This is a genomic window from Billgrantia campisalis, from assembly GCF_022341425.1.
Classification (GTDB): Bacteria; Pseudomonadota; Gammaproteobacteria; order Pseudomonadales; family Halomonadaceae; genus Halomonas; species Halomonas campisalis.
Genome location: NZ_JABFUC010000008.1, coordinates 110,664 through 168,334, shown reverse-complemented (window position 1 = coordinate 168,334; position 57,671 = coordinate 110,664). Strand labels below are relative to the sequence as shown.

The following is a 57,671-nucleotide window of genomic DNA, read 5'->3' as shown; positions in this document are numbered from 1 at the left end:
TCGAGCCCCGCCAGGGCCTCCTCGAGCAGGCCCATGCCGTGCTCCAGGGTGCGGGCGAACTGCTCCTCCTCCTTGAGCAGCACCCGCTCGATCTGCTGACGGGCGCCGCGCAGCTCCGGATAGGCATCGCCCATCTCGGCGTCCAGCGCCCCCACCAGCCTGTGGAAGAAGTTGTCCTTGGCGCCCAGCTTGTGGCCATGGCGGATGGCGCGGCGAATGATCCGGCGCAGCACATAGCCGCGCCCTTCATTGGAGGGCAGCACGCCGTCGGCGATCAGGAAGGCGCAGGAGCGGATATGGTCGGCGATCACCCGCAGCGAAGGGTTGCGGGTGTCGGCGTGACCGGTGCGCTGCGCCGCCGCCGCGAGCAGGCTCTGGAAGAGGTCGATCTCGTAGTTGGAGTGCACGCCCTGCATCACTGCGGCCACCCGCTCCAGCCCCATGCCAGTGTCGATGGAGGGCTTGGGCAGCGGATGCAGGGTACCTTCGGCGTCGCGGTCGAACTGCATGAACACCAGGTTCCAGATCTCGATGTAGCGGTCGCCGTCCTCCTCGGGGCTGCCGGGAGGGCCACCCCACACCTCGGGGCCATGATCGAAGAAGATCTCCGAGCTCGGGCCGCAGGGGCCGGTATCGCCCATCTGCCAGAAATTGTCCTCGTCGAGCCTGGAGAAACGCGCCGGGTCGATGCCGATTTCTTCCTTCCAGATCGCCTCGGCCTCGTCGTCGCTGACGTGAACCGTGACCCAGAGCTTCTCCTTGGGCAGCCCCAGGGTCTCGGTGAGGAAGGTCCAGGCGAAGCGGATGGCGTCACGCTTGAAGTAGTCGCCGAAGCTGAAGTTGCCCAGCATCTCGAAGAAGGTGTGGTGGCGGGCGGTATAGCCGACGTTGTCCAGGTCGTTGTGCTTGCCGCCGGCGCGCACGCAGCGCTGGGAGGAGACCGCGCGAACGTAGGGGCGTGCCTCGCGGCCCAGAAAAACGTCCTTGAAGGGCACCATGCCAGCATTGGTGAACAGCAGGGTGGGGTCGTTGTCCGGCACCAGGGAGCTGGAGGGCACGGCGGTGTGGCCGTGCGCTTCGAAGAAACTCAGAAAGGCCTGTCTGATGTCTGCGCTTTTCATGGGATATCCGTGACGATGAGCGTGGTGTCCCGGCGGACGGGCGAGGCTCCGTGGACCCGGCAAAGCGGGCCGGAAACGGCACGCCGGTGCGCATCAGGGGCGCGACCCGGGGCGTTGGCAAAGGGGGGCATTATAGCGCAGTTGTCAAGGGACTGAAGGGCCACGCCCAATAGGCTAGAGCAATCGCATGACCTGACGTCTGTTCATCGAGCGGCTTCTGAGTGGCAAGGAGCGTCATGTGGGGGCCGGCTCTGCCGGGCGAAGGCGCCGCAGGCGCCCCGGTTTGGCAGCGCTGCGCGTGAAGCGCGCTCCCAAAGCAGCCCCCTTGCCGAGAGTCATTCTTGGCGTGCGATGGCCGCCCCAACAGGTATGTCAGGCGTCGTCCCAAGCGTGGTCGAGGGCATGTCGCAGCTGCTCCGAATCGAAGCCGCGGCCGGCCAGGAAGCGTTCGCGCCGCGCGCGCTCGCGGGGGGTATCGCCGGGCGTGGAGAAGCGCCGCGCCAGGGCGTCGGCGGCCAGCGCGAACCAGTCGAGCTCGCCGCCCTGCTCCAGCTCGGCGAAGGCGGCCCGGGCCGTGTCGCGGTCGACCCCGCGCCTGGCCAGCTCGCCGCGAATCTTCAGCGGCCCCTGGCCACGCGCCACCCGCGAGCGCAGGAAGCTCTCGGCGAAACGGGCATCCGACTGCAGGCCCTGCTCGGCCAGGGCGTCGAGACAGGCCGCGATCGCGGCCGGCTCATGCCCCCGGGCGGCCAGCCGCTCCTTGAGCTCGGCGCGCGAATACTCGCGCCGGGCCAGCAGGCGCACGGCATCGTTGCGGGGCGTCGGCTCAGGGTTACCGGCAGTGCCATTCGACATAACTTAGAGCAGGTCCTCCTCGCCGCCCTCCTCGCTGGCCACGGGCTCGGCGCTCTTCTGCTCCTTCGGCTCAACGGAAGCCAGCAGCTGGGCGCGAATCTGGCTCTCGATCTCCTCCATCACCGCCGGATTGTCCTCGAGGAACTGGGCGGCATTGGCCTTGCCCTGACCGATCTTGTTGCCCTGATAGCTGTACCAGGCCCCCGCCTTGTCGACCAGCTTGCACTGCACGCCCAGGTCGACCACCTCGCCGGCGTGGTAGATACCCTTGCCGTAGAGGATCTGGAACTCGGCCTGGCGAAACGGCGGCGCGACCTTGTTCTTGACCACCTTGACGCGGGTCTCGTTGCCGGTCACTTCGTCGCCCTGCTTGACCGAGCCGGTACGGCGAATGTCCAGGCGCACGCTGGAGTAGAACTTCAGCGCGTTGCCGCCGGTGGTGGTCTCGGGGCTGCCGAACATCACGCCGATCTTCATGCGGATCTGGTTGATGAACACCACCATGCAGTTGGCGTTCTTGATGTTGCCGGTGATCTTGCGCAGCGCCTGGGACATCAGTCGCGCCTGCAGGCCGACGTGGGAATCGCCCATCTCGCCTTCGATTTCGGCGCGCGGCGTCAGCGCGGCCACCGAGTCGATGATGATCACGTCGACCCCGCCGGAGCGCACCAGCATGTCGCAGATCTCCAGCGCCTGCTCGCCGGTGTCCGGCTGGGAGACCAGCAGGTCGTCGAGATTGACGCCGAGCTTCTCGGCATAGCTCGGGTCCAGGGCGTGCTCGGCATCGATGAAGGCGCAGGTCTTGCCCTGCTTCTGAGCCTGGGCGATCACCGACAGGGTAAGGGTGGTCTTGCCCGAGGATTCCGGGCCGAAGATCTCCACGACCCGGCCCAGCGGCAGGCCACCGATGCCCAGCGCGATGTCCAGGCCCAGCGAGCCGGTGGAGACCGACGGCATCACCACCCGCGGGGCATCGCCCAGGCGCATCACGGTGCCCTTGCCGAACTGGCGCTCGATCTGGCTGAGTGCGGCATTCAGCGCCTTGGAACGGTTGTCGTCCTGTGCCATGAGGGCTCTCCTCGCAGAAGGGTCTTGATACTGTATGGTTGGCCAGTATTATGGCGCAAAAAAGGCGGCTCGCCTACTCCCGTGACTCCAGCAGCCTCAGCAGGCCGATCAGGGCCTCGCGGACCGCACGCTCGCGCACCGCGCGGCGGTCGCCGGGAAAGTGGCGGCATTCGGCCTGCTGGTGCCCGGCGTCGCCCCAGGCGAACCACACGGTGCCCACGGGCTTGTCCGGCGACCCGCCGCCGGGGCCGGCCACGCCGCTAATGGCCACGCCGAGGCCGGCGCCGCTGTCGCGGCAGGCGCCGGCGACCATGGCTTCCACCACCTCCCGGCTGACCGCGCCGTGCTCGGCCAGCACCGCCTCCGGCACGCCGAGCAGGCGAGTCTTGGCGGCATTGGAATAGGTCACGTAGCCGACCTCGAAGTAGTCGGAGCTGCCGGCCACCGCGGTGATGGCGCTGGCCACCCCGCCGCCGGTGCAGGATTCGGCGGCGGTCACGCCTACGCCGTGCGTGCGACAGGCCCGCCCCAGGCGCTCGGCGAGGGTGGTCAGATCGAGATTGGCCAGGCTGGCGGCGCTGGGCGGCATGGTTTCACTCCCTCGGGGCTTTCAGGCCGCCGCCCTTCGACGACGACCACGCATAGGCGGTGACTTTTCCGTACAATACCGCCTTTGCCAGCGACATGCATGGCGCGACGCCAGCCCGATTCGACACCAGTGAGACAGGTACCCCATGTCCCAGGCCAGCACCCCGCACACTCCGATGATGGCCCAGTTCCTGACGATCAAGCGCGAACACCCCGACGTGCTGCTCTTCTACCGCATGGGTGACTTCTATGAGCTGTTCTTCGATGACGCCAAGCGCGCCGCGGCGCTGCTCGATATCACCCTGACCCAGCGGGGCCAGTCGGCGGGCAAGCCGATTCCCATGGCCGGCGTCCCCTACCACAGCGCCGAGGGCTATCTGGCGCGCCTGGTGGCCGCCGGGGAATCGGTGGCGATCTGCGAGCAGATCGGCGACCCCGCCGCCAGCAAGGGGCCGGTGGAGCGCCGCGTGGTGCGCATCGTCACCCCCGGCACCCTCTACGACGAGGCCCTGCTCGACGCCCGCCGCGACAACCTGCTGGTGGCCATCCACGCCGTCGGCGAGCGCTGGGGGCTGGCCTGGCTGGAGCTCTCCAGCGGGCGTTTCAGCGTGCTGGAGGTGGAAGGCGAGAGCGAGATGCTGGCCGAACTGACCCGGCTCGACCCCGCCGAGCTGCTGGTCGCGGACGGCCTCTCCCTGCCGCCGGCACTCGAGGGCAGGCGCGGCCTGCGCCGCCAGAGCGACTGGCTGTTCGATGCCGAGAGCGCCCAGCGCATCCTCTGCGACCAGTTCGGCGTCGCCGACCTGCGCGGCTTCGGCTGCGCCCACTTGGAGACGGCGATCACCGCCGCCGGGGTGCTGATCGACTACGCTCGGGACACCCAGCGCTCGCGCCTGCCTCACGTCACCGCCATCGGCGTGGAGAGCCGCGATGACGCCGTGGTGATCGACGCCGCCAGCCGCCGCAACCTGGAGATCGACGTCAACCTCGGCGGCACGCCGGACAACACCCTGGCCAGCGTGCTCGACACCACCGCCACGGCCATGGGCTCCCGGCTACTCAAGCGCTGGCTCAATCGTCCGCTGCGCGACCGGGAACAGGTGGCGCGCCGCCAGGCCGCGGTGGCGCTGCTACTCGACCAGGAGGGCTTCGTGCCGCTGCGCGCGTCGCTCAAGGCGATCGGCGACGTGGAGCGCATCCTGGCCCGGGTCGCGCTCTACAGCGCCCGCCCCCGGGACCTCGCCCGGCTGCGTGATGCGCTGGTCGCCCTGCCGGAACTGGCCGAGGCCCTGGCCGGCTACCCGGAGGGCTCCACGCTGGACGAGCTGAAGCGCCAGATTCGCCCCTATCCCGAGCTGGCCGACACCCTCACCCGCGCGCTGGTGGACAACCCGCCGGTGGTGATCCGCGACGGCGGGGTGATCGCCACGGGCTTCGACGCCGAGCTGGACGAGCACCGCGGCCTGGCCGAGCACGCCGGCGACTACCTGGTGCAGTTGGAGACCCGGGAGCGCGAACGCACCGGCCTGCCCGGTCTCAAGGTGGGCTTCAACCGGGTCCACGGCTACTACATCGAGATTCCCCGGGCCCAGGCCCGCGACGCCCCGGCGGACTACGTGCGCCGCCAGACGCTGAAAAACGCCGAGCGCTTCATCATCCCCGAGCTCAAGGAGTTCGAGGACAAGGCGCTCTCCGCCAAGTCCCGCGCCCTGGCCCGGGAGAAGCTGCTCTACGACGGCCTGCTCGACACCCTCAACGCCGAGCTCGCCGAGCTGCAGGCCAGCGGCCGGGCGCTGGCCACCCTCGACGTGCTGGCCGCCTTCGCCGAGCGCGCCCAGGCCCTGCAGCTCACCCGGCCGAGGCTTCTGGAAGCGCCCGGGATCGAGATCCGCGGCGGGCGCCACCCGGTGGTCGAGCAGGTCAGCGACACCCCTTTCGTGCCCAACGACCTGGTGCTGGATGACACCCGACGCATGCTCGTCATCACGGGCCCCAACATGGGCGGCAAGTCCACCTACATGCGCCAGGCGGCGCTGATCGTGCTGCTCGCCCACACCGGCAGCTTCGTGCCCGCCGACAGCGCCGAGATCGGCCCGGTGGACCGCATCTTCACCCGCATCGGCTCCTCGGACGACCTGGCCGGCGGGCGCTCCACCTTCATGGTGGAGATGACCGAGACCGCCAGCATCCTGCACAACGCCAGCGACCAGAGCCTGGTGCTGATGGATGAGATCGGCCGCGGCACCAGCACCTTCGACGGCCTGTCGCTGGCCTGGGCCAGCGCCGAGCACCTGACCCGCACCCGCGCCTTCACCCTGTTCGCCACCCACTACTTCGAGATGACGGCGCTGGCCGAGCAGGCCGAGGCCGTGGCCAACGTGCATCTCACCGCAGCCGAGCACAGGGACGGTATCGTCTTTATGCACCGGGTAGAGGATGGCCCGGCGAGCCAGAGCTACGGGCTTCAGGTGGCGCAGCTGGCCGGGGTGCCCCAGGGCGTCATCGCCCGTGCCCGTGACAAATTGACCCAGCTCGAGCAGCAGGAGATCGACCAGGGCAGCCGCCCGACGGCCAACCCCGGCAGCGCGCCCTCGGCGCCGCTGCAGACCGACCTCTTCGCCAGCGCCCCCCACCCGCTGGTGGAGGAGCTCAGCGGCCTCGCCCTGGACGAGCTAACGCCGCGCCAGGCGCTGGAGCTGCTCTATCGCTGGAGGGAGGCGCTGTAAGGGCCGCAAGCCCACCGACTTCCCACGGGGCTACCCCGTGGACAGGCCTCCGAGGAGGCGCTGTGAACCCATCCCTGGGCGCTACCGATTCCTTCCCTGGAATCGGACCTCCTCTTCGGCCTGTCCACGGCGCCCCTCGCTATCTGCTTTCCCCTGGCGTCGAAACGGCAAGCCCACCGCTTGCGACGCTATGGGGCCGCGACTAGAATGGTCAGATTCCGCGCCGCCCTAGCATAAGAACACTGGCTCTTATAACTTTTTTATCAACTATCCACAGTGGCCGAACGACCCCGGCCAGAGGAAGGGAGAGTGGCATGACATTCGTCGTCACCGAGAACTGCATCAAGTGCAAGTACACCGACTGTGTCGAGGTCTGCCCGGTGGACTGCTTCTATGAAGGCCCCAACTTCCTGGTGATCCACCCGGACGAGTGCATCGACTGCGCGCTGTGCGAACCGGAGTGCCCGGCAGAGGCGATCTTCGCGGAAGACGAGCTACCGGAGGGTCAGGAGGAGTTCATCGCCATCAATGCCGAGCTGGCCGAGGTGTGGCCCAATATCGCCGAGAAGAAGGACCCGCTGCCCGACGCCGAGGAGTGGGACGGCAAGCCGGGCAAGCTGGAGCATCTCGAGCGCTGATCACTCGCTGCCTCCCCTGACACGCAAGAGCGCCGGCTCCCCTTCGGAGAGTCGGCGCTCTTTCGTTGCGGCAAAAAAAAGGCGACCCTGAGGTCGCCCGCTCCCAGCCATTCCAAGGACGGTTCCCTCCGTCCGGACTCCTGTGGTGACATCCCTGCCCGGAGGCGACGTCCTGTCACACCGAGCGCACCACTCAAAAGCATCCCGTTGCTTTTTTGCATCCTGCCGGAGAGCGTTGCCGCTCTCCCTTGTCCCGAGTTCATTGTGGCATTTCTGCACTGCAACGCAAGTCGGCCCCGGGCCCCGACGACGCAAGGCGGCCAGCACGAAGCCCGCAAAAAAAATATATGCAAAACATGCAGGTAGAAAAAAGCCGACGCCACTGGCGCCGGCTTTCCTGCCCGGGATCAAGCGCCTAACGGCGCCGTTTTGTAGGCAATTTCCTACAAATCCGATCGGCGATATCGCCGCCCAGACTCACTGTCCCTTGATCGCCGAACGACCGGGGTAGGCGGCGGTCTCGCCCAACTGCTGCTCGATCACCAGCAGGCGGTTGTACTTGGCCACGCGGTCGGAGCGACACAGCGAGCCGGTCTTGATCTGGCCGGCGCTGGTGCCCACCGCAAGATCGGCGATGGTGGTGTCCTCGGTCTCGCCGGAGCGGTGCGAGATCACCGCGGTGAAGCCGGCGTCCTGCGCCATCTTGATGGCGTCCAGGGTCTCGGAGAGCGAGCCGATCTGGTTGAACTTGATCAGGATGGAGTTGCCGATCTGCTCATCGATGCCGCGCTTGAGGATCTGGGTGTTGGTGACGAACAGATCGTCCCCGACCAGCTGCACCTTGTCGCCGAGCTTGTCGGTCAGAATCTTCCAGCCCGCCCAGTCGGACTCGTCCAGGCCATCCTCGATGGAGACGATGGGGTAGTCGTCGCACAGGCCGGCCAGGTAGTCGGCGAAACCAGCGGCGTCATACTGCTTGCCCTCGCCAGCAAGGTCGTACTGGCCATCCTTGAAGAACTCGGAGGCGGCGCAGTCCAGCGCCAGGGTGACGTCGCGGCCCAGGGCGTAGCCGGCGTCTTCCACCGCCTGCTTGATCACCGCCAGCGCCTCGGCGTTGGATTCCAGATTCGGCGCGAAGCCGCCCTCGTCGCCCACCGAGGTGGAAAGGCCACGGGCGCTGAGCACCTTCTTCAGGGCATGGAAGATCTCGGCGCCCATGCGCAGACCTTCGCGGAAGTTGGGCGCCCCCACCGGCTGCACCATGAACTCCTGGATGTCGACGTTGTTGTCGGCATGTTCGCCGCCGTTGAGGATGTTCATCATCGGCACCGGCATGCTGTACTGGCCCGGCTGACCGTAGAGCTCGGCGATATGGGCGTAGAGCGGCATGCCCTTGGCGTTGGCGGCGGCCTTGGCGGCGGCCAGCGACACGGCGAGGATGGCGTTGGCGCCGAGCGACGCCTTGTTGTCGGTACCGTCGAGCTCGAGCATGGCCGCATCCAGGCCGCGCTGGTCCCGTGCATCCATGCCCACCAGGCGCTCACGGATCGCCCCGTTGACGGCCTCGACCGCCTTCAGCACGCCCTTGCCGAGGTAGCGGGCCTTGTCGCCGTCGCGCAGCTCCAGCGCCTCGCGGGAGCCGGTGGAAGCGCCGCTGGGGGCGCAGGCCACGCCCACGGCGCCGCTTTCCAGGCGCACTTCGGCCTGGACGGTGGGGTTGCCGCGGGAGTCGAGCACCTCGAGGGCGTGAATATCGACAATCTTGGTCATGGTGTGTCGTCCTTTTTTTATGGGTCAGCGTTGAGTGAGTCGGTGGGGATCGGTGGCTCAGGCGATCGTCAGGGCCGGGAAGCCCTTGACCAGCTCATCGATCGCCTTGAGCTGGGCCAGGAAGGGCTCGAGGCGGTCCAGCGGCAGGGCGCAGGGGCCGTCGCACTTGGCGCTGTCGGGATCGGGGTGGGCCTCGAGGAAGAGCCCGGCGAGGCCTACCGCGACCCCGGCCCGGGCCAGCTCGGCCACCTGGGCGCGCCGGCCATCGGCGCTGTCGGCCCGCCCGCCGGGGCGCTGCAGGGCGTGGGTGACATCGAAGAACACCGGGCGGCCGGTCTGCTTCATCTCGCCGAAGCCGAGCATGTCGACCACCAGGTTGTTGTAGCCGAAGCTCGAGCCGCGTTCGCAGAGAATCAGCCGGTCGTTGCCGGCCTCCTCGCACTTGCGAATGATATGGCGCATCTCCTGAGGCGCCAGGAACTGCGGCTTCTTGATGTTGATCACCGCCCCGGTCTCGGCCATGGCCACCACCAGGTCGGTCTGGCGCGCCAGGAAGGCCGGCAGCTGAATGATGTCGGCGACCTCGGCGACGGGCGCGGCCTGCCAGGGTTCGTGCACATCGGTGATCACCGGCACGCCGAAGCGCGCCTTCACCTCGGCCAGGATCTCAAGCCCCTTTTCGAGGCCCGGACCGCGGAAGGAGTGGATGGAGCTGCGGTTGGCCTTGTCGAAGCTCGCCTTGAAGACGTAGTGGATACCGAGGCGGGAGGTGACATCCACGTAGGTCTCGGCGACCTCGAGGGCCAGCTCCCGGGACTCCAGGACATTCATGCCGCCGAACAGCATCAGCGGCTGCGAATTGCCGGCGGTGAGGCCGGCAACGCGTACATGACGTTCTGGGACGCTGCGTTGGGGGTCTGTCATGTGTCGCTCCTCTGCCCTGGGGCCTAGGGCCGGGCTGATGATGGGCCGGGCAGCCGGGCAGCCGGGCCCGTTCAGCCCTGGGGCTGAGCCTGCGCCTGCTGACGGGCACGCACGTTCTTGTGGTCCAGGGCCGCGTTGACGAAACCGGTGAACAGCGGGTGGCCGTCGCGGGGCGTGGAGGTGAACTCCGGATGAAACTGGCAGGCCACGTACCAGGGGTGGTCGGGCAGCTCGACCATCTCCACCAGGGAGTTGTCGACGCTCTTGCCGGAGACCACCAGGCCGGCCTGCTCCAGCCCTTCCACGAACTGGTTGTTGACCTCGTAGCGGTGACGGTGACGCTCGACGATCTCGTCGCTGCCGTAGGCCTCGCGGGCCTTGCTGCCGGCCTTGAGCTGACAGACCTGGCCGCCCAGGCGCATGGTGCCGCCCAAATCCGAGGCCTCGTCGCGCAGCTCGATCTTGCCTTCCGGGGTGAGCCACTCGGTGATCAGGCCCACCACCGGGTGCTGGGTGTCGTGGGTGAACTCGGTGGAGTCGGCGTCTTCCCAGCCGGCCACGTGGCGCGCGAACTCGATCACCGCCACCTGCATGCCGAGGCAGATGCCCAGGTAGGGGATGCCGTTCTCGCGGGCGAAGCGGGCGGTTTCGATCTTGCCCTCGACGCCGCGCTCGCCGAAGCCGCCGGGCACCAGGATGGCGTCCTTGCCGGCCAGGCGCTCGGTGCCGTGGCGTTCGATGTCCTCGGAGTCGATATAGTCGACGTTGACCTTGACGCGGGTCTGGATGCCGGCATGGATCAGCGCCTCGTTGAGCGACTTGTAGGCGTCGAGCAGCTCCATGTACTTGCCGACCATGGCGATATTGATCGACTTGAGCGGGTTGAGCTTGGCATCGAGCACATGGATCCACTCGGCGAGATCGGCCTCGTCGGCCTCCAGGCGCAGCTTGTCGCAGACGATCTCGTCGAGGCCGTGCTCGTGGAGCATCAGCGGGATACGATAGATGGTGTCGGCGTCCTGCAGCGGCACCACCGCCCGCTCCTCGACGTTGGTGAACAGCGCGATCTTGCGCCGCTCGCTCTCCTCGAGCTCCACCTCGCTGCGACAGATCAGGATGTCCGGCTGGATACCGATGGAGCGCAGCTCCTTGACGCTGTGCTGGGTCGGCTTGGTCTTGGTCTCCCCCGCCGTCTTGATATAGGGCACCAGCGTCAGGTGCATGAAGATCGCCCGGTTGGCGCCGAGTTCGCTTCTGATCTGGCGGATCGACTCCAGGAAGGGCAGCGACTCGATGTCGCCCACGGTGCCGCCGATCTCCACCAGGGCCACGTCGAAGCCCTCGCCGCCGGCGTAGACGCGGCGCTTGATCTCGTCGGTGATGTGCGGGATCACCTGCACGGTGCCGCCCAGGTAGTCGCCGCGGCGCTCGCGGCGCAGCACGTGCTCGTAGACCCGGCCGGTGGTGAAGTTGTTGCCCTGGGTCATCTTGGTGCGGATGAAGCGCTCGTAGTGGCCCAGGTCGAGGTCGGTCTCGGCGCCATCTTCGGTGACGAATACCTCGCCGTGCTGGAAGGGACTCATGGTGCCCGGGTCCACGTTGATGTACGGGTCGAGCTTGAGCATGGTGACCTTGAGGCCGCGCGCCTCGAGAATCGCCGCCAGCGAAGCCGACGCGATGCCCTTGCCGAGAGAGGACACAACGCCGCCGGTCACGAAGATATATCGTGTCATGGAGAACCTGTCGAAACGTGATCGGTAGGCCCGGCAGGAAGCCGCGCCAGGATGGGACGACAGACTAGCAGAATACGACCAATGGCTCAATTTCGCCCGGCTGCTTCAAGGCGAAGGGGGCGTCGCAGGGAGCCCCGCCTCTCGCTCAGGAGGCGGGCACCGACGGCAACCGTTCGCGGCTGTTCCGGCGACAGGCCTACGCGGGGGCGCTGTGAACCCCTCCCTGGGCGCTACCGATTCCTTCCCTGGAATCGGACCCCCGCTTCGACCTGTCCCCGGCGCCGCTCACCGCTGGCGGAGCCGCCATGCACAGAGCCTCAGACCTTCAGGTAGTCCAGGATGCCCTCGCCGGCCTGGCGTCCCTCATAGATAGCGGTGACCACCAGGTCGGAGCCGCGCACCATGTCGCCGCCGGCGAAGATCTTCTCGTGGGTGGTCTGGAAGGGGTAGGCCCCCTTCTCCGGCGCCAGCACGCGGCCGCGCTCGTCCATCTCGATGCCCACGCTCTCGAACCAGGGCGAGGGGCTGGGCTTGAAGCCGAAGGCGATGACCACCGCATCCGCCGGCAGGATCTCCTCGGAGCCCGGCACCACCTCGGGGCGCTGGCGGCCGTTCTCGTCGGGCTCACCCAGGCGGGTGCGCACCACCTTGACGCCTTCCACCTTGCCCTCACCGACCACCGCCACCGGCTGACGGTTGAACAGGAACTCCACCCCCTCCTCGCGGGCATTGGCCACCTCGCGCTTGGAGCCGGGCATGTTCTCCTCGTCACGGCGATAGGCGCAGATCACGCTGTCGGCCCCCTGGCGAATGGCGGTGCGGTTGCAGTCCATGGCGGTGTCGCCGCCGCCCAGCACCACCACCCGCTGCCCCTCCAGGGAGACATAGTCGGCCGGGTCCTTCTCGAAGCCCAGGCAGTGGTTGACGTTGGCGATCAGGTAGTCGAGCGCCTTGTGCACCCCGGGCAGGTCCTCCCCGGGGAAGCCACCCTCCATATAGGTGTAGGTGCCCATGCCCAGGAAGACGGCGTCGTACTGTTCGAGCAGCTTGTCGAAGGCGATGTCGCGCCCCACCTCGGTGTCGAGGCGGAACTCCACGCCCATCTCCTCGAACACCGCCCGGCGGCGCTCCATCACCGTCTTCTCGAGCTTGAATTCGGGGATGCCGAAGGTCAAAAGGCCGCCGATTTCCGGGTACTTGTCATACACCACGGGCTTGACGCCGTTGCGCACCAGGATATCGGCGCAGCCGAGCCCCGCCGGGCCGGCTCCGATGATCGCCACCTTCTTGTCGGTCCAGGTAACCTGGGACATGTCCGGGCGCCAGCCCATGGCGAAGGCAGTATCGGTGATGTACTTCTCCACCGAGCCGATGGTGACGGCCCCAAAGCCGTCATTGAGGGTGCAGTCGCCCTCGCAGAGGCGATCCTGGGGGCACACCCGGCCGCATACCTCGGGCAGCGTATTGGTGCGGTGCGACAGCTCGGCGGCCTCGAGGATATTGCCCTCGGCCACCAGCTGCAGCCAGTTGGGGATATAGTTGTGGACCGGGCACTTCCACTCGCAGTAGGGGTTGCCGCAATGCAGGCAGCGGTGGGCCTGGCTGGCCGCGTCCTGAGGCTTGTAGGGTTCATAGATCTCGGCGAACTCCCGCGAGCGGGTGCGGGCGTCCTTCTTCTGCGGGTCCTGACGACCCACATCGATAAACTGGAAGTCGTTGTTCAAACGGTTGGCCATGGTCTCTGCTCCTAGTCTCTGCGTGGCGGTCTCATCGGCACCGGCCGCGGCCTTGCGCTCAACCGATGCCGGTCACGTTGCCGGACGCCGCCTCATTCATTCCGGCGGCCGTCGCACTGATTCCGGCCGCCGCCGCCTCACTTATTCCGGCTGACGCCGCCTCACTTATTCCGGCTGGCGCCGGGATTGGGCCAGCAGGCTGTTGAGGCTTGCCGCCTTGGGCTTCACCAGCCAGAAGTGACGAACGAATTCACTGAAATCGTCGAGGATGTCGAGCCCGCGGCGCGAGCCGGTCTCGGCCACGTACTCCTCGATGATTTCCCGCAGATGACGTCGATAGGCCTCCATGGTTTCGGTGTTGACCCGGTGGATCTCCACCAGCTCGTGGTTATAGCGGTCGACGAAGGAGCGGTCCTCGTCGAGCACGTAGGCGAAGCCGCCCGTCATGCCGGCGCCGAAGTTGACGCCGGTTCTGCCCAGCACGCAGACCAGGCCCCCGGTCATGTACTCGCAGCAGTGGTCGCCGGCGCCTTCGATCACCGCGTGGGCGCCGGAGTTGCGCACCCCGAAGCGCTCCCCGGCGGTGCCGGCGGCGAACAGCTTGCCGCCGGTGGCGCCATACAGGCAGGTGTTGCCGATGATCGCCGTCTTGTGGCTCTCGAAACGGCTCGCCCGGGGCGGCACGATGACGATCTTGCCGCCGTTCATGCCCTTGCCCACGTAGTCGTTGGCATCGCCTTCCAGGTAGAGGTCGAGCCCGCGAGCGTTCCACACCCCGAAGCTCTGGCCGGCCACGCCCTCGAAGCGCACCCTGATCGGCGCCTCTTCGAGCCCCGCCTCGCCGTAGCGCTTGGCGATGGCCCCCGAGCTGAGCGCCGGCACCGAGCGGTCGCAGTTGGTGATCGAGAAGGCAAACTCGCCGCCCGACTTCTGCTCGATGGCATTGGCCAGCGCCTCGAGCACCTCCTGGTTCTTGGCGCCCGGGTCGTGGGGCACGTTGCGGCTCACCCGGCAGAACTGGGGCGCATCCGCCGGCACGAAGTCGTTGCCCAGCAGACCCGAGAGGTCGAGCTTGCGCTGGGAGGCGGTCTCGCCCTCCAGCACCTCGAGCAGATCGGTGCGGCCGATCAGATCGGTGAGCTGGCGTACGCCGAGCATCGCCATCAGCTCGCGCACTTCTTCTGCAATGAAGCGGAAGTAGTGCTTGACCATGTCGACGGTGCCGCGGAAGTGCTCGTCGCGCAGGTACTGGTGCTGGGTGGCGACACCGGTGGCGCAGTTGTTGAGGTGGCAGATGCGCAGGTACTTGCAGCCCAGCGCCACCATCGGCGCCGTACCGAAGCCGAAGCTCTCGGCGCCGAGGATCGCCGCCTTGACCACGTCGAGGCCGGTCTTCAGGCCGCCGTCGGTCTGCAGGCGGATCTTGTCGCGCAGGCCGTTGATGCGCAGCGCCTGGTGCACCTCGGGCAGCCCCAGCTCCCAGGGGCTGCCGGCATGCTTGATCGAGGTCAGGGGGCTTGCCGCGGTGCCGCCGTCATAGCCCGAGACGGTGATCAGGTCGGCGTAGGCCTTGGCCACCCCGGTGGCGATGGTGCCGATACCCGGCTCGGAGACCAGCTTTACCGACACCTGGGCATCCGGGTTGACCTGCTTGAGGTCGAAGATCAGCTGCGCCAGGTCCTCGATGGAGTAGATATCGTGATGCGGCGGCGGCGAGATCAGGGTCACCCCCGGCACCGAATAGCGCAACCGGGCGATCAGTTCGTTGACCTTGCCGCCGGGCAACTGGCCGCCCTCGCCGGGCTTGGCGCCCTGGGCCACCTTGATCTGCAGCACCTCGGCATTGACCAGGTAGGCCGGAGTGACGCCGAAGCGCCCCGAGGCGATCTGCTTGATCTTGGAGCTGCGAATAGTGCCGTAACGGGCCGGGTCCTCGCCGCCCTCGCCGGAGTTCGAGCGCCCGCCGGCCTCGTTCATGGCCTGGGCCAGGGCCTCGTGGGCCTCGGGGGAGAGCGCGCCCAGCGACATGCCGGCGCTGTCGAAGCGCGGAATCAGCGACTCGACCGACTCCACCTCCTCCAGGGCCAGCGGCGTCTCGGCAGACTTGAGGCTCAGCAGGTCGCGCAGGGTGGCCACCGGCCTTTCGTTGACCAGCTGGGCAAACTTCTTCCACTTGGTGTAGTCGCCCTCCTGGACGGCCTCCTGCAGCGTCTTGATCACGTCAGGGTTGTAGGCGTGGTACTCATGATCGTGGACGTACTTGAACAGCCCGCCCTGGGCGATCCCCTTGCGCGGCGTCCAGGCCTCGCGGGCCAGCAGCTCCTGCTGCAGCTGCAGCTCGGCAAAACCGGTGCCCTGGATGCGCGAGGCCATGCCGGTAAAGCAGAGCGCCATCACTTCGTCGCTGAGCCCCACCGCCTCGAACAGCTGGGAACCGCGGTAGGAGGCGAGCGTCGAGATGCCCATCTTGGAGAGGATCTTGAACAGCCCCTTCTGCAGCCCCTTGCGGTAGTTCTCGCGGGCATCCGCCGGGTTGCCGGTGAGCTCGCCGGTGCGATGCATGTCGGCCATCACCTGGTAGGCCAGCCACGGGAAGACCGCGGTGGCGCCGACACCGAACAGCACCGCCATCTGGTGGGCATCGCGGGCATAGCCGGTCTCCACCACCAGGTTGGCGTTGGGACGCAGCGCCAGCTTGCCCAGATGGTGGTGCACGGCCCCCACGGCGAGCGCGGCGTGAATGGGCAGCTGGCCCTTGTCGAGATGGGCGTCGGAGAGCACCAGGATCACCTTGCCATCGCGCACCGCCGCTTCCGCCTGGCGGCAAAGCTCGGCCAGCGCCCCCTTGAGGCCGATCTGCTCCGGGTCATAACCCATGCTCAGGCTATGGCTGGCAAAGGCCGGGGCGTCCTGGTCGAGCAGCGCGGCGAACTTGCGCGGCGACAGCACCGGGGTGGTCAGGATGATCCGGTGGGCATGCTCCGGCGTCGCCTTGAAGACGTTGCGCTCGGCGCCGATGCAGGTCTCCAGTGACATCACGATCGCTTCGCGCAGCGGGTCGATGGCGGGGTTGGTGACCTGGGCGAACTTCTGGCGGAAGTAATCGGTGAGCAGGCGCTGCTTGCCGGAGAGCACCGCCATGGGGGTGTCGTCACCCATGGAACCCACCGCCTCCTGGCCGCTCTCGGCCAGCGGACGCAGCACCTGGTCGCGCTCCTCGAAGCTGACCTGGAACATCTTCTGCCAGGTCTTCACCGCATCGGCGTCCATGTTCTGGAAGCTGGCCAGCTCGGTCAGCGCCGACTCCAGATAGTGCGCCTCCTCCTTCAGCCAGCGCTTGTAGGGATAGGCGGACTTCAGACGGCTGTCGATGTCCTCGGTGTGCAGCACTTCGCCGGTGTGGGTATCCACGGCGAGAATCTGCCCCGGGCCGACACGCCCCTTGGCCACCACGTCCTCGGGGGCATAGTCGTAGGTGCCGATCTCCGAGGCCAGGGTGATATAGCCGTTCTTGGTGATCACCCAGCGCGCCGGACGCAGGCCGTTACGGTCGAGCATGCACACCGCCTGGCGGCCGTCGGTCATCACCACCCCGGCCGGACCATCCCAGGGCTCCATGTGCATGGAGTTGTACTCGTAGAAGGCGCGCAGTTCGCCGTCCATGGTCTCGACGTTCTGCCACGCCGGCGGCACCATCATGCGCACCGCCCGGTGAAGCTCCATGCCGCCCATCAGCAGCACTTCGAGCATGTTGTCCATGCTCGAGGAGTCGGAGCCGCTGGTATTGACGATCTCGTCGAGTTCGGCGATGTCGGGCAGCCGCTCGTTGACGAAGTTCGCCTTGCGCGAGTTGGCCCAGCCGCGGTTGGCCTCGATGGTGTTGATCTCGCCGTTATGGGCCAGCAGCCGGAAGGGCTGAGCCAGCGGCCAGCGCGGCGCGGTGTTGGTGGAGAAGCGCTGGTGGAAGACGCAAATGGCGGTTTCCAGGCGCTCATCGCCGAGGTCCTGATAAAACGCCGGCAGGTCCACCGGCATCACCAGCCCCTTGTAGGAGATCACCTGGGAGGAGAGTGAGCAGACGTAGAAGTCCTCCTCCTCGCGCAGCATCTGCTCGGCGCGACGACGGGCCATGAACAGCTCGACATCGAAGCGCTGGGGGTCGCAGCCCTTGCCGGGCTCGACGAACAGGTGGCGAATCCGCGGCAGGCAGGCCAGCGCCATGGGCCCACAGCAGGCGGGGTCCACCGGCACGTCGCGCCAGCCGCGGATCACCAGGCCACAGGCGCGCAGCTCGCCCTCCAGCACGCTGCGGGCCCGGGCCTCGCGGGCATCGTCATCGGGCAGGAAGACCGCCCCCACCGCGAAACGCTCGCCCAGTTGCACGTCCAGGGCCTCGGCGGCCACCTCGCGCATGAAGGTCTCGGGCAGCTTGAGCAGCAGCCCGCAGCCGTCTCCGGTCTTGCCGTCGGCGGCAATGCCCCCGCGGTGGGTCATGCAGGTGAGCGACTCGATGGCCGTGCGCAGCAGGTCGTGGCTGGCCTGCCCCTCCATGTGGGCAATCAGACCGAACCCACAGTTGTCACGGAATTCGCCGGGGTGATGAAGGCCTCTATTCATGGGCGTGCCTCTAGCAATACGATTGACATCACAGCGATGCATTGATATTATAATATGTTTTTTTAAATTTATGCCTGCCGAACAAGGCCGGCCGCTGTGGCGGACAAAGGACGCACAGCATAGTCACCCCCGGGCATCCCGCGCAATCGCCACCCCCTACCCCGCCTAAAAAAATCTTGCCAAATCCGCCACTTGGCAAAACGCCGCGAGCAAAAAACACCCCCAAGTCAACGACTTGCAGACCCCATAAACGCTATACCAACGAGATGGCCGGACAGGTAGACTTTAGTCTAATTTGGCCATTTTTCCCCATACCGATACGGCATACGGCATGCTGATTTCATCGTGCCGAGCGGCCCGACACGCCGACGCCCGCACGGCGGCGGGCGTCGAAAACGTCGAATGGCAGGGTAGATGGGCGCTCAGCGGCGCGGAAAGTCCCGCAGCAGGGCCGAAAGCTGGTCGTCTGGCGTCTGGTCATGCACGCAGGCGTCGCCCAGGGCGCGCAGCAGAATCAGCCGCAAACGGTGGTCGAGGTTCTTCTTGTCCAGACGCATCCGCGCCAGAAAGTCCTCCTCCCCCATCTCGGCGGGCACTGCGAGCGGCAGGCCGGCGGCTTCGATGAGGGCGCGGGTACGCGCCACCTCGGCCTCGTCGAGCCAGCCCAGGCGATGCGACAGCTCGGCGGCCATCAGCATGCCGGCGCCCACCGCCTCGCCGTGCAGCCACTTGCCGTAGCCCTGGTGGGCCTCGATGGCGTGACCGAAGGTATGCCCCAGGTTGAGCAGGGCACGCACGCCCTGCTCGGTCTCATCCTCGGCGACGATCTCGGCCTTGAGGGCACAGCTACGCTCGATGGCCCGGGTCAGGGCCGCGGCGTCCAGGTCACGCAGCGCCGGCATCGCCTCCTCCAGCCAGGCCAGGAAATCGGCGTCGCGGATCAGGCCGTACTTGATCACCTCGGCGAGCCCCGCCGAGAGCTCCCGCGAGGGCAGGGAGGCCAGGGTATCGGTGTCGATCAGCACCGCCCGGGGCTGCCAGAAGGCACCGATCATGTTCTTGCCCAGCGGGTGGTTGACCCCGGTCTTGCCGCCCACCGAGGAGTCGACCTGGGAGAGCAGCGTCGTGGGCACCTGGATGAAGGCCACGCCGCGCTGATAGCAGGCCGCGGCGAAGCCCACCATGTCGCCGATCACCCCGCCGCCCAGGGCGACCAGGGTACAGCGACGGTTGAAGCCGGCTTCGAGCAGCGCATCCCAGATACGCGAGACGCTCGCCAGGGTCTTGGTGGCCTCGCCGTCGGGCAGCACCAGCTCGCGCACCTCGGCGTCGGCGGGCAGGCCGCCACGGCAGCGCTCGAGATAGAGAGGCGCTACCGTCTCGTTGGTGACGATCATCACCTGGCGCCCGGCCAGATAGGGACTCAGCCACTCGGGATCGCCGAGCAGCCCGGGGCCGATGTGAATGGGATAGCTGCGGCTGCCCAGCGCCACCTGCAGGCGGCGCTGGGCGCTGGAAGAATCACTGAGGGTCATGGCATCAGGCCTTGGCTTGAAGGGGATCGACCAGCCGCTGCACGCGCCGCACGATGTCGTTGACCACGGCCCGCGGCCCGCGGCGGTCGGTGCGCACCACGATATCGGCGGTGGCGCGGTAGAGGGGGTCACGCAGGGCGAACATCTCGCGCAGCAGCGACTCCCGGTCGCCGCGCTGCAGCAGCGGCCGGTTGCGGTCCTTGGCCACCCGCTTGAGCTGCTGCTCCACGGTGGTGAACAGGTAGATGACCGTGCCGCGCTCGCGCAGCCGGCGGCGGTTCGACTCGCGCAGCACCGAGCCCCCGCCGGTGGCCAGCACCACGCCGTCGAGGCGGGTCAGCTCCTCGATCATCTGCTCCTCACGCAGACGAAAGCCGGCTTCGCCCTCGACGTCGAAGATCCAGGGGATATCGGCACCGCAGCGCGCCTGGATCTCGTGGTCGCTGTCGTAGAAGTCGCGTGACAGCTCGGCCGCCAGGAGGCGGCCGATGGTGCTCTTGCCGGCCCCCATGGGGCCGACCAGTATCAGGTTGGGCAGGTCCTGCATCAGCGAATCGCCATGCCGTCGTCGAGTATCCGGGGAGTGATGAACACCAGCAGCTCCACTTTCTGGTTGCTCTGCTCATTGTATCGGAAGAGCCGGCCGAGCACCGGCAGATCGCCGAGAAAGGGCGTCTTCACGATGCGACTGAGCTCTTCGGTAGTCAGGATACCACCCAGCACGACGGTTTCACCATTGTCGACCAGCACCTGGGTCTCGATCTGGTTGGTGTCGATGACCGGGACCCCGCCGAAGACCTCATCGGCAATGGTGTCGTTATTGATCACCAGGTCCATGATGATGCGGTTGTCGGGGGTGATCTGCGGGGTCACCTCCAGCGACAGCACCGCCTCCTTGAACTCCACGTTGGTGGCCCCACTGGCGGTGGCCTCCTGGAAGGGTACCTCCTGACCCTGCTTGATCACCGCGGTGCGCTGATTGGCGGTGATCACCCGCGGCTGAGAGATGGTCTGGCTCTTGTTCTCGCTCTCCAGGGCCCGCAGCTCGAGATCGAGCAGGATATCGCCGGCTAGATAGCCAAAGGTGAAGGCCGAGAGCGGATCCTCACCGCCCAGATCCACCGCCAGCCCGCCGCGGGCCCGGTTCAGGCCCTGGGGATTGAGATCCCGCCGGACAAAATCGAAGACATTCTGCTCCTCCGGAGGCATCATCTGATCACCGTCACGCTCCCTTTCCCTGAAGCCTCGGGTCGAAGACGCACCCCAGTTGACCCCCAGCTCCTGAGTCACGCCGTCCCGGGCGATCACGATCCGCGCCTCGATCTGCACCTGGCGCACCGCCACGTCGAGGCGGTCGATAGTCGCCAATATCTCCTGGATCTGATCGGCGGTGTCCTGGATCAGCAGGGTATTGGTGCGCTGATCCACGGCCACCCGGCCGCGCTCCGTGAGCAACCCGAAGCCGTCCTCGCCGCGCAGCAGCCGGGCCAGGTCCTCGGCGCGGGCGTAGCGCACCTGCAGGTACTCCGAGGTCAGCGGGGCCAGGGTCTCCATCTGAGTACGCGCCTCGAGCTCCTGCTGCTCGATGTTGGCCAGCTCGCTGGCCGGGGCCACCAGGATGACGTTGCCCTCCTGGCGGCTCGCCAGGCCGTGACTCTTGAGCACCAGGTCCAGCGCCTGGTCCCAGGGCACGTCCTGAAGATTGAGGGTCACCCGGCCGGTGACGCTGTCGCTGGCCACCAGGTTGAGCCCGGTGAAGTCGGCGATGATCGCCAGCACCGAGCGCACCTCGATGTCCTGGAAGTTGAGGGTGATGCGCTCGCCGGTGTAGGGGAACTGCTCGCGCACCCGCCGGTCGCGCTCCGCCTGGGTCACCGGCTGCGCCTCGATGGTCAGCTGACGGCCGCTCTGGGTGGAGACCATGGCGTACTCGCCGCTGCCTTCGATATCGAGGGTCAGGCCGTCGCGACCGGGGCGCGGCGTGATCCGCCGCAGCGGGGTGCCGAAGTCGCTGACGTCGAGCACCTGGTTATGGGCCTCGGGCAGGACCACATCGCGCAATACGGCGACGATGCGGTTGCCGCTGGCCTCGCGCACCCGGGCGTCCACCCCGGCACGGTCGAAGGTGACGATCAGTCGGCCGGCGCGCCCCTCGCCGCGGCGAAAGTCGATATCCTCCAGGGTCGGCAGGCGGCTTTCGGCCGCCAGGCGTGGCTCGGACTGCGGCTCAGGCTGCGTCGCTGTCGCCGGTGCCGACGCCGGCCGCGCCGACACGCTGCCCCCGATCGCCAGCCGCAGGCGGTCGCCCTGCTCGGTGGTGCTGTAGGGCAGGGGCTCCTCGAGGTTGAAGACCAGGCGGGTGCGCGCCCCGGCCTCCAGGGCGGTCACCTGCTCGACCCCACCGACCCCCAGCTCGATGCGCCGCTGATCGAGCCGGTTGCCGGTCTCCATCAGGTCGATGGTCAGACGCGCCGGCTCGTCGAGCCGATAGCCTCGCACCTCGGGCACGCCGCCGCTGAAGGTCAGATCGACCTGCAGCTCTCCCCCCTCGCCCTGGCGAAAGTCCAATCCGGTCAGCGTTGACGCCGCCAGCGCCGACGTGGACGCCGCCAACAGGCCAAGCACCAGCACCGCGCGAATCATCTGTGTCATGACATCCATCCCCTGCCCTTCACCGGCCTTCCCGTGGGGGTGACCGGCATCCTGTAAGTTACTCGCTGAGCGTCAGGCGTCGGCGCTGCTCGACCCATCCCTCACGCTGCATGACCGTTTCGACCAGCTCCACGGTTGACTGGGTGATACTGACGATGCGCCCGCGGTTCTCACCCAGGCGGTTGCCGACCTGCAGCCGGTGCACCTGCCCGTCCGGCGAGCGCACCAGCGCCGAGGGCTGCCCGCCCACGGTAAGGATGCCGACCAGCTCCAGCTCGCCGAGGGCAAAGCGCTCCAGCGGCTCCCTGGGGCGCTCCGGGTCGGGAGCCAGTTCGCCGCTGAACGCCTGGGAGCGCCGCTCATCGGCCTGCTGACGAGGGACGAAGGGGCTGCGGCTATCGTCCTCCCGGTAGGGCGTGGCCTCATAGCTCGGCACCTCAGGCAGCTCCAGGCGGGGCGCCGCCCCCGGGTCGGTGCGAATTGCCGCCAGTTCCCGGTCCAGCTCGTCCAGCTGCGGGTCGACACAGCCTGCCAGGGCCAGCAGGCCGACGCCGAAGAGGCCTGCCCACGGGCGACGCGAAGCCATCATGGCGCCACCTCCGCGTCGTTATCCCGATAGCTGTAGGTGCGTGCCAGCATGGACAGCCGCAGCCCCTCCCCGTCTTCCACCGGCGCCAGGGTCAGGTCGTGCTGGGTCACGATACGCGGCAGGGCAGCGATGCCGGCCAGAAAGGTGGCAATGCGGTGATAGTCGCCGCGCACCTGAATATCGAAGGGGCGCTCGATGTAGAAGTCTCGCTCGACCGGCGTACGCAGGCGAATGAAATCTATCGACAGCTGGCTGTCGAGGGCCAGGTCGCTGACGCTGTCGATCAGCGAGGGAATCTCCGCCCCGGACGGCAGCATGGCCATGAGCGTCTCCATGCGCGCTTCCAGCACCTCCATCTGCTCGATCATCTCGGGCAGCCTTGCCGCCTGGGCCGCCCGCAGGCGATAGTCGCGCAGCAGCTCACGCTCCTCGGCCCGGACCTGCTCCAGCTCGGCCTGCTTGGGGGTCGCAAGGTACCAGTGAATGCCGGCGAAGGTCAGGCCGAATACCAGCGCGCAGCAGAGCACCTGCAGCGACCAGGGCCAGCTGCCCGACTCCTTGATATCCAGGTTTCGCCAGTCGAGCTCGCGCAAGCGGCGCATTTCGGCACTGAGACTCATGGCACCTCCTGTGCACTATCCTCGGGAGAGGCATCTGCCTCGCCCGCATCGCTGGGCGCCAACTGCATGACGCTGAGGCTGAAGCGCCGCCGCGCGCCCTGGTCCGTCTCGACCTCCGAGAGCACCGGCTCAGCCAGCGAGGGAGCCGCCGCCAGGGCGCGCAGCTGATCGGAGACCCGGCGATTGCTTTCGGCCAGGCCGCTCAGGCGCAGGCGGTCATCCTGACGGCTCAGCTGCGTATAGTGCACGCCATCCACCAGGCTGGTGGTCAGGTCGCGCAGCACCTGCACGGTCTGGGAGCGCCCCTGCTGAAGCTCGCTGAACACCTCGACCTGGCCGATCATGCGCTCGCGGATCGCCTCGTACTCGCCGATCGACTGGATATCCCGATCGAGCCGCTGCATCTGCTCACGGATATGCGCGTTGCGCTGCTGCTGGGCATCGCGCCCCTCCTGGTAGTGGTGAGTCACCCCCAGCCCGGCCGCGACGCCCAGCGCCGCCATGAGCACGATGGCCAGCTGGAAGCGGCGGCTGCGGCGGGCACGCTGCTGCTCCCGCCAGGGCAGGAGATTGATCTCGATACTCATTTCCCCGCCCTCATCGCCAGGCCGCACGCCGTGAGCATGGCCGGGGCGTCGCCGGCCAGGGTCTGAACATCGATGCGGGTATTGATCTTCATGCGCAGGAAGGGATTGGCGATCACGACCTCCATGCCGGTTTCCTGGGCCAGGCGCTCGGCCAGGCCGGGAATCACGCTGGACCCGCCGGCCAGGATCATGCGCCGCACCTCGTGCTTGCGTCCGGCGGTATAGTAAAGCTGCAGGGAGCGCCCGATCTGCTGTACCAGGGTGTCCAGAAAGGGAGCCAGCACGCTGGTCCGGTAGTCCTCCGGGAGGCCACCGCGCTTCTTGGCCAGGCCCGCCTCTTCCAGGCTCAGGCCATAGCGGACGCGAATCTCCTCGGTCAGCTGGCGCCCGCCAAATACCGTGTCACGGCTGTAGGTGATGCGCCCGCCGCAGATCACATGGAAGGCGTTCATGGTCGCGCCGATATCCACCAGCGCCACGCAGTCCTCCTCGCCCCCGCCCGGCGGCAGCTGATGACGCAGCTCGCTGAAGGCACGCTCCATGGCGAAGGTTTCCACATCCACCGCCGCCGGCGTCAGTCCGGCCTGCAGCAGCGCATCGGTGAGCTGATTGATGTCCTGCTGGCGGCAGGCGACCAGCAGCACGTCCTGCTGGTCGCCGTAGCGGGCATTGAGCCCCAGACGCTGAAAGTCGAAGGCGACTTCACTGAACGGAAAGGGGATATGCTTGTCGGATTCCAGTTGAATGCGCGCCTCGATCTCGTCATCGTTGAGCGAGGCGGGCACGGTCAGGGACTTGGTGATGGCCGCGCTGGCCGGCACCGCGGCTACGGCCTGCCGCGTGGAGGGCTTGGCACTCTCCACTGCACGCTGCAGGGCATCGGCGACTTCGCCCATGTCGCGAATGCGCCGCTCGACCACGGCGCCCTCGCGCAGCGGCCTGACCGCATAGCTTTCGATCTGATAGTGGGAGCCGACCCGTCTGAGCTCGATCAATTTGACGGTTGCCGATGTGATATCGACGCCGATCAGTCCCTTGCCGGAGGCTCTGAGTCGCATCTATCCATGCCCCTGCCTTAATTCATTGCGGTAGCCCGCTTTTGTCGTTGTGTCGCCTATCGGACTCAGCCGAATGACTCAGCAAGATCATACCCTGCACTGTAAGATCGAGGTTACATGATATCGCCACCCTTCACATAAAGTTGGACGCAGCGCCCCGTCAACGCTGGTGGCCAAGCGGCTGGCTTCCTATAATAGCCAGCGCCAGTGAAGGCTCCTCCATCGCCGCCGCCCTCCCTGTTTTCACCACGGATACCGACGTTTCATGAAGTGGATCAAAACCCTGATTTTTTCGGTCTTCTGGCTGCTGGTATCGCTGTTCACGGTATCGCTGCTCGGCGTGGCCGGTGCCGCGCTCTACTTCACCCCGGGGCTGCCCGACGTTCGACAGCTGCAGGACTTCGAGCTGCACACCCCGCTGCGCATTTTCACCCGTGACGGCAAGCTGATCGGCGAGTTCGGCGAGGAGCGGCGCATGGCCGTGGACTTCGACGAGATTCCCGAGGAGTTCATCCAGGCCCTGCTGGCCGCCGAGGACGCCAACTTCTTCGAGCATCGTGGCGTCGACCCCCGCGGCCTGGCACGGGCCGGCCTGGAGCTGGTCTCCAGCGGCGGTGACATCCAGTCCGGGGGCTCCACCATCACCATGCAGGTGGCACGCAACTACCTGCTGACCCTGGACCGGACCTTCACCCGCAAGATCCGCGAGATCCTGCTGGCGCTGCAGATGGAGCGCATCCTCACCAAGGAGGAGATCCTTGAGCTCTACGTCAACAAGATCTTCCTGGGCCACCGCGCCTACGGTATCGCGGCGGCGGCGGAGGTGTATTACGACAAGCCGCTGAGCGAGCTGAGCCTGGCCCAGAAGGCGATGATCGCCGGCCTGCCCAAGGCGCCCTCGTCGTTCAACCCGCTGGCCAACCCCGAGCGCTCGCTGATCCGCCGCAACTGGATCCTCTATCGCATGCGCCAGCTGGGCAACATCGACCAGGCCACCTACGAGGCGGCGGTACAGGAGCCGATCACCGCCCGCCGCCATGTCGCCCAGGTCGAGGTGGACGCCGACTACGTGGCCGAGATGGCGCGCCAGTACGCTATCGAGCGCTTTGGCGACGATGCCTACACCGGCGGCTATCGCATCCACACCACCCTGGATAGCGAGCTGCAGCCCTACGCCCGCAACGCCCTGGCCAACGGCCTGATCGACTACGACACCCGCCACGGCTGGCGCGGCCCGGAGCAGCGCGACATCCCCGCCGGTCTCGTCGAGGCCCAGGCGCGCACTGAGCGTCGCGGCCTGGAGGAAGAACTCGACGAGTCCCCCGAGATCCTGCAGACCGCCCGGCAGGCGGCAGAGCGCAGCCAGACCGAGGTCGAGGGCGTCGAGGGCGACGTCAGCAACTGGCTGGGCGTGCTCGAGCGCACCCCGGGCTTCGGCCCGCTGCAGCCGGCCATCGTGGTCGAGAGCGAGGGCCGCGAGATGCGCGTGATGACCCGCGGGGGCGAGCTGCACACCCTGGCCTGGGACGGCCTCTCCTGGGCCCGCGCCTACCGCAGCCCACGGGCGCGAGGGCCCGAACCGAGCGCCGCCGCCGAGATCGCCACCACCGGCGACCTGGTACGCATCCTGCAGCGCGAGGACGGCAGCTGGCGACTCTCCCAGCGCCCCCAAGCCGAAGGCTCGGTGGTGGTGATGGAGCCCGATACCGGCGCCATCCTCGCCCTGCAGGGCGGCTTCAGCTTCAATGCCAGCAAATTCAACCGTGCCGTCCAGGCGCAGCGGCAGTCGGGCTCGATCTTCAAGCCGTTCATTTTTCTCGCCGCGCTGGACAGCGGCATAATGACCGCTTCCAGCGTGGTCAACGACGCCCCGGTGGTGGTCCAGGACGGCAGCAACGAGCTGTGGCGCCCGGTCAACGCCAGCCGCGACTTCCTGGGCCCGACCCGGCTGCGCGTGGCGCTGGCCCGCTCGCGCAACCTGGTCACCATCCGCGTGCTGCAGACCCTGGGGCTCGACGCCACTCTCGACTACCTCGAAGGCTTCGGCTTCGCCCCCGGCCGCCTGCCCCGCGGGCTGTCGCTGGCCCTGGGCAGCGCCGACCTGACCCCGCTGGAGATGACCAACGCCTACGCGGTGCTGGCCAACGGCGGCTATCAGGTCACCCCCTGGTTCATCGAGCGCGTCACCCGCGGCAGCGACGACCAGGTCATCGAGCAGGCCCGCCCCACGATCGTATGCCGGCAGTGCAGCGATGGGCAGACCGAGGTCGAGATCGACGGCAGGCGTTACGGTGTCGCCCCCCGGGTGGCCGACCCCACCGCGGTCTACATCATTTCCGACATGCTGCGCGACGTGATCGAGAGCGGCACCGGCCGCGCTGCCCTGGCACTGAACCGCAGCGACGTGGTCGGCAAGACCGGCACCACCAACAACCAGCGCGACGGCTGGTTCGCCGGCTACAACAGTGAGCTGGTGGCCACGGTGTGGATCGGCAAGGACGACAACGAGACCATTGCCGAGTATGGCGGCAACGCCGCCCTGCCGATCTGGATCGAGTTCATGCAGCACGCCCTGGAGGGCCGCCCGGAAGCCAAGCCCGAGGAGCCGAGCCTGCTGGTCCGCGCCCGGGTCGACAGCCAGACCGGCCGACGCCTGGCCGACGGCCAGTCCGGCGGCATCAGCGAGCTGTTCCACCCCGACTTCCTGCCGGACCAGGAGTCGCGACGCATCGAGCAGGAGGTCGAGCGGCGCAGCGGTGCGCAGGGCACCGGCTCCTACGAGGCGATCTTCTAGTGCTCTACAGCTGGCAGCCCTGACATGACGACGCCGGCCCCTTGGGGCCGGCGTCGAAGGTCAGCGCAAAGCAAAAGCCGCGTCAGCCGCCGTAGACGTCGTCCACGGTCTTGAGCGGATAGTGGGCCGGATAGGGGCGCCGGGCCACGCCGGAATCCACCGCCGCCTGGGCCACCGCCGAGGTGACCCGGTCGAGCAGGCGCACGTCCACCGGGGTGGGAATGATGTAGTCGCGACCGAACTCCATGTGCTCACGCTCATAGGCCTCGAGCACATGCTGGGGCACCGGCTCGCGGGCCAGGTCCTTGAGCGCATGCACCGCGGCGATCTTCATCTCCTCGTTGATACGGGTGGCACGCACGTCCAGCGCACCGCGGAAGATGAACGGGAAGCCCAGCACGTTGTTGACCTGGTTGGGGAAGTCCGAGCGGCCGGTGGCCATGATCACGTCCGGACGGGCATCGCGGGCCACGTCGGGGTGAATCTCCGGGTCCGGGTTGGTGCAGGCGAAGACCACCGGATTGGGCGCCATCTTGCGGATATGATCGGCGCTCATCAGGTTCGGACCGGAAAGCCCGATAAAGACATCGGCACCGTCGATGGCATCGTCCAGGGTGCGCTTGTCGGTCTCCACGGCGAACATCGCCTTGTAGGGGTTGAGCCCCTCGCGCCCGGCGTGGATCACCCCGCGGCGGTCGAGCATCACCAGATTCTCGGAGCGCGCCCCGCAGGAGACCAGTAGCTTCATGCAGGCGATGGCCGCCGCCCCCGCCCCCAGACAGACGATCTTGGCGTCTTCCAGCCGCTTGCCGGCGATCTCCAGGGCATTGAGCATGCCGGCGGCGGTGACGATGGCGGTGCCGTGCTGGTCGTCATGGAAGACCGGGATGCTGCACTGCTCGATCAGTGCCTCCTCGATCTCGAAGCACTCCGGCGCCTTGATGTCCTCGAGGTTGATGCCGCCCCAGCTGTCGGCAATCCGCGCCACGGTATCGATGAAGGCCTGGGGACTCTCGGCATTGACCTCGACGTCGACCGAATTAATGCCGGCGAAGCACTTGAACAGCACCCCCTTGCCTTCCATCACCGGCTTGCTGGCCAGCGGCCCCAGGTTGCCGAGCCCCAGGATGGCGCTGCCGTCGGAGATCACCGCCACCAGGTTGCCCTTGCCGGTGTAGCGGTAGGCGTTCTCCGGATCCCGGGCGATTTCACGAACCGGCTCGGCGACTCCCGGGCTGTAGGCCAGGGAAAGGTCACGAGCGGTAGCGGTGGGCTTGGTCAGCTCCACCGAGAGCTTTCCGGGAATGGGCTTGGCGTGATAGTCCAGCGCGGCCTGCTTCTTGGCGTCTGTCATGCGGTATTCCGTTATCAAGGTGAAAACGAGTGTATACAGAATATAGAAAAACTTTCCACATCTCAACACCGGACCTTTTCGCGAACTTTGCTCGCCCGTTCAGGGATGATGGCAGCCATTTACTGCAACTTATGCAAAAAGACCCAGCCATAAGCCATTGCTTATCGCTGACCGAACGCTGCGGTCCAGGCAAAAAGAAACCCGCCGGATGGCGGGTTTCTTTTTGCCTGACATGCTCGGCCGGCGGCGACGACTCAGCCACGCTTGATGGCGGCCCCGAAGCGCTTGTTGAAGCGCTCGACGCGACCCCCGGTGGTGGCCTGCTTCTGCTTGCCGGTATAGAAGGGGTGACACTGGGAGCAAACGTCCAGCGACAGGTCGTGGCCGACCGTGGAGCCGACTTCGAAGGTCGCGCCACAGGAGCAGGTGGCGGTGACCGTCTTGTAATCCGGGTGGATACCTTGTTTCATCTTGAGCCTCATGAAGCGGTATGCCGCCACCTGATCCATTGCCAGGCACCGCATACGGGTTGTCTGTCGTTACATACTAACCGGTTGCCGCCAGCAGGCGCCAGGCGCCACGGCGGCCGCGCATTCTAGCAGAGCCAGCGCCGGAGGCCAATTGCCCGATTCCCCCCGCCCGCCCCAGCCCCGGGTGCTTCGCGTGGCCGTGCCCACGCCGCTGCGCCGGCTGTTCGACTACCGCCCCTGCCAAACGCCGCCGCCCGACGGCTGGCGGCCGGGCCTGCGCGTCCAGGTGCCCTTCGGCCGGCGCCAGGTGGTTGGCGTGGTGGTCGACTGCGTGCAAGACAGCGATCTGCCTCTGGCGAGGCTGAAACCCGTCGACGGCTGGCTGGATGCCGACCCGCTGCCCGACGACTGGCTGTGGCTGTGCCGATTCACCGCCCGCTACTACCAGCATCCGCTGGGCGATACCCTGCACCAGGCCATGCCCGTGCTGCTGCGCCAGGGGAGAGCCCTGGCGAGCCGCATGCGCGAGCAGTGGCAGGCCACCGCCCAGGGGCTCGCGGCGGACGACGCGCGACTCAGGCGCGCCCCGCGCCAGGCCGAGCTGCTGACGATGCTCGCCCAGCACCCCCAGGGCCTGGCCGCCCAGGCGATTCTCGCCCAGGGCTTCAGCCGCGATCAGCTCAAGGCGCTCGCCGCCAAGGGCCTGGTAGCGTGCCGCGAGATCCCGCTGACCGCCGCCACGCCCCACGCCGGCCGCCTGCTGGCCGAGCCCCCGCTCCCCCTGAACGGCGAGCAGGCGGCGGCCCTGGCCGCGATCCACCAGCGCCTGGACGGCTTTCACCCCTGCCTGCTACACGGCGTCACCGGCAGCGGCAAGACAGAGGTCTATCTGCAGCTGATCGAGGCGGTGGTCGAGCGCGGCGGCCAGGCGCTGCTGCTGGTTCCGGAGATCGGCCTGACCCCCCAGACCCTGGCGCGCTTTCGCCGCCGCTTCCGGGCCCCGGTGGTGGCCCTGCACTCGGGGCTCACCGATCACGAGCGCCTGGATGCCTGGGAGGCCGCCGCCAGCGGCCGGGCGCCCATCGTCATCGGCACCCGCTCGGCGATCTTCACCCCCCTGGCGCGCCCGGGGGTGATCATCGTCGACGAGGAGCACGACGGCTCCTTCAAGCAGCAGGAGGGGCTTCGCTACCACGCCCGGGACCTGGCCGTGGCCCGCGCCCACCGCCACGCCATCCCGCTGGTACTGGGCAGCGCCACCCCGTCCCTGGAGAGCCTGCAGCGCGCCCGGCAAGGCGACTACCGCCACCTGCGCCTGACCCGCCGCGCCAGCCGCCACGCCCCGGCCCGGCTGGAGCTGCTCGACCTGCGCGGTCGCCCCCGCCAGGGCGGGCTGATCCCCCCGGCCATCGCCGCGATCGGCGAGACCCTGGCCGCCGGCCACCAGGTGCTGGTGTTCATCAACCGCCGCGGCTTCGCCCCGACGCTGGCCTGCCACGCCTGCGGGTGGCTGGCCGAGTGCGAGGCCTGCGACGCGCGCATGACCCTGCACCGCCAGCCGCCGATGCTCGCCTGCCACCACTGCGACAAGCGGCGCCCGATTCCCGACGCCTGCCCCGAATGCGGCAGCGCTGACCTGCGCCCGCTGGGCAGCGGCACCGAGCGCACCGAGGAGACGCTGGCGGCGCTGTTTCCCAAGGTGGCCGTGCACCGCATCGACCGCGACAGCACCCGCCGCCGCGACGCCCTCGAGGCGGTGCTGACCCAGGTGCGGCGCGGCGAGCCCTGCCTGCTGGTGGGCACCCAGATGCTCGCCAAGGGGCACCATCTCCCCCATGTCACCCTGGTGGTGGTGGTCAATGCCGATGCCGGGCTCTACGCCAGCGACTTCCGCGCCCTGGAGCACAGCGCCCAGCTGCTCGAGCAGGTGGCCGGGCGCGCGGGCCGGGCCGCCCACCCCGGGCGGGTGCTGGTGCAGACGCTGCATGACGACGACCCGCACCTGCAGCTGCTGGCCCGGCAGGGCTACGACGCCCTGGCCGAGCGCCTGCTCGAGGAGCGCCGGGCCGCCCGGCTGCCGCCGTTTCGCTTCCTCGCCCTGCTACGCCTGGAGAGCCCCCGGGAAGCGGCCGCCACGACGCTGGGGGGCGAGGCCGCCGCCGCGCTGCGACGATGGCTCGCCGAGCGGCAGCTGGCGGTGGACTGCCTGGGCCCGGTGCCTGCACCCATGGAACGGCGCCAGGGGCGCTACCACCTGCAGCTGATGCTGGCCGCCGACCGGCGCAGCCAGCTGCACGAGGCCTGCGCCCAGCTGAGCGCCTGGCTCGAGGCCTCCCCCGAGGCGCGGCGGGTGCGCTGGTCGCTGGATATCGACCCCCAGACACTGGCCTGAGCCCCACACCTTTAAAGCCGCGCCACAATTGCCGATAATGGCCGACCAGCCCAACTTTCGTGGCCGCGCCCTTCGCGAGTGCCTAGTCGCCGTCTCTACCTCATGCGCCCGCCGCTACAGGACATAACCGCTTCATGAAAGACACCATCGTTTCCCTGCTCGAGAACGCCCTCGACACGCTCAAACAGCAGGGCGTGCTGCCCGCCGATGCCGCACCGACCATCAAGGTCGATCCCACCAAGGACAAGGCCCACGGCGACTACGCCACCAATCTGGCGCTCGCGCTGGCCAAGCCGGCCGGCAAGAAGCCCCGCGAGCTGGCCGAGACGCTGGTGGCCGCCCTGCCCGAAAGCGCCGCCGTGACCCGTGTCGAGATCGCCGGCCCCGGCTTCATCAACTTTTTCGCCGCCACCGACGCGGCCGCCCAGATCGTGCGGCAGGTGCTCGACTCCGGCGACACCTTCGGCCGCACCCTCAAGGGCAAGGGGCAGAAGGTGCAGGTGGAATTCGTCTCGGCCAACCCCACCGGCCCGCTGCACGTGGGCCATGGTCGCGGGGCGGCCATCGGCGACTGCCTGTGCCGCCTGCTCGAGGCCACCGGCTTCGACGTCACCCGCGAGTTTTACTACAACGACGCCGGCGCCCAGATCAGCAACCTGGCGCTCTCCGTCCAGGCCCGCGTCAAGGGCATCGAGCCGAGCAGCAGCGCCTGGCCCGCCGACGGCTACCGCGGCGACTACATCGTCGAGGTGGCCAAGGACTACCTGGCCGGCGCCACTGTCCATGCCGACGACCGCCACGTCACCGCCAAGGGCGACCCTGAGGATCTCGAGGCCATCCGCGAATTCGCCGTGGCCTGGCTGCGCCGCGAGCAGGACCTCGACCTCAAGGCCTTCGGCGTCGAATTCGATGTCTACTTCCTGGAGTCGTCGCTCTACGAGCAGGGCAAGGTCGAGGCAGTGGTCGACCGACTCATTGCCAACGGCCACACCTACGAGCGCGAAGGGGCCCTGTGGCTGCGCACCACCCGTTTCGGCGACGACAAGGACCGGGTGATGCGCAAGTCCGACGGCGGCTACACTTACTTCCTGCCCGACGTGGCCTACCACCTGGACAAGTGGCAGCGCGGCTTTGGCACCGTGATCAACGAGCAGGGCGCGGACCATCACTCCACCGTGACCCGGGTGCGCGCCGGCCTGCAGGCCCTGGAAACGGGCATCCCCGAGGGCTGGCCCGACTATGTGCTGCACCAGATGGTGATGGTGACCCGCTCCGGGGTCGAGGTGAAGCTCTCCAAGCGCGCCGGCAGCTACGTCACCGTGCGCGACCTGATCGACGAAGTGGGCCGCGACGCCACCCGCTTCTTTCTCGCCGCGCGCCGGGCGGACTCCCAGCTCACCTTCGACATCGACCTGGCCCGCTCCCAGTCCAACGACAACCCGGTCTACTACGTGCAGTACGCCCACGCCCGGGTCTGCAGCATGCTGCGTCGCGCCGAGGCCGACGCCCTGCCCTTCGACCACGACCTGGCCATGGTCAGCCTGGCGCGGCTCGACGCCGACCAGGAGAAGGCGCTGATGAACCGCCTGGCACGCTTCCCGGAAGTGGTCGAGCATGCCGCCGCCGCCCGCGAGCCGCAGCAGGTCGCCCAGTACCTGCTCGACCTGGCCGCCGACTTCCACTCCTGCTACAACGCAGTGAAAGTCATGGTCGAGGATGACGAGCTGCGCAACGCTCGTCTGGCGCTGGGCCTGGCCACCCGGCAGGTGCTGCGCAACGGCCTCGACCTCATGGGTGTGAGCGCACCCGAGGAGATGTGATCCATGGCCCGCCGCCCCGCCCCGAAGAAACGTGGCGCCACCAGCAGCCGCCGCCCGCCCCGCCGTCGCGAGGGCTTCCGGCTGCCCGGCTGGCTGTGGGGGATTGCGGGCCTCGCCGCCGGCTTCCTGCTGGCCCAGCATCAGCATGGCACCGCCCCCTGGCAGGAGGGGCACGACTCCCCCCTGGCCACGGTGCTGCCCCGGCCACCGGCCAGCGAACCCCGGGACGAGGCGCCGCCCGAGGCCAGTGAGCCGCGCATGCCCACCTTCGAGTTCTACACCCTGCTGCCGGAATCCGAGGTGGTCGCCCCCCGCGGCGAAGTGGGCTCGGCGCCGCCGCCGCCACCGGCCGCCGCCAGCGAAGCGCCGGAGGACGACCCCATCGCCCAGGTGATCGCCGCCAACCTGCAAGGCGACGCCAGCGAAGCCGCCAACGGCGGGGAGGAGGCCAGCCCGGTCACGACGAGCAGCCCGTCGCGCTATATGCTGCAGGCGGCCTCGTTCCGCGAATCGGGCGACGCCGAGCAGCTCAAGCAGCGCCTGCGCAACCTCAGCCTGGTGGCCCAGGTCAGCCAGGTCCAGGCCTCCGGCGGCGAGACCTGGCATCGGGTGCAAGTGGGCCCCTACGACGACACCCGCGAGCTCAACCGCGCCCAGGATCTGATGATCACCCAGGGGATCGAGCCGCTGTTGATCCGCCTGCAAAACTAGGAAATCACCGATTCACTACTGCGCTCGATATCCAGGTCGCCGGCGGTACCGAAGCGTCGGACCGTCACAATCCTCATTGAGCAGCCAGTCAACTCCGGTTGCTCCGTTCCGGCGGCGACCTGCCTCTCTTCGCTCGAAACGTGACTCGGCGATTCCCTTGAAGTCTTGAATTCGGGCCGGCGCGCCCGCACCTCCCCTGAAGCTCAGTCAAGGCGCCCGGCATCCCGCGGCGCCGAAAGTCATCGGGAGCCCCGGCTCCCCGTTACGGAGTCTTTCTCCATGACCACGATCGTTTCCGTGCGCCGCGGTGACCAGGTCGCACTGGCCGGTGACGGCCAGGTGTCGCTTGGCAACACCGTGATGAAGGGCAACGCCAGCAAGGTCCGCCGTCTCTACCGCGGCGAGGTGCTGGCGGGCTTCGCCGGCGGCACCGCCGACGCCTTCACCCTCTTCGAGCGCTTCGAGGCGCAGCTGGAGAAGTACCAGGGCAACCTGGTCAAGGCCGCCGTGGAGCTGGCCAAGGACTGGCGCACCGACCGCGCCCTGCGTCGGCTGGAGGCGCTGCTGGCCGTGGCCAACAAGGAGGCCTCGCTGATCATCACCGGCAACGGCGACGTGGTGGAGCCCGAGCGCGGCATCATCGCCATCGGCTCCGGCGGCAACTACGCCCTGGCCGCGGCCCGCGCGCTGCTCGAGAATACCGAGCTCTCGGCCCGGGAGATCACCGAGAAGTCGCTGGCCATCGCCGGTGATATCTGCGTGTTCACCAACCACCACGTCACCCTCGAAGAACTCTCTTCCGAACGCTCTTCCACGGAACGTTAAGGCCGCCATCATGACCCAGATGACTCCCCGCGAAATCGTCCACGCCCTGGACCAGTTCATCATCGGCCAGCAGGACGCCAAGCGCGCCGTGGCCATCGCCCTGCGCAACCGCTGGCGGCGCATGCAGCTCGACGACGAGCTGCGCCCCGAGGTGACCCCCAAGAACATCCTGATGATCGGCCCCACCGGGGTGGGCAAGACCGAGATCGCCCGCCGCCTGGCCAAGCTCGCCCGGGCGCCCTTCATCAAGATCGAGGCCACCAAGTTCACCGAGGTGGGCTATGTGGGTCGCGACGTGGACTCGATCATCCGCGATCTGACCGAGGCCGCCATCAAGCTGGTGCGCGAGCAGGCCAAGGAGGAGGTGAGCCACCGTGCCGAGGACGCCGCCGAGGACCGTATCCTCGACGCCCTGCTGCCGCCGCCCCGCGGCCAGGAAGACAATGCCCGCGCCGACAGCTCGACGCGCCAGATCTTTCGCAAGAAGCTCCGCGAAGGCCAGCTCGACGACAAGGAGATCGACATCGAGATCACCCCCCAGGGCCCGGGCATCGATATCATGACGCCGCCGGGCATGGAGGAGATGACCAGCCAGCTGCAGAGCCTGTTCGCCGGCATGGGCAAGCAGAAGAGCGAGACCCGCCGGGTGGCGGTGAAGGACGCCTTCGCCCTGCTGCGCGACGAGGAGGCCGCCAAGCTGGTCAACGAGGAGGAGATCAAGCACCGCGCCATCGAGGCGGTGGAGCAGCACGGCATCGTCTTCCTCGACGAGATCGATAAGGTCGCCAAGGGCAGCGGCCAGTCCAGCGGCGGCGAAGTCTCCCGCGAGGGCGTACAGCGCGACCTGCTGCCGCTGATCGAGGGCTCCACGGTCTCCACCAAGTACGGCATGGTCAAGACCGACCATATCCTGTTCATCGCCTCCGGCGCCTTCCACCTGTCGCGCCCCTCGGACCTGATCCCCGAGCTGCAGGGCCGCCTGCCGATCCGCGTCGAGCTCAATGCGCTGTCGCCGGACGACTTCAAGCGCATCCTCACCGAGCCTTCGGCGTCGCTGACCAAGCAGTACAAGGCGCTGCTGGCCACCGAGGGGCTGGAGATCAACTTCACCGCCGACGGCATCGAGCGCATCGCTGAGATCGCCTGGAAGGTCAACGAGGGCACCGAGAACATCGGCGCGAGGCGCCTGCATACGGTGATGGAGCGCCTGCTCGAGGAGGCCTCGTTCAGGGGCGCCGACATCGGCACGCCACTGGCGATCGACGCCGCCTACGTGGACTCCCAGCTCGGCGAACTGGCCATGGACGAGGACCTGTCGCGGTATATTCTCTAGGAGCCAGACCATGACCGCCCCCGTTCCCAGCAATGTCCACTACCACAAGCAGGCCCGCGAGCTGGAGCTGACCTATCCGGATGGCGAGCGCTACCGGCTGTCGGTGGAGTACCTGCGGGTCTTCTCCCCCTCCGCGGAGGTACGCGGCCACGGCCGCGGCCAGGAAACCCTGCAGGTGGGCAAGAAGTTCGTCGGCCTGAAGAACATCACCCCGACCGGCCGCTACGCGCTCAAGCTGCACTTCGACGACGGCCACGACAGCGGCCTCTACAGCTGGGAGTACCTGTGGTGGCTGATCGAACACCGCGAGGCCAACTGGGCGGACTACCTGAAGCGACTGGAGCAGGCCGGCGCCCGCCGGGAACCGCTGGGCATAGAGATCAAGCAGCTGTAAGAGGACTCGCGTCAAGACAATCGCCGCCGGGGAAGGCTACAATATCGCGCATTCGAGGCCGGCAGGCCTGTCGACCACCGCAGCGATTCGGGAGCCCTACGGCATGAGCCCCAGCGACAAGCGCACCACCCACTTCGGCTACCAGGAAGTCCCGGTCGAGGAAAAGGCCTCGCGAGTGGCCCATGTCTTCCACTCCGTGGCGGCCCGCTACGACATCATGAACGACCTGATGTCGATGGGCATCCACCGCCTGTGGAAGCGCCTGACCCTGGAGCGCTCGGGGGTCCGCCCCGGCCACAGCGTGCTCGACATCGCCGGCGGCACCGGCGACCTGACGCTCAAGTTCTCGCGCATGGTCGGTCCCCGCGGCCGGGTGGTGCTGGCGGACATCAACGAGTCGATGCTGCGGGTCGGCCGCGACAAACTGCTCGATAACGGCGTGGGCGGCAACGTCGAGTACGTCCAGGCCAACGCCGAGTGCCTGCCCTTCCCCGACAACAGCTTCGACTGCATCACCATCGCCTTCGGCCTGCGCAACGTCACCGACAAGGACGCCGCCCTGCGCTCCATGGCCCGGGTGCTCAAGCCCGGCGGCCGCCTGCTGGTGCTGGAGTTCTCCCACCCCAGCAACCCGCTGCTTTCCAAGGCCTATGACGAATACTCCTTCCGGCTGCTGCCCAGGATGGGCGAACTGGTGGCGGGTGACGCCGATAGCTATCGCTACCTCGCCGAGTCGATTCGCATGCACCCCGACCAGGAGCACCTCAAGGCGATGATGGAAACCGCCGGGCTCGAGCGTGTCGAGTACACCAACCTCACCGGGGGCATCGTCGCCCTGCACCGCGGCATCAAGCTCTGAGGCCGTAATGACGTTGACACCCACCCTGCTGCTGGCCGGCATCGAGCGCATGCTCAACGCCCTGCTCGCCCGCGACCCGGCGGCCCCGGGCCGCCTGGCGCGCCTCGCCGGCAGCCGCCTGCTGCTGCGCCTGGAGCAGCCGGCCCTGACGCTGCTGGTCAGCTTTCACGCCCACGGCCTCGACCTGCTGCGCCAGGAGCACGCCGACGAGACCGCCGCCGACGCCGTCGTCGAGCTCGACGCCGAGACCCTCGGCGAGCTGCTCGGCGGCCAGCCCATGGAGCGGCTGATGTTCCAGGGCCGGCTGGCGGTGCGCGGGCGCATCCACCTGCTGGAGGAGGTCCGCGACCTGTTCCTGGACCTCGAGCTCGATTGGGAGGCGGAGCTGGCCCACTGGCTCGGCGACATACCCGCCCATTCGCTGGCCGAGGGGCTGCGTCGCATCGGCCGCTGGGGGCTGCGCACCCGCGACGAGCTGACCGCCGACGTCGCCGAGTACGTCTTCGAGGAAGCCCGCTGGCTGCCCGGCCGCCATCAGCTCGAGGCCCTGCGCGACCATCTCACCGAGTTGGAAGTCGCCACCGACCGCCTCGAGGCGCGCCTGACGCGGCTGCGGCGTCGACTGGAACGCGAGGCATCGAAGTGATGAACCTGCGACTGCTGCGCATCCTGTGGGTGATCACCCGCTTTCGCCTCGACACCCTGCTGCCGCTGGAGCGACTGCCCTGGCCGCTGCGGCTGATGTTCACCCTCTCGCCCCTGCGCGCCGTGCCGGTCGGCGAGCGCAGCCGCGGCGAGCGCCTGCGCCTGGCCCTGGAGGCCCTCGGCCCGATCTTCGTCAAGTTCGGCCAGCTGCTCTCCACCCGCCGCGACCTGCTGCCCGAAGACATCGCCGACGAGCTCAAGCGCCTGCAGGATCAGGTGCCGCCCTTCCCCGGCCGCGAGGCCAGCGCGCTGGTGGAGGCGGAGCTGGGCATGCCCCTGGCGACGGCCTTCGCCCACTTCGACCCCGAGCCGCTGGCCTCGGCCTCCATCGCCCAGGTGCATGCCGCCCGCCTGCACAGCGGCGAGGAAGTGGTGGCCAAGATCATCCGCCCGGGCATCGATCGAGTGATGCGCCAGGACATGGCGCTGATGTACCGGGTCGCCGGGGTGCTGGCGCGGATTCCCGAGGCGCGCCGCCTGCGCCCCGTCGAGGTGGTGCGCGACTACGAGGCGACCCTGTTCGACGAGCTCGACCTGCACAAGGAGGCCGCCAACACCTCCCAGCTCAAGCGCAACTTCAAGGACTCGCCGCTGCTCTTCGTACCGGCCATCCACTGGTCCCATACCCGTCGCCGGGTGATGGTCCAGGAGCGGATCTACGGTATCCCCGTGGCCGACACCGCGGCCCTGGTCGCCCAAGGCACCGACCTCAAGAAGCTCGCCGAGCGCGGCGTGGAGATCTTCTTCACCCAGGTGTTTCGCGACAATTTCTTCCACGCCGACATGCACCCGGGCAATATCTTCGTCACCCGCGAGCACCCCCACGACCCCCAGTACATCGCCATCGACTGCGGCATCGTCGGCAGCCTGACCCGCGAGGACCAGGACTACCTGGCGCGCAACCTGCTGGCCTTCTTCCATCAGGACTATTATGAAGTGGCCGCCCTGCACATCGAGTCGGGCTGGGTGGGCGAGGATACCCGCGCCAACGAGTTCGCCGCGGCGATCCGCACCGTGTGCGAGCCGATCCTCGAAAAACCCCTCAAGGACATCTCCTTCGGCCAGGTGCTGCTGGGCCTGTTCCAGACCGCCAGGCGTTTCAACATGGAGGTGCAGCCGCAGCTGGTGCTGCTGCAGAAGACCCTGCTTAACATCGAGGGCCTGGGCCGTCAGCTCTACCCCGACCTGGACCTCTGGACCACCGCCAAGCCCTACCTGGAACGCTGGATGAAGGAGCGTGCCGGCGCCAGCGGGCTGTGGGAGTCGCTCAAGCGCCAGGCCCCGGAGCTGTCGCGCCAGCTGCCCGAGCTGCCGACCCTGGCCCACCAGGCGCTCAGTCGCGTCGAACACGAGCATCGCCAGCGCAACCGCCAGGCGGTGGCCGTGGACGGCATCCGCCATCAGCTGGCAAAGACCCGGCGCAGCGGGCGGCGGCTGCGCCTGGGCCTGCTGCTGGTGGCCCTGGCGCTGGCCTGGCAGCCGCTGAGCGAGTGGGCCGGCGCCCAGCCGTGGCCGGTGCTGGCGGCGGCCGCCATCGGCCTGGCGCTGCTGGCCTGGCAATGATCTTGATCCATCGCAACCGGAAGGCCTGTCATGCGTGATATTCTCGACGAACTCTTCAAGGTACTGGAGCAGCGACGCACCGCCGACCCCGACGACTCCTACGTGGCCGCCTTGCATCACCGGGGGCTGAACAAGATACTCGAGAAAGTCGGCGAGGAAGCCACCGAAACCCTGCTGGCGGCCAAGGATGCCGAAAACGGCGGCGAGGCCCAGCGCAAGGCGCTGGTCGCCGAAACCGCCGACCTGTGGTTTCATAGCCTGGTGATGCTATCGCATCTGGGGCTCGACCACCGCGAGGTGCTCGACGAACTGGCCCGCCGCTTCGGCATTTCCGGGCACGAAGAGAAGGCCGCGAGGTCCAAGTGAACCCGTTCTCCGGAACATCGAATCAGAGGAATCCTTCATGTTAGGTGGCATCAGTATCTGGCAACTGCTGATCGTGCTCGGCATCATCATCCTGATCTTCGGCACCAAGAAGCTGCGCAACGTGGGCACCGACCTTGGCGGCGCGGTCAAGGGCTTCAAGCAGGCGGTGAACGAGGACGACAAAGACGACAAGGACAAGGCCCAGGCCAAGGTCTCCCATGAGGAGCCGCCCAATACCTATGACGTCCGGGCCGAGGAGAAGGCCGAGGACAAAGTCGAGGACCGGGAAGAGCGCAAGTAAGCCGCCATGTTCGATATCGGCTTTCTCGAACTGCTGATCCTCGGGGTCGTGGGGCTGCTGGTGCTGGGGCCGGAGCGCCTGCCCAAGGCGGCGCGCACCCTGGGCCTGTGGATCGGCAAGATCAAGCGCACCGTCTCGGGGATGCAGCGGGAGATCAACGCCCAGCTCGAGGCGGAGGAGCTGCGTCAGAAGCTCAAGGAGCAGCAGGACAAGCTCGACGAGAGCCTCGACAAGGCCAAGCGCGACGTGGAGAGCATCGCCGAGCCCTACGCCTCCTCGACGCCGCGCCGAGGCGATGACGACATGCCCAAGGCAGCTGCGGGCAAGGACGACGATGGCGAGACGCCGCCGTCGCCCGCGGCACGTCTCGACGACGCCCTGGCCAGCGCCAGGAGTGCCGGCGACGCGCCCTCCTCTCCCACCGACGATGACAAGGACGCCGCTTCACGATGAGCGACTCCGGTGACAAGCAGGAATTGGAGCAGGCACCGCTGATCGAACACCTGATCGAACTGCGCTCGCGACTGCTGCGCAGCGTGGTGGCGATCCTGGTGATCTTCCTCGGGCTCTACCCCTTCGCCAACGAGATCTATACCTTCGTGGCCCAGCCGCTGATGTCGCTGCTGCCCGAGGGCTCCCAGATGATCGCCACCGAGGTGGCCTCGCCCTTCCTGGCGCCCTTCAAACTGACCCTGGTGGTGGCGGTTTTCGTCGCCATTCCCTACGTGCTGCACCAGGCCTGGGCCTTCGTGGCGCCGGGACTCTACGACAACGAGAAGGCGCTGGCGATGCCGATACTGGCCTCCAGCGTGGCGCTGTTCTATGCCGGTGCGGCCTTCGCCTACTACGCGGTCTTCCCGCTGCTGTTCTCGTTCTTCACCCAGACCGGGCCGGAGGACGTGGCGGTGATGACCGACATCAACGCCTACCTCAACTTCGTCCTCAAGCTGTTCTTCGCCTTCGGCGTCGCCTTCGAGATTCCCATCGCCACCTTCCTGCTGATCGCCTCCGGAGCGACCACGGTGGAGAGCCTGTCGCAGAAGCGCCCCTATATCATCCTGGGCTGCTTCGTGGTGGGCATGCTGCTGACCCCGCCGGACGTCATCTCCCAGAGTCTGCTGGCACTCCCCATGTACCTGCTCTACGAGGTGGGCCTGCTGTTCGGCCGCCTGGCGCGGCGCAAGAAGCAGCGCGAAGCGGAGAAAGAATAGCGTCAGCCGGATGGTTGCCAGAACGGCTTGCCCGGCGACAGGCCTACGCGGAGGCGCTGTGAACCCCTCCCTGGGCGCTACCGATGCCCTCCCTGGCATCGGACCTCCGCTTCGACCTGTCCCCGGCGCCGCTCAAGCAACGCCCCAAACTCTGAACTGAACCCTGTGGTCAAGCCACAGGGTGTTGTGGCTTCCGACTTATCGCTTACGGCTCAACGCTCCCGGCGCCGCCGGGTCACAGATCCATCAGCTCGTCGATGCGGTCGACCAGCTTGAAGATCCCGGTGGCGGCCTCGCTGATGCGGGTGGCCAGCATATAGGCCGGCGTGGTCACCACGCGGTTCTCGAAGTCGACCACGATATCCTCGACCCCGCAGCTGCGGTGCAACCCGCCCATGGCGCTGATCGCCCCGGAGACGCCCGGATCATGGCCCACGGTCACGGCGATGCCCGGCCCCAGCAGCCGCGGCACCAGGGCCGGGGCAATGCACATCAGGCCGATGGGCTTGCGCGCCGCATAGAATTCGCCCAGCGGCTCGGCCAGCCCCTCGAGGATCGCCATGTCGTCGCCGGCCTCGGCGAAATTCGACAGGTTCTTGGCCGCGCCGAAGCCGCCGGGCAGGATCACCGCGTCGAACTCGCCGGCCTCGAGGGTCGCAAGGTCGCTGATCTCGCCCCGCGCCAGCCGGGCGGACTCGACCAGCACGTTGCGCGCCTCGCCCTCGGCCACCTCGCCGCTGCGATGGTCGATGACGTGATGCTGCGCGATATCCGGCGCGAAGCAGCGATAGCCGATACCCAGCTGATCCAGCCGCAGCAGCGTCAGGGTCGTCTCGTAGATTTCCGAGCCATCGTAGACGCCGCAGCCCGACAGGATGACCGCCACCTGTTTACTCATGCCTTTCTCCTCGAAGATGGGACCGCGAAGCGACGCCCTGGAGCAGTCGCGACTCGCGATTCCCATGGGCTCTCACCTGGAATCCTGAAGCCCACACTTTAGAGAGTCATACCGGGTGCGACAAGGCGCGGCTTCCGGCGGCGAGCCGCGCTGATATACTCGAGGCATCGATAACGGGTGTCATCGAACCGTCATGGCATGCCGGCACACTGGCCGGCATGGCGAGCATGGCACCACAGCCGGAGCAGAGAGCCTTGAGTTTCATGACCACGCGCCAGTTTCCCGCCACGCGCATGCGCCGCATGCGCCGCGATGACTTCTCGCGCCGCCTGATGCGCGAAAACACCCTGACCCCGGCCGACCTGATCTGGCCGGTGTTCGTGCTCGACGGCGAGCAGCGACGCGAGGCGGTGCCTTCGATGCCCGGGGTCGAGCGGCTCTCCCTGGATCTGCTGATCGAGGAGGCCCGGGAGGCCCGCGATCTGGGCATTCCCGCCATGGCGCTGTTCCCGGTGGTCGACCAGTCGCTGAAGAGCGAGCTCGCCGAAGAGGCCTACAGCGCCAGCGGCCTGGTACAGCGCAGCGTACGCGCGCTGAAGGACGCCGTGCCCGAACTCGGCATCATCACCGACGTGGCCCTGGACCCCTACACCAGCCACGGTCAGGACGGCATCATCGACGCCGCCGGCTACGTGCTCAACGACCGCACCGTGGAGACCCTGCTCAAGCAGGCCCTGTCCCACGCCGAGGCGGGTGCCGACGTGGTGGCCCCCTCGGACATGATGGACGGCCGTATTGGCGAGATCCGCCAGGTGCTGGAGCAGGAGCACCTGGTGAACACCCGCATCATGGCCTATAGCGCCAAGTACGCCTCGCACTACTACGGCCCCTTCCGGGACGCCGTGGGCTCGGCTGCCAACCTGGGGAAGGCGGACAAGCGCACCTACCAGATGGACCCGGCCAACGGCGAGGAGGCCCTGCACGAGGTGGCGCTGGACCTCGCCGAGGGCGCCGACATGGTGATGGTCAAGCCGGGGATGCCCTATCTGGACGTGGTGCGGCGCGTCAAGGACGAGCTCAAGGTGCCCACCTACGCCTACCAGGTCAGCGGCGAATACGCCATGCACATGGCCGCCTTCGAGAACGGCTGGCTGGAGGCCGATGCGGTGATCCTCGAATCGCTGCTCTGCTTCAAGCGTGCCGGCGCCGACGGCGTGCTCACCTACTTTGCCAAGCGAGCGGCGCGCCTGCTCGCCCAATGACCGCAGGGGGGCGGCGGATCGCGCGGCACCCCTGCGTCTCACCTCCCGGGAGAGACCATGGAAGACGCGCACAGCCCCCCGCCATCGCCCCCTTCACGGCGGGACGGCGCCTCGACCGATGACACCCGGCCCGCGGTGACACCGGCGGGCGACGAGGCGCCCAGCGAGCCCAGCCCGCCGCGCCTCAACCAGACCCGTACCGGCATCAAGCCCAAGGCGCTGCCCGAGGCCGACCTGACCGACCCGGAGCTCTACTTCAATCGCGAGCTATCGCACCTGCAGTTCAACATCCGGGTGCTGGAACAGGCCCTGGACGAGGCGCACCCGCTGCTCGACCGGCTAATGTTCCTGCTGATCTTCTCCTCCAACCTGGACGAATTCTTCGAGATTCGGGTCGCCGGTCTCAAGCACCAGGTCGCGCTCGGTGACGAGAGCGGCGGCGCCGACGGCAGCCCGCCACGCGCGGTGCTCGCCGAAATCGGCCGGCTCGCCCATGAGCAGGTCGAGCGCCAGTACCGGATCCTCAACGAGACGCTGATCCCCGCCCTGGAGGCCAAGGGGGTGCGCTTTCGGCGCCGCGGTGAGTGGAGCGAGGCGCAGTCCGCCTGGATTCGCGACTATGTCGAGGCCGAGATCATGCCGGTGGTCAGCCCCATCGGACTCGACCCCTCCCACCCCTTTCCCCGGCTGGTCAACAAGAGTCTCAACTTCATCGTCGAGCTGGAGGGGAAGGACGCCTTCGGTCGCGAAGGGGGGCTCGCCATCCTGCCGGCACCGCGGTCGCTGCCGCGCATCATCGCCCTGCCCGACGCACTGTGCGAGAACGGTTTTCGCGAATTCGTCTTCCTCTCGTCGATGATCCACGCCCATGCCGAGGAGGTCTTCCCGGGGATGCGGGTCCGCGGACTCTATCAGTTCCGCCTGACCCGCAACGCTGACCTCTCGGTGGACCCGGAGGAGGTTTCCGACCTGGCCTCGGCGCTGCGCGGCGAGCTGCTGGCGCGGCGCTACGGCAGCGGCGTGCGCCTGGAGGTCGCCGACAACTGCCCCGAGGCGCTGGCCGGTTTTCTGCTCAAGCAGTTCGAACTCGGTGACGCCGACCTCTATCGCGTCCAGGGCCCGGTGAACCTGACCCGCATGATCTCGGTACTCGGCGAGGTGGAGCACCCGGACCTGCGCTATCGCCCCTTCACGCCTGGCCTGCCCAAGGCGCTGCGCCGCCAGGAGAGCCTGTTCGCCGCCATCGCCGCCGAGGATATCCTGCTTCACCACCCCTTCCAGAGCTTCTCGCCGGTGGAGGACCTGCTGCGCGAGGCGGCCCGCGACCCGGCGGTGCTGGCCATCAAGCAGACGCTCTACCGCACCGGCGCCGACTCGGCCATCGTCGGCGCGCTGGTGGAGGCCGCCGGCAACGGCAAGGAGGTCACGGTGGTGATCGAGCTGCGGGCCCGCTTCGACGAGGCCGACAATCTGTCACTTGCCGCCCGCCTGCAGGAGGCGGGGGCCATCGTCATCTACGGGGTGATGGCCTACAAGACCCACGCCAAGCTGATGCATATGGTACGCCGCGAGGAGGGCCGGCTGCGCCACTATGCCCACCTGGGCACCGGCAACTACCATGCCAGGACCGCAAGGCTCTACACCGACTACAGCCTGCTGACCGCCAACCCGACGCTGTGTGCCGACGTGCACAAGGTCTTCCAGCAGCTCTCCGGCATGGGCCGGGCACGGCGTATCGAGACGCTGCTCCACGCCCCTTTCACGCTACACGAGCGGCTGGTGGCGATGATCGAGCGCGAAGCCGAGCACGCCCGCCAGGGGCGCGCGGCAAGGCTGATCATCAAGTGCAATGCGCTGACCGAGCCCAAACTGATCCAGGCCCTCTATCGGGCCTCCCGGGCCGGGGTCGAGTGCGAGCTGATCATTCGCGGCATGTGCTGCCTGCGTCCCGGCTTGCCCGGCGTCTCGGAGAATATTCGGGTACGCTCGATCATCGGACGCTTTCTCGAGCATACCCGGGTCTTCTACTTCCACAACCGCAACGCCCCGGAGGTGTGGTGCTCCAGCGCCGACGGCATGGCCCGCAACATGTTCCACCGCGTGGAGACCTGCTTTCCGCTGCTCAGCAAGAAGCTGGCCGCCCGGGTACGCAAGGACCTGGAGACCTACCTGGTGGATAACTGCCAGAGCTGGCTCTTGCAGAGCGACGGCAGCTACCGTCAGCAGCAGCCCGGCGACAGCGCACCGGTCAGCGCCCAGGAGACGCTCCTCTACGCCTACGCGGCCAGGGCCTGAGGCATCGCTTCCTTCAGCCGCGCTTGAAGGCGGCCAGGTCGTCGGGGTCGAAGCCGTCGACCCGCTCGGGGAGCCCCTTCTCCTGGCGCATCAGGCGCACCTTCAGCTTCTCGGCGAGCAGCTCAGAATCGTCGTCCAGGGTCCGGCCGTTGAGCTCGGCGAGCTGGAGCATCCCCTGGTGGTAGAAGGTCAGCAGGTCCAGGGCCAGGTGGTTGCCGTTCTCGATCTCGCGGCGCAGGGTCGGCAGGTAGCCGCTGACCCGGGAGAGGTGGTGCTTGAGCTGCCACACATAGCGCATCTCGGTCATCCAGGGGCGCTCGCGCAGGACCGCGAACACCAGGCTGGTGGCGATCAGGCCCAGCAGCACGCCCAGGGCATTGAGCCACAGGCTGGAGCCGAAGGTGGCGGTCAAAAGCTGGGAGAACACCAGGCCGAAGACGATCAGCTGGCCGGCCATGGCCACGCTGATCAGTCGCGCCTTACGGCGGTAGGTGTCCGGGTCGTGCTGCTCGAACTGGAATGTCATCGGGGCCTCCGGCGTGGCATATCGGGAATCGACGGCATTATCCCGACAACGCCCGTGGGGGTACAGGCCTTCTCCTTTCCCCTCACCCACCGGCACCGGCTGATCCGGCGATAGGCCTTCGGGGAGGCGCTGTGAATACCTCCCTGTACACTACCGATTCCTTCCCTGGAATCGGACCTCCCCTTCGGCCTATCCCCGGCGCCCCTCGCTACGAAAACGGCGATACTCCGGCCGGCGAACCACCTTAGGGAAACCTTAGCGCAGCCGCTCGGCGGCCTCACACAGCAGCGACTCGGTGGTCTCCCAGCCCAGGCAGGCGTCGGTGACCGAGACGCCGTGGCGCAGTCGCCCGGGGGTGAGCGGCTGCTTGCCCTCTTGCAGATGGCTCTCCAGCATCAGCCCCATCAGCGCCGTCTCGCCGGCCAGCCGCTGGTCGATCACGTCCCGCAGCACCTCGCCCTGGCGGCGGTGATCCTTGCAGGCGTTGGCATGGCTGCAGTCGACCATCAGCCGCGGGGCGAGGCCGGCGCCCTCGAGCGCTTCCCGACAGGCCGCCACCGACTCACGGTCGTGGTTGGGGCCGGCGTGGCCGCCGCGCAGCACCACGTGGCTGTAGGGGTTGCCGGCGGTTTCCCGCATCACCGGCCGGCCATCGGCACTGAGCGCCACGTGCTGATGCGGATGGGCGGCGGCCTGCATGGCATCCAGCGCCACCTTGATATCGCCACCGGTGCCGTTCTTGAAGCCCACGGCGGCCTCCAGGCCGCTGGCCAGCTCTCGATGCAGCTGGGACTCGGTGGTGCGGGCACCGATGGCCACCCAGGCCAGCAGGTCGTCCAGGTAGGGGGCAAGCATCGGCTGCAGCAGCTCGGTGGCCACCGGCAGCCCCAGCTCCACCACCTCGCGCATCAGCTCCCGGGAAAGGTGCAGGCCGCGCGCCATGTCGCCGCTGCCGTCGAGGTCCGGGTCGTAGGCGAGCCCCTTCCAGCCCACGGTGGTGCGCGGCTTCTCCACGTAGACGCGCATCACCGGCAGCAGCCGGTCGGATACCGCCGGGGTCAGCTCGGCCAGGCGCCGGGCATACTCCAGCGCGGCGGCGGGGTCGTGGATCGAGCAGGGGCCCACCACCACCAGCAGCCGGTCGTCGCGGCCGTCGAGGATATCGCGTACGGCCTGGCGCTGCGCGTGCAGGCGCTCGACCAGCGGGCGTGGCAGGGGCAGGCGCTGGCGCAGCTCGACAGGCGTGGGCAGCGGCGTCTCGGCGGCAGCGGGGGCAAGGCTGGTCGGGGTGTGGCCGGGCAGGCGTTCGGCGAGAGAAAGCGAGGCGTTCATGGTGTTCAGCTCCGTGAGGTCGGTCAACATCGTGTCGAGGTCATGCCACCGGTGGTCTCACGGTCGGAGGTGGCACACTGACCCGACCGCGCGGCGCTAAATCGCCAGCCATAGCCTCCGCCATAATAGTCCTGGCGAGCGGAGGCGTAGGCGGCAACGGCAGCGTGGCGGTCGATCATGGTGCAACTCCTCTTCGATTCATGGTGTCCTGGGGGGCAGAATGGCAAAACCCCCGATCGGGTTGCCGACCGGGGGTTTCAGGGTGGAGGCAACCCGGCTGGGTGTGCCTTCGCGGCGAGGTCCTCGTTCAGGACCCGGCCGCCGGCACACCGGTGCTAAACCAATACCAATACGGACCGGCAACGCGATCGGCGCTGCCGGCCAGTGCGACGCCACCCGCTGTACACGCCTGGATCATCGCCGGAAGGGGGCGATGCACAGGGCGCTGACAACAGGGGGTCGAGGTCATGGGTGTCTCCAATGTCATGAGCTTATCCTGCCGGCTCGGGCACAGCTTGGCAAGTCTCAGTTGCCCAGCACCTTGACGATACCCACGACCAGGGGCAGACAGGCCAGCCCCACGGTCACCACCAGCCCCAACACCAGTGACAGCAGGCCGCTGTCGTCGTGGTACGGCTTGTTGCTCTGTTCTGCCATGTCACTCTCCTCGCTGTCACGACACATCGGTGCCGCTCATTCTAAACGAGATGCCGCCCTCCATCGACCGGCAGGGTGACGCCGGTGACGTAGCGGTTGTCGAGCAGGTAGCGCAGGCTCTGGTAGATCACCCCGGGGCCGGGGATCATGCGCATCGCCGATTTGGCGCGGGCCTTCTCGGCGTAAGCCTCATCGTCACCCTCATTGAGCATGATCATGGCCGGGGCGATGGCGTTGACCTGGATGTCCGGCGCGTACATCGCCGCGAAGGAGAGGGTCAGGTTGTCCAGCCCCGCCTTGGTGGCAGCGTAGGCGGCATGCTTCCGGGAGCCCTTGCGCACCACGTAGTCGGTCAGGTGCACGATATCGCGCTGGGGCTCGCCGCAGGCGTCGAGCAGCTCGCGACACTGCAGGTTGATCAGGTAGGGCGCCAGCATATGGATGCGAAACAGCCGCTCGAAGTTGCTGCCGGCCTGGGGGCCGGTGACATCCGGCGCCCAGTCGCTGGCGTTATGCACGATCGCCCGAAGCGAGCCCGTCTCGGCCTTCAGACGCGCGATAAAGTCGAGGATCCCCGCCTCGGTGGAGAAATCCGCCGGCAGCGTCACGATGCCCCGCTCGCGCAGCGCGTCCAGTTCCGGCCGCTCGCGGCGATAGCTGATGATCACCGGATGATCATCATCGCGCAGGCGCTCGGCGCAGTGGCGCCCGAGCCGCTGGGCCCCACCGGTAATGAGGATCGGCGAGCCGCTCACGAGCGGCTCTCCCGGCGCAGGCTGCCCACGGTCGGCACCAGCGGGGTGCGTGGCGCATAGGCGAAGACGTCCGAGAACACCCGGGACGGCGAGAGCGCAAGCGACGCCAGCACGTCGACACAGGCGTAGACCATGCCCGGCGAGCCGGACAGGTAGACGTCGCAGCCGCTGACGTCCTCGAGCCCGGCGGCCAGCGCCTGATCGATGCGTCCGCGGTGGTAGCTGACCCGCTCGCCGGTGACCGGCGGCTCCGGCACCACTTCGGTGACCACATGGAAATGAAAGGCCGGGTGGGCCGCCGCCCACTCCCGGGGGAGACTTTCCAGATAGAGGTCGCGGCGTTCGCGGGCGGCCCACCACAGCGCGATGGGGCGCTCGGGCGCCTCGTGCAGGGAGGCCTCGATGATCGCCTTCATCTGGGCGAAACCGGTGCCCGCCGCGATCAACAGCAGCGGCCGCCGGCTGTCGCTGTCGAGCACGCAGTCGCCGCCGGGCAGGCGCAGCGTCAGGTGATGGGCCTCCTTGACCAGGTCGCGCATCCGCTCGGAATTTTCGCGCTGCGGCCAGTGCTGGATATGCAGCTCCAGGCTGCCGTCGCCGTCATAGGCGTTGGCGATGGAGAACGGCACCCAGGTGTCGTCGTCCAGGGCAAGCTCCAGATACTGGCCCGGGGCATGGACCATGGCTTCCGTGCGGCCCTCGAGCCTCACGCGGAACACATCGGGGGTCAGATCCTCCACTACCGTTACCTGGCAGGTCAGGGTCCTTGGCGTCATGCATGCCTCTTGTCGTCAGGGGGTGGGGGGCAAGTCGATACCCAGCTCGTTCCAGCGCTCGCTGACACGGGCCTTGACGGCCTCGTCCATGACGATGGGCGTGCCCCATTCTCGGTCAGTCTCGCCTTGCCACTTGGCGGTAGCGTCCAGGCCCATCTTGGACCCCAGCCCCGCCACCGGCGAGGCGAAGTCCAGATAGTCGATGGGCGTATTCTCGACCATCACAGTGTCCCGGGCCGGGTCCATGCGGGTGGTGATGGCCCAGATCACGTCCTTCCAGTCGCGGGCATCGACGTCGTCGTCGAGCACCACCACGAACTTGGTGTACATGAACTGGCGCAGGAAGCTCCATACGCCCATCATCACCCGCTTGGCGTGGCCCGGGTACTGCTTCTTCATGGTCACTACCGCCATGCGGTAGGAGCAGCCCTCCGGGGGCAGGTAGAAGTCGACGATCTCGGGAAACTGCTTGCGCAGGATCGGCACGAACACCTCGTTGAGCGCCACGCCGAGTATCGCCGGCTCATCGGGCGGCCGCCCGGTGTAGGTCGAGTGGTAGATGGCGTCGCGCCGCTGGGTCAGGCGTGTCACCGTGAACACCGGGAAGTGGTCGACCTCGTTATAGTAGCCGGTGTGGTCGCCGTAGGGGCCTTCCGGCGCCATGTCGTCCGGGTAGATAAAGCCTTCCAGAATGATCTCGGCCGAGGCCGGCACCTCGAGGTCGGCATGGCCGCACTTGACCAGCTCGGTGCGCGAGCCTCGCAAGAGTCCGGCGAAGGCGTACTCGGAGAGCGAGTCGGGCACCGGCGTCACCGCGCCAAGGATCGTCGCCGGATCGGCCCCCAGGGCCACTGCCACCGGGAAGGGTTCGCCGGGATTGGTCTGCTGCCACTCCTGGAAATCCAGCGCCCCGCCGCGGTGGGACAGCCAGCGCATGATCAGCCGGTTCTTGCCGAGCTTCTGCTGGCGGTAGATCCCCAGGTTCTGGCGCTTCTTGTGGGGGCCGCGGGTGACCACCAGCGGCCAGGTGACCAGCGGCGCGGCGTCGCCGGGCCAGCAGTGCTGGATCGGCAGCCGGTCCAGATCGACCTCGTCGCCCTCATAGACCAGCTGCTGCACCGGCGCCGAGCGCACCGTCTTGGGGCCCATGCTCATGACTTGCTTGAAGATCGGCAGCTTGTCCCAGGCGTCGCGAAAGCCCTTGGGCGGGTCGGGCTCCTTGAGGAAGGCGAGCAGCTTGCCCACCTCGCGCAGCGCCTCGACGCTGTCCTGGCCCATGCCCATGGCCACCCGCTTCGGGGTACCGAACAGGTTGCCGAGCAGCGGCATGTCGTGGCCCTTGACGTTCTCGAACAGCAGCGCCGGGCCGCCGGCCCGCAGGGTACGGTCGCAGATCTCGGTGATCTCGAGGTAGGGGTCCACCTCAGCCGTCACGCGTATCAGCTCGCCCTGGGCCTCCAGGGCCGCGATAAAATCACGCAGGTCCTTGTATTTCATGAACCAATCCTATCCCGTTTCCCGAACGACGAAAGGGGCAGCATAGCATGCCGCCCCTTTCTCTCGCTGCCGACCAAGCCGCAAGCTGGCCGGCTAGCTCATCCTGACCCGCGGCTACTCCGTCGACAGGCGCCGGACCGTCGAGGAGGCGCTGTGAACCCATCCCTGGGCGCTACTTTTGCCATCCATGGCAAAAGACCTCCTCTTCGACCTGTCCCCGGCGCCGCTCGCCTTGATCTAGCAACCAAAGCGTTGAGAGCTGGCCGTTGCGAGCGAAGACGAGACAAGGCGGAAAACAGCGAAAGCGCGGAGTTTACTTTAGTAAATGAGCAGCTTGACCGGGCTGGCGTACCAGCTGTTTTCCAACGCAGTATCGTCGAGCGCAGCAGGCCAGAATCAACGTCTTTTCATGGCCTCGAAGAACTCAAGGTTAGTCTTAGTGTCTTTCAGCCGGTCGATCAGGAACTCGGTGGCCGCGGTGTCATCCATGGGATTGAGCAGCTTGCGCAGGATCCACATGCGCTGCATCTCGTCCTCGGAGGCGATCAGGTCCTCGCGGCGGGTGCCGGAGCGGCGAATGTTGATCGCCGGGTAGACGCGGCGCTCGGCCAGCTTGCGGTCCAGGTGGGCCTCCATGTTGCCGGTGCCCTTGAACTCCTCGAAGATCACCTCGTCCATCTTGGAGCCGGTGTCCACCAGCGCCGTGGCGATGATGGTCAGGCTGCCGCCCTCCTCGATGTTGCGCGCCGCGCCGAAGAAGCGCTTGGGCTTCTCGAGGGCATGGGCGTCGACACCGCCGGTGAGCACCTTGCCAGAGCTCGGCACCACGGTGTTGTAGGCCCGCGCCAGGCGGGTGATGGAGTCGAGCAGGATCACCACGTCTTTCTTGTGCTCGACCAGGCGCTTGGCCTTCTCGATGACCATCTCGGCGACCTGCACGTGGCGGGCCGGCGGCTCGTCGAAGGTGGAGGCCACCACCTCGCCGCGCACCGTGCGCGACATCTCGGTCACTTCCTCCGGGCGCTCGTCGATCAGCAGCACGATCAGGTGGCACTCGGGGTTGTTGCGGGTGATGGAGGTCGCGATGTTCTGCAGCATCAGCGTCTTGCCCGCCTTGGGCGGGGAGACCAGCAGGCCGCGCTGGCCCTTGCCGATGGGCGCGGTCAGATCGATGATGCGCGCGGTGAGATCCTCGGTGGAGCCGTTACCGATCTCCATGCGCAGCCGCTCCTGGGGGAACAGCGGCGTGAGGTTCTCGAAGAGGATCTTGTGCTTGGCGTTTTCCGGCTTGTCGAAGTTGATCTGGCTGACCTTGAGCAGCGCGAAATAGCGCTCCCCTTCCTTCGGCGGGCGAATCTTGCCGGAAATGGTGTCGCCCTTGCGCAGGTTGAAGCGTCGGATCTGCGACGGCGAGACATAGATGTCATCGGGCCCGGCCAGGTAGGAGCTGTCGGCGCTGCGCAGGAAGCCGAAACCGTCCTGGAGGATCTCCAGCACCCCATCGCCATAGATATCCTCGCCGCTCTTGGCGTGCTTCTTGAGGATGGCGAAGATGATGTCCTGCTTCCGCGAGCGGGCCAGGTTGTCGATGCCCATCTCGCGGGCAGTCTCCAGAAGTTCCGGAACGGGCTTTTGCTTGAGTTCGGTAAGATTCATCGGTGTGTTCAGAAGTTGCTCATGGAAGCCGGGCGGCCAGGCGCCGTGACAAGACAGGAGGCGAAGCGATAACGCCGCGTGGATGCGTTCAGAGCCCGGACAGGCTGCCACTCGTCATGTTGTATCGTATGGCTATGGACTGGCTACCGCACCTTGAGGGTAGCCGGGCCGATATCGGAAGCGAGGGAGCAGGTTCGTTTTCGCCTGATCAGCGGGTCCGGGCCAACGGGCCGGGAGCGCAGGCTGATGCAGTGGGCTGTCTGACGACTTGGAACTGACCGCGACGGGGTCGCCGTAAAACGGTCGGAAAGCATTCGGAACAGGCGAACGCCTCGATACTAGTCAAGGGCGGCCCCGAACGCAACCCCATCGGCGCGCAATTGACACGACCGGGTCGGCATCGCACCCTTTGCCCATCGCCGCTCAGGACACCACGATGATGCCTCCCAAGGACCGGACCCCCTCCCCTGCGCCACCCCGTCGGCTGGCGGCCATCGATCTGGGGTCCAACAGTTTCCATCTGCTGGTGGCCAACTATCAGGACGACCGCCTGCAGGTGGTCGCTCGCCTCGGAGAGAAGGTCCAGCTGGCCGCCGGCCTCGATGACGATGGCAGGCTCAGCGAGGCCGCCATGCGCCGCGCGCTGGACTGCCTGGCCCGCTTCGCCCCCTTTCTCGACGACCTTCCCCCTGGCCAGCTACGGGTGGTGGGCACCAATGCCCTGCGCGACGCCGCCAACAGCCAGGCCTTCATCGAGCGTGCCGAGGCGCTGCTGGGCAGCCGCATCGAGGTCATCGCCGGACGCGAAGAGGCGCGCCTGATCTATCTGGGCGCGGCCCACTCGCTGGTCGAGAACGGCCGACGGCTGATCGTCGACATCGGCGGCGGCTCCACCGAGTTCATCATCGGCGAGCGCTTCGAGCCGCTGGCGCTGGAGAGCCTGCGCATGGGCTGCGTCACCTTCAGCCGCCGCTTCTTCGCAGACGGCGAGATCACCGAGAAACGCATGCGCAAGGCGGAGCTCGCCGCGCTCTCGGAGCTGGCCAATATCTGCAGGCCGTATCGCCGGCTGGGCTGGGACGACCCGGTCGGCGCCAGCGGCACCGTCAAGGCCGCCGCCGCGGTGATCCATGCCGCCGAGGCCTCCCCGGAGGGCGTCATCACCCGAGCGGGCCTCTTTGCACTGCGCCAGCGACTGATCGACTGCCAGCGACTCGACCGCATCGCCCTGGAGGGGCTCAAGGCCGATCGCGCGCGAGTCTTCCCCGCCGGCGTGGCGATCCTCTGCGCCGTCTTCGAAGCCTTCGAGCTCGACTCCATGCGCTATGCCGACGGCGCGCTGCGCGAAGGGGTGCTCTACGACCTGGTCGGTCGCAATAGCCCCGAGGATTCGCGACTCAAGACGCTGGCCGGGCTGGAGCGTCGCTACGCGGTGGATGGTCGCCAGGCCGATCATGTGGCCGCCACGGCCCTGGCCCTGCTGGAGCAGGTCCAGGGCAGCTGGGCGCTGGATGAGGAGCAGGCGCGCTTTCTGGAGTGGGCCGGCCGCCTCCATGAATGCGGCCTGGCCGTTTCCCACAGCCAGTTCCACCGTCACGGCGGCTATCTGCTGGAGCACTCGGACCTGGCCGGCTTCTCGCGCCCCGAGCAGCGCCTGCTGGCCTTCCTGGTTCGCGCCCACCGCCGCAAGTTCCCGCTCAAGGAGTGGCGCGCCCTCCCGGAAGCGGAGCAGCGCTCCCACGCCCGACTGGCCCGGCTGCTGCGCCTGGCGGTGCTTTTCAATCACGCCCGGTCGGAGAGTGTGCCCGCGGCACCCGCTATCGAGGCCGACGGCGAGACGCTGCGGCTGCGCCTTACCGCCGACCATGACCACCCGCTGCTGCTCAACGACCTGGAGCAGGAGGCCGACTATCAGCGCGCCGCCGGCTTCACCCTGACGCTGGGCTAGCCCGCCACCCCTCCGCCACCAGCAGCCAGGTCCCGCCTGCCGGCGCCAGCGCCGCCACCACGGTATCCCCCTCCCAGACCACCAGCAGCCGCTCGCGCTCCCAGGGCGGCACCCCGGCCTCCTGCAGCAGTCGCTTGAGGTCGCGGCGGCCGCGCCCGGGCAGTCGCAGCTGTTCCCCGCCGCGCCGTCGGGTGACACGCAGCCGGGGCGGGTCGACCCGCTCCCGCTCTGGCACCAGGGAGATGGCTACCTGCCCCGCGGGGGTGGCGAGGGGCGCCCGACCGCTCCACCCGCCATCCCACTCATCGGGCAGGGGGGGCGGCGGCGACAGCAGATAGAGCCGCCGGCGCCACACCCGCGCCTCGGCGCCAGGCCAGGCGACCCGCACCTGGGCGTCCGGCGGCGCGGCCAGCTGCGCCAGCAGCGTCTCCAGTCGCGCCCGGGGAGGCAGTGGCAGGCCGAGCCGCGCGCAGCAGCGGCGCACCAGCAGACGCTGACGGGCAAGCGACAGCTCGCCCAGCCGATCGGCGGGCAGCCGGCCTACCTCGCCGCCCAGCCGGTCCAGGTCCTGGTCGGCCAGTTCGGCCAGCAGGGTATCGGCGTCGCCGCACAGCGTCGCGGCGCTGGCCAGGGCCTCGCCGGCATGGGGCCAGCGGGTCTCGAGCAGCGGCAGCACCCGACGGCGCAGGAAGTTGCGATCGAGTGCCTCGTCGGCGTTGGAGGGGTCGTCGACCCAGACCAGCCCCTGCCGCGCGGCCGCGGCCTCCAGCTCGGCCCGGGACACGCCCAGCAGCGGTCGCGCCAGATGCCGAGCCTGCCAGGCCCGGGTCAGCGGCATGCCGGCGAGGCCCCGTACCCCGCTGCCACGCAGGGCGGCGAGCAGGAAGGTCTCGGCCTGATCGTTACGGTGCTGGGCCAGCCACAGAGTCTCGCCGGGGGCGACGCGGCGAGCGAAGGCGGCGTAGCGCGCCTCCCGGGCCGCGCCCTCCAGCCCCTGACCCGCGGCCAGCTCGACCGCGACCCGTTCGACGAACAGCGGCACGCCGAGCCGCGACGCCACGCGACGGCAGTGGGCCTCGAAATCGGCGGCGGCGGCCTGCAGGCCGTGGTGCACGTGCAGCGCATGCAGCGGACGCGGGTGGCGCCGGCAGGCCTCGGCGGCCAGGGTGAGCAGCAGCGTGGAGTCGAGCCCGCCGGAGAACGCCACCCAGACACAACGCCCCGGCGGGGTCTGGGCCAGGGCGCGATCAACTGATGATTGAAGGGACATTGAGAACCCTCCAGACTAGCGGGGCCGCTTCGAGCGAAGGTCAGACAAGGCAAAAATCGGCGAAAGAGCGGAGTTTACTTTAGTAAATGAGCATCTTAAGCCGATTTTTAACGCCGTATGGCCGAGCGCAGAAAGGCCCGTTAAACAGGGGCGCCGTAGCTCATCAGCCGCTCATACCGGCGTTCCAGCAGCGCCTCGGTATCCATGGCCTCGAGGCGCTCGAGGCTGCCCAGCAGGGCTTCCTTGACGCGCTCGGCGGTGGTTTCCGGATGGCGGTGGGCACCGCCCAGCGGCTCCTCGATCAGGGTATCGACGAAGCCCAGCTCCCGGAGGCGCTCGGCGGTGATGCCCATGGCCTGGGCGGCGTCGGCGGCCTTCTCGGCACTCTTCCAGAGGATCGAGGCGCAGCCCTCCGGGGAGATCACCGCATAGGTGGAGTACTGCAGCATGGCCAGCTCGTCGCAGACGCCGATGGCCAGCGCCCCGCCGGAGCCGCCCTCGCCCACCACGGTGGCGAGAATGGGGGTCTTGAGTCGCGACATGACGGCGAGGTTGTAGGCGATGGCCTCGGACTGGCCGCGCTCCTCGGCGTCGATGCCCGGATAGGCCCCCGGGGTGTCGATGAAGGTCAGCACCGGCATCTTGAAGCGCTCGGCCATCTCCATCAGCCGGCAGGCCTTGCGGTAGCCCTCGGGGCGGGGCATGCCGAAGTTGCGGCGCACCTTCTCCTTGACCTCGCGGCCCTTCTGATGGCCGATGACCATCACCGGCCTGTCGTCGAGGCGCGCCACGCCGCCGACGATGGCGGCATCGTCGGCAAAGCGCCGGTCGCCGTGCAGTTCGTCGAAGTCGGTGAAGATGTGCTCGAGGTAGTCGAGGGTGTA

At 67.8% G+C, this 57,671-nt stretch carries 47 protein-coding genes (2 of these 47 cut by a window edge); 19 read left to right on the top strand and 28 right to left on the bottom strand.

The features are described from left to right. The 4 genes from alaS to HOP52_RS11545 all read right to left on the bottom strand — a co-directional run. Window positions 1–1,121: the beginning of an alanine--tRNA ligase gene (gene alaS, locus HOP52_RS11560; protein WP_238977539.1), read on the bottom strand. The gene continues 1,492 nt to the left of window position 1, outside the view; 1,121 of the gene's 2,613 nt are visible here — the first part of the coding sequence; its start codon is at window positions 1,119–1,121; its stop codon lies beyond the left edge, outside the window. Window positions 1,122–1,493: 372 nt separating this feature from the next. Next, a complete protein-coding gene (locus HOP52_RS11555) occupies window positions 1,494–1,976 on the bottom strand; it encodes a regulatory protein RecX (protein ID WP_238977538.1) in 483 nt (160 codons plus the stop codon). A 3-nt stretch (window positions 1,977–1,979) separates the two neighbouring features. After that, window positions 1,980–3,044 (bottom strand): recombinase RecA, encoded by a 1,065-nt coding sequence (gene recA / locus HOP52_RS11550; protein WP_238977537.1) that lies wholly within the window; start codon window positions 3,042–3,044, stop codon window positions 1,980–1,982. A gap of 73 nt (window positions 3,045–3,117) precedes the next feature. Next, window positions 3,118–3,633: a CinA family protein gene (locus HOP52_RS11545; protein ID WP_238977536.1), complete on the bottom strand. Its 516-nt coding sequence runs from the start codon at window positions 3,631–3,633 to the stop codon at window positions 3,118–3,120. A 145-nt stretch (window positions 3,634–3,778) separates the two neighbouring features. Between HOP52_RS11545 and mutS the strand changes: the two genes are divergently transcribed. Then, window positions 3,779–6,358: a DNA mismatch repair protein MutS gene (mutS, locus tag HOP52_RS11540; protein WP_238977535.1), complete on the top strand. Its 2,580-nt coding sequence runs from the start codon at window positions 3,779–3,781 to the stop codon at window positions 6,356–6,358. Between the two features lie 314 nt (window positions 6,359–6,672). Next, window positions 6,673–6,996 carry a ferredoxin FdxA gene (gene fdxA, locus HOP52_RS11535; RefSeq protein ID WP_238977534.1) on the top strand — a complete coding sequence of 108 codons (324 nt, stop codon included), beginning with the start codon at window positions 6,673–6,675 and terminating at the stop codon, window positions 6,994–6,996. Window positions 6,997–7,473: 477 nt separating this feature from the next. On the opposite strand, the gene eno is transcribed toward fdxA, so the two are convergent. The 12 genes from eno to pilM form a co-directional block, all read right to left on the bottom strand. Further along, window positions 7,474–8,766, bottom strand: a complete 1,293-nt coding sequence (gene eno, locus HOP52_RS11530) for a phosphopyruvate hydratase (protein ID WP_238977533.1) — start codon at window positions 8,764–8,766, stop codon at window positions 7,474–7,476. Window positions 8,767–8,823: 57 nt separating this feature from the next. Continuing rightward, a complete protein-coding gene (kdsA, locus tag HOP52_RS11525; RefSeq protein WP_238977532.1) occupies window positions 8,824–9,690 on the bottom strand; it encodes a 3-deoxy-8-phosphooctulonate synthase in 867 nt (288 codons plus the stop codon). A 71-nt stretch (window positions 9,691–9,761) separates the two neighbouring features. After that, window positions 9,762–11,423 carry a CTP synthase gene (locus HOP52_RS11520; RefSeq protein WP_238977531.1) on the bottom strand — a complete coding sequence of 554 codons (1,662 nt, stop codon included), beginning with the start codon at window positions 11,421–11,423 and terminating at the stop codon, window positions 9,762–9,764. Between the two features lie 317 nt (window positions 11,424–11,740). Next, window positions 11,741–13,159 (bottom strand): FAD-dependent oxidoreductase, encoded by a 1,419-nt coding sequence (locus tag HOP52_RS11515; protein ID WP_238977530.1) that lies wholly within the window; start codon window positions 13,157–13,159, stop codon window positions 11,741–11,743. A 165-nt stretch (window positions 13,160–13,324) separates the two neighbouring features. Next, a complete protein-coding gene (gene gltB / locus HOP52_RS11510) occupies window positions 13,325–17,776 on the bottom strand; it encodes a glutamate synthase large subunit (RefSeq protein WP_238977529.1) in 4,452 nt (1,483 codons plus the stop codon). Window positions 17,777–18,198: 422 nt separating this feature from the next. Next, window positions 18,199–19,311 carry a 3-dehydroquinate synthase gene (aroB, locus tag HOP52_RS11505; RefSeq protein ID WP_238977528.1) on the bottom strand — a complete coding sequence of 371 codons (1,113 nt, stop codon included), beginning with the start codon at window positions 19,309–19,311 and terminating at the stop codon, window positions 18,199–18,201. A 4-nt stretch (window positions 19,312–19,315) separates the two neighbouring features. Beyond that, complete coding sequence (aroK, locus tag HOP52_RS11500) at window positions 19,316–19,858, bottom strand: shikimate kinase AroK (RefSeq protein ID WP_238977527.1); 543 nt, start codon at window positions 19,856–19,858, stop codon at window positions 19,316–19,318. Next, the gene (locus HOP52_RS11495) at window positions 19,858–21,963 is read right to left on the bottom strand and encodes a type IV pilus secretin PilQ (RefSeq protein ID WP_238977526.1); all 2,106 of its coding nucleotides are present in this window, start codon (window positions 21,961–21,963) and stop codon (window positions 19,858–19,860) included. Before HOP52_RS11495 ends, aroK begins: the two co-directional genes overlap by 1 nt. Before the next feature lie 58 nt (window positions 21,964–22,021). After that, window positions 22,022–22,552, bottom strand: coding sequence for a pilus assembly protein PilP (locus HOP52_RS11490; RefSeq protein ID WP_238977525.1), 531 nt, complete (start codon window positions 22,550–22,552; stop codon window positions 22,022–22,024). Continuing rightward, window positions 22,549–23,172, bottom strand: a complete 624-nt coding sequence (locus HOP52_RS11485; RefSeq protein ID WP_238977524.1) for a type IV pilus inner membrane component PilO — start codon at window positions 23,170–23,172, stop codon at window positions 22,549–22,551. Before HOP52_RS11485 ends, HOP52_RS11490 begins: the two co-directional genes overlap by 4 nt. Further along, on the bottom strand, window positions 23,169–23,759 hold the full coding sequence (locus HOP52_RS11480; RefSeq protein WP_238977523.1) for a PilN domain-containing protein: 591 nt from the start codon (window positions 23,757–23,759) through the stop codon (window positions 23,169–23,171). The genes HOP52_RS11485 and HOP52_RS11480 overlap by 4 nt, the downstream gene beginning before the upstream one ends. After that, on the bottom strand, window positions 23,756–24,817 hold the full coding sequence (pilM, locus tag HOP52_RS11475; protein WP_238977522.1) for a type IV pilus assembly protein PilM: 1,062 nt from the start codon (window positions 24,815–24,817) through the stop codon (window positions 23,756–23,758). The genes HOP52_RS11480 and pilM overlap by 4 nt, the downstream gene beginning before the upstream one ends. A gap of 265 nt (window positions 24,818–25,082) precedes the next feature. Between pilM and HOP52_RS11470 the strand changes: the two genes are divergently transcribed. Then, window positions 25,083–27,611 carry a penicillin-binding protein 1A gene (locus tag HOP52_RS11470; protein ID WP_238977521.1) on the top strand — a complete coding sequence of 843 codons (2,529 nt, stop codon included), beginning with the start codon at window positions 25,083–25,085 and terminating at the stop codon, window positions 27,609–27,611. An 82-nt stretch (window positions 27,612–27,693) separates the two neighbouring features. Here the strand turns inward: HOP52_RS11470 and HOP52_RS11465 are convergent, their stop codons facing one another. Both HOP52_RS11465 and rpmE read right to left on the bottom strand, forming a co-directional pair. After that, on the bottom strand, window positions 27,694–28,965 hold the full coding sequence (locus HOP52_RS11465; RefSeq protein WP_238977520.1) for a malic enzyme-like NAD(P)-binding protein: 1,272 nt from the start codon (window positions 28,963–28,965) through the stop codon (window positions 27,694–27,696). 254 nt (window positions 28,966–29,219) lie between these two features. After that, window positions 29,220–29,435 carry a 50S ribosomal protein L31 gene (gene rpmE / locus HOP52_RS11460; RefSeq protein ID WP_110282993.1) on the bottom strand — a complete coding sequence of 72 codons (216 nt, stop codon included), beginning with the start codon at window positions 29,433–29,435 and terminating at the stop codon, window positions 29,220–29,222. Window positions 29,436–29,586: 151 nt separating this feature from the next. Here rpmE and HOP52_RS11455 point away from each other — a divergent pair, with 151 nt between their 5' ends. The 13 genes from HOP52_RS11455 to tatC all read left to right on the top strand — a co-directional run bounded on the left by HOP52_RS11455 (window position 29,587) and on the right by tatC (window position 41,915). After that, window positions 29,587–31,827, top strand: coding sequence for a primosomal protein N' (locus HOP52_RS11455; protein ID WP_238977519.1), 2,241 nt, complete (start codon window positions 29,587–29,589; stop codon window positions 31,825–31,827). A gap of 134 nt (window positions 31,828–31,961) precedes the next feature. Further along, window positions 31,962–33,647 (top strand): arginine--tRNA ligase, encoded by a 1,686-nt coding sequence (gene argS, locus HOP52_RS11450; protein ID WP_238977518.1) that lies wholly within the window; start codon window positions 31,962–31,964, stop codon window positions 33,645–33,647. A 3-nt stretch (window positions 33,648–33,650) separates the two neighbouring features. Continuing rightward, window positions 33,651–34,358 (top strand): SPOR domain-containing protein, encoded by a 708-nt coding sequence (locus tag HOP52_RS11445; RefSeq protein WP_238977517.1) that lies wholly within the window; start codon window positions 33,651–33,653, stop codon window positions 34,356–34,358. A gap of 279 nt (window positions 34,359–34,637) precedes the next feature. Continuing rightward, a complete protein-coding gene (gene hslV, locus HOP52_RS11440; RefSeq protein WP_238977516.1) occupies window positions 34,638–35,183 on the top strand; it encodes an ATP-dependent protease subunit HslV in 546 nt (181 codons plus the stop codon). A gap of 10 nt (window positions 35,184–35,193) precedes the next feature. Next, window positions 35,194–36,516: an ATP-dependent protease ATPase subunit HslU gene (gene hslU / locus HOP52_RS11435; RefSeq protein WP_238977515.1), complete on the top strand. Its 1,323-nt coding sequence runs from the start codon at window positions 35,194–35,196 to the stop codon at window positions 36,514–36,516. A gap of 10 nt (window positions 36,517–36,526) precedes the next feature. Next, window positions 36,527–36,910, top strand: a complete 384-nt coding sequence (locus HOP52_RS11430; RefSeq protein WP_238977514.1) for a gamma-butyrobetaine hydroxylase family protein — start codon at window positions 36,527–36,529, stop codon at window positions 36,908–36,910. 103 nt (window positions 36,911–37,013) lie between these two features. Beyond that, window positions 37,014–37,769 (top strand): bifunctional demethylmenaquinone methyltransferase/2-methoxy-6-polyprenyl-1,4-benzoquinol methylase UbiE, encoded by a 756-nt coding sequence (gene ubiE / locus HOP52_RS11425; protein WP_238977513.1) that lies wholly within the window; start codon window positions 37,014–37,016, stop codon window positions 37,767–37,769. A gap of 7 nt (window positions 37,770–37,776) precedes the next feature. Beyond that, window positions 37,777–38,415, top strand: coding sequence for a ubiquinone biosynthesis accessory factor UbiJ (locus tag HOP52_RS11420; protein ID WP_238977512.1), 639 nt, complete (start codon window positions 37,777–37,779; stop codon window positions 38,413–38,415). Continuing rightward, on the top strand, window positions 38,415–40,037 hold the full coding sequence (gene ubiB / locus HOP52_RS11415; RefSeq protein ID WP_238977511.1) for a ubiquinone biosynthesis regulatory protein kinase UbiB: 1,623 nt from the start codon (window positions 38,415–38,417) through the stop codon (window positions 40,035–40,037). The genes HOP52_RS11420 and ubiB overlap by 1 nt, the downstream gene beginning before the upstream one ends. 30 nt (window positions 40,038–40,067) lie before the next feature. Continuing rightward, entirely contained in the window at window positions 40,068–40,403 is a 336-nt protein-coding gene (locus HOP52_RS11410; RefSeq protein WP_238977510.1) for a phosphoribosyl-ATP diphosphatase, read from the top strand. Window positions 40,404–40,440: 37 nt separating this feature from the next. Beyond that, entirely contained in the window at window positions 40,441–40,704 is a 264-nt protein-coding gene (gene tatA, locus HOP52_RS11405; protein WP_238977509.1) for a Sec-independent protein translocase subunit TatA, read from the top strand. Between the two features lie 6 nt (window positions 40,705–40,710). Beyond that, window positions 40,711–41,157 carry a Sec-independent protein translocase protein TatB gene (tatB, locus tag HOP52_RS11400; RefSeq protein ID WP_238977508.1) on the top strand — a complete coding sequence of 149 codons (447 nt, stop codon included), beginning with the start codon at window positions 40,711–40,713 and terminating at the stop codon, window positions 41,155–41,157. Continuing rightward, the gene (gene tatC / locus HOP52_RS11395; protein WP_238977507.1) at window positions 41,154–41,915 is read left to right on the top strand and encodes a twin-arginine translocase subunit TatC; all 762 of its coding nucleotides are present in this window, start codon (window positions 41,154–41,156) and stop codon (window positions 41,913–41,915) included. The genes tatB and tatC overlap by 4 nt, the downstream gene beginning before the upstream one ends. A 235-nt stretch (window positions 41,916–42,150) precedes the next feature. On the opposite strand, the gene elbB is transcribed toward tatC, so the two are convergent. Beyond that, window positions 42,151–42,813, bottom strand: coding sequence for an isoprenoid biosynthesis glyoxalase ElbB (gene elbB / locus HOP52_RS11390; RefSeq protein ID WP_238977506.1), 663 nt, complete (start codon window positions 42,811–42,813; stop codon window positions 42,151–42,153). Window positions 42,814–43,076: 263 nt separating this feature from the next. Here elbB and hemB point away from each other — a divergent pair, with 263 nt between their 5' ends. Both hemB and ppk1 read left to right on the top strand, forming a co-directional pair. Then, window positions 43,077–44,075 (top strand): porphobilinogen synthase, encoded by a 999-nt coding sequence (hemB, locus tag HOP52_RS11385; protein WP_422677708.1) that lies wholly within the window; start codon window positions 43,077–43,079, stop codon window positions 44,073–44,075. A gap of 57 nt (window positions 44,076–44,132) precedes the next feature. After that, the gene (ppk1, locus tag HOP52_RS11380) at window positions 44,133–46,370 is read left to right on the top strand and encodes a polyphosphate kinase 1 (RefSeq protein WP_238977504.1); all 2,238 of its coding nucleotides are present in this window, start codon (window positions 44,133–44,135) and stop codon (window positions 46,368–46,370) included. 13 nt (window positions 46,371–46,383) lie between these two features. Here ppk1 and HOP52_RS11375 read toward each other — a convergent pair whose 3' ends face one another. The 7 genes from HOP52_RS11375 to rho form a co-directional block, all read right to left on the bottom strand. Further along, entirely contained in the window at window positions 46,384–46,896 is a 513-nt protein-coding gene (locus HOP52_RS11375; protein WP_238977503.1) for a DUF3087 family protein, read from the bottom strand. A gap of 255 nt (window positions 46,897–47,151) precedes the next feature. Then, window positions 47,152–48,228, bottom strand: a complete 1,077-nt coding sequence (locus tag HOP52_RS11370) for a 3-deoxy-7-phosphoheptulonate synthase (RefSeq protein WP_238977502.1) — start codon at window positions 48,226–48,228, stop codon at window positions 47,152–47,154. Window positions 48,229–48,753: 525 nt separating this feature from the next. After that, a complete protein-coding gene (locus tag HOP52_RS19625) occupies window positions 48,754–48,885 on the bottom strand; it encodes a hypothetical protein (protein ID WP_275298172.1) in 132 nt (43 codons plus the stop codon). 41 nt (window positions 48,886–48,926) lie between these two features. Beyond that, on the bottom strand, window positions 48,927–49,640 hold the full coding sequence (folM, locus tag HOP52_RS11365) for a dihydromonapterin reductase (protein ID WP_238977501.1): 714 nt from the start codon (window positions 49,638–49,640) through the stop codon (window positions 48,927–48,929). Then, a complete protein-coding gene (locus HOP52_RS11360; protein WP_238977500.1) occupies window positions 49,637–50,416 on the bottom strand; it encodes an NAD(P)H-flavin reductase in 780 nt (259 codons plus the stop codon). The genes folM and HOP52_RS11360 overlap by 4 nt, the downstream gene beginning before the upstream one ends. 15 nt (window positions 50,417–50,431) lie before the next feature. Then, window positions 50,432–51,913, bottom strand: coding sequence for a 4-hydroxy-3-polyprenylbenzoate decarboxylase (gene ubiD / locus HOP52_RS11355; protein WP_238977499.1), 1,482 nt, complete (start codon window positions 51,911–51,913; stop codon window positions 50,432–50,434). 396 nt (window positions 51,914–52,309) lie between these two features. After that, window positions 52,310–53,569: a transcription termination factor Rho gene (gene rho / locus HOP52_RS11350; RefSeq protein ID WP_238977498.1), complete on the bottom strand. Its 1,260-nt coding sequence runs from the start codon at window positions 53,567–53,569 to the stop codon at window positions 52,310–52,312. A gap of 436 nt (window positions 53,570–54,005) precedes the next feature. Between rho and ppx the strand changes: the two genes are divergently transcribed. Next, window positions 54,006–55,517: an exopolyphosphatase gene (gene ppx / locus HOP52_RS11345; RefSeq protein WP_238977497.1), complete on the top strand. Its 1,512-nt coding sequence runs from the start codon at window positions 54,006–54,008 to the stop codon at window positions 55,515–55,517. Here the strand turns inward: ppx and tilS are convergent. Both tilS and accA read right to left on the bottom strand, forming a co-directional pair. Then, window positions 55,498–56,787 carry a tRNA lysidine(34) synthetase TilS gene (gene tilS, locus HOP52_RS11340; RefSeq protein ID WP_238977496.1) on the bottom strand — a complete coding sequence of 430 codons (1,290 nt, stop codon included), beginning with the start codon at window positions 56,785–56,787 and terminating at the stop codon, window positions 55,498–55,500. The genes ppx and tilS overlap by 20 nt on opposite strands. Window positions 56,788–56,927: 140 nt before the next feature. Next, window positions 56,928–57,671, bottom strand: partial view of an acetyl-CoA carboxylase carboxyl transferase subunit alpha gene (gene accA, locus HOP52_RS11335; protein ID WP_238977495.1) — the 3' portion only. The gene runs 210 nt beyond the window's last position; 744 of the gene's 954 nt are visible here — the last part of the coding sequence; the start codon falls outside the window, past its right edge; it ends in the stop codon at window positions 56,928–56,930.

Coding starts and splice junctions, on each gene's coding strand:
- HOP52_RS11555 (WP_238977538.1), bottom strand. CDS start 1,976: ATGTCGAATGGCACTGCCGGTAACCCTGAGCCGACGCCCCGCAACGAT.
- recA (WP_238977537.1), bottom strand. CDS start 3,044: ATGGCACAGGACGACAACCGTTCCAAGGCGCTGAATGCCGCACTCAGC.
- HOP52_RS11545 (WP_238977536.1), bottom strand. CDS start 3,633: ATGCCGCCCAGCGCCGCCAGCCTGGCCAATCTCGATCTGACCACCCTC.
- mutS (WP_238977535.1), top strand. CDS start 3,779: ATGTCCCAGGCCAGCACCCCGCACACTCCGATGATGGCCCAGTTCCTG.
- fdxA (WP_238977534.1), top strand. CDS start 6,673: ATGACATTCGTCGTCACCGAGAACTGCATCAAGTGCAAGTACACCGAC.
- eno (WP_238977533.1), bottom strand. CDS start 8,766: ATGACCAAGATTGTCGATATTCACGCCCTCGAGGTGCTCGACTCCCGC.
- kdsA (WP_238977532.1), bottom strand. CDS start 9,690: ATGACAGACCCCCAACGCAGCGTCCCAGAACGTCATGTACGCGTTGCC.
- HOP52_RS11520 (WP_238977531.1), bottom strand. CDS start 11,423: ATGACACGATATATCTTCGTGACCGGCGGCGTTGTGTCCTCTCTCGGC.
- HOP52_RS11515 (WP_238977530.1), bottom strand. CDS start 13,159: ATGGCCAACCGTTTGAACAACGACTTCCAGTTTATCGATGTGGGTCGT.
- gltB (WP_238977529.1), bottom strand. CDS start 17,776: ATGAATAGAGGCCTTCATCACCCCGGCGAATTCCGTGACAACTGTGGG.
- aroB (WP_238977528.1), bottom strand. CDS start 19,311: ATGACCCTCAGTGATTCTTCCAGCGCCCAGCGCCGCCTGCAGGTGGCG.
- aroK (WP_238977527.1), bottom strand. CDS start 19,858: ATGCAGGACCTGCCCAACCTGATACTGGTCGGCCCCATGGGGGCCGGC.
- HOP52_RS11495 (WP_238977526.1), bottom strand. CDS start 21,963: ATGACACAGATGATTCGCGCGGTGCTGGTGCTTGGCCTGTTGGCGGCG.
- HOP52_RS11490 (WP_238977525.1), bottom strand. CDS start 22,552: ATGATGGCTTCGCGTCGCCCGTGGGCAGGCCTCTTCGGCGTCGGCCTG.
- HOP52_RS11485 (WP_238977524.1), bottom strand. CDS start 23,172: ATGAGTCTCAGTGCCGAAATGCGCCGCTTGCGCGAGCTCGACTGGCGA.
- HOP52_RS11480 (WP_238977523.1), bottom strand. CDS start 23,759: ATGAGTATCGAGATCAATCTCCTGCCCTGGCGGGAGCAGCAGCGTGCC.
- pilM (WP_238977522.1), bottom strand. CDS start 24,817: ATGCGACTCAGAGCCTCCGGCAAGGGACTGATCGGCGTCGATATCACA.
- HOP52_RS11470 (WP_238977521.1), top strand. CDS start 25,083: ATGAAGTGGATCAAAACCCTGATTTTTTCGGTCTTCTGGCTGCTGGTA.
- HOP52_RS11465 (WP_238977520.1), bottom strand. CDS start 28,965: ATGACAGACGCCAAGAAGCAGGCCGCGCTGGACTATCACGCCAAGCCC.
- rpmE (WP_110282993.1), bottom strand. CDS start 29,435: ATGAAACAAGGTATCCACCCGGATTACAAGACGGTCACCGCCACCTGC.
- argS (WP_238977518.1), top strand. CDS start 31,962: ATGAAAGACACCATCGTTTCCCTGCTCGAGAACGCCCTCGACACGCTC.
- HOP52_RS11445 (WP_238977517.1), top strand. CDS start 33,651: ATGGCCCGCCGCCCCGCCCCGAAGAAACGTGGCGCCACCAGCAGCCGC.
- hslV (WP_238977516.1), top strand. CDS start 34,638: ATGACCACGATCGTTTCCGTGCGCCGCGGTGACCAGGTCGCACTGGCC.
- hslU (WP_238977515.1), top strand. CDS start 35,194: ATGACCCAGATGACTCCCCGCGAAATCGTCCACGCCCTGGACCAGTTC.
- HOP52_RS11430 (WP_238977514.1), top strand. CDS start 36,527: ATGACCGCCCCCGTTCCCAGCAATGTCCACTACCACAAGCAGGCCCGC.
- ubiE (WP_238977513.1), top strand. CDS start 37,014: ATGAGCCCCAGCGACAAGCGCACCACCCACTTCGGCTACCAGGAAGTC.
- HOP52_RS11420 (WP_238977512.1), top strand. CDS start 37,777: ATGACGTTGACACCCACCCTGCTGCTGGCCGGCATCGAGCGCATGCTC.
- ubiB (WP_238977511.1), top strand. CDS start 38,415: ATGAACCTGCGACTGCTGCGCATCCTGTGGGTGATCACCCGCTTTCGC.
- HOP52_RS11410 (WP_238977510.1), top strand. CDS start 40,068: ATGCGTGATATTCTCGACGAACTCTTCAAGGTACTGGAGCAGCGACGC.
- tatA (WP_238977509.1), top strand. CDS start 40,441: ATGTTAGGTGGCATCAGTATCTGGCAACTGCTGATCGTGCTCGGCATC.
- tatB (WP_238977508.1), top strand. CDS start 40,711: ATGTTCGATATCGGCTTTCTCGAACTGCTGATCCTCGGGGTCGTGGGG.
- tatC (WP_238977507.1), top strand. CDS start 41,154: ATGAGCGACTCCGGTGACAAGCAGGAATTGGAGCAGGCACCGCTGATC.
- elbB (WP_238977506.1), bottom strand. CDS start 42,813: ATGAGTAAACAGGTGGCGGTCATCCTGTCGGGCTGCGGCGTCTACGAT.
- hemB (WP_422677708.1), top strand. CDS start 43,077: ATGACCACGCGCCAGTTTCCCGCCACGCGCATGCGCCGCATGCGCCGC.
- ppk1 (WP_238977504.1), top strand. CDS start 44,133: ATGGAAGACGCGCACAGCCCCCCGCCATCGCCCCCTTCACGGCGGGAC.
- HOP52_RS11375 (WP_238977503.1), bottom strand. CDS start 46,896: ATGACATTCCAGTTCGAGCAGCACGACCCGGACACCTACCGCCGTAAG.
- HOP52_RS11370 (WP_238977502.1), bottom strand. CDS start 48,228: ATGAACGCCTCGCTTTCTCTCGCCGAACGCCTGCCCGGCCACACCCCG.
- HOP52_RS19625 (WP_275298172.1), bottom strand. CDS start 48,885: ATGGCAGAACAGAGCAACAAGCCGTACCACGACGACAGCGGCCTGCTG.
- HOP52_RS11360 (WP_238977500.1), bottom strand. CDS start 50,416: ATGACGCCAAGGACCCTGACCTGCCAGGTAACGGTAGTGGAGGATCTG.
- ubiD (WP_238977499.1), bottom strand. CDS start 51,913: ATGAAATACAAGGACCTGCGTGATTTTATCGCGGCCCTGGAGGCCCAG.
- rho (WP_238977498.1), bottom strand. CDS start 53,569: ATGAATCTTACCGAACTCAAGCAAAAGCCCGTTCCGGAACTTCTGGAG.
- ppx (WP_238977497.1), top strand. CDS start 54,006: ATGATGCCTCCCAAGGACCGGACCCCCTCCCCTGCGCCACCCCGTCGG.
- tilS (WP_238977496.1), bottom strand. CDS start 56,787: ATGTCCCTTCAATCATCAGTTGATCGCGCCCTGGCCCAGACCCCGCCG.